Source organism: Vibrio sp. E150_011 (assembly GCF_053544015.1).
Window position 1 is genome coordinate 288,358 of record NZ_JBHFOL010000003.1, and the last position, 57,671, is coordinate 346,028.

Below are 57,671 nucleotides of genomic sequence, written 5' to 3' on the forward strand. Positions count from 1 at the left end.
TCCAAAATTAAAATTCCTATAGGGGGAACACACGGTGAATATATTAGGATATGCACAGAAGCTCGGGAAGGCATTGATGCTTCCTATTGCAACGCTTCCAATCGCAGCACTTCTACTTCGTTTGGGTCAACCTGACCTACTAGACATTGCATTTATGGCGGCTGCGGGTAACGCAATTTTCAGTCAACTACCTTTGCTATTTGGTTTGGGTATCGCGATTGGCCTATCTAAAGATGGTAACGGTGCGGCAGGTCTTGCAGGCGCAGTGGCTTACTTCGTATTAACGGCAACAGCAGCAACGATTAACGCAGACGTTAATATGTCGTTCTTTGGCGGTATCTTTGCAGGTATCATCGCGGGACATTCATACAACGCATTCCACGCGACGCGTTTACCTGAATGGCTAGCATTCTTCTCTGGCAAACGTCTTGTTCCAATTATGGCGGGTCTATTTGCTCTAGTTGCTGGTGCATTATCTGGTGTGATCTGGCCTGGCATTCAATCTGGTCTAGATTCTCTAGCACACGCTGTATCAACGTCTGGCGCAGTTGGTCAATTCGTTTATGGTACCCTTAACCGTGCACTTATCCCTGTTGGTCTTCACCATGTTCTTAACTCTTACTTCTGGTTTGGTATGGGTACATGTCAAGAAGTCCTAATCACTGGCGCTCAAGCCGCTGGTCAAGCACTTCCTTCTATCCAACAATTGTGTATTGACCCTGCTCTTGCGAAAACGCTAGTGGCTGGCCAAACGCACACATTTGAGTTTGCTAACTCTGTAACACCAGAAATCACAGCAACAGTAAAAGAAGTAACAGAAACACTTAAGTCTGGTGACTTGCACCGTTTCTTTGGCGGCGATAAAGGCGCTGGCGTATTCATGAATGGTTTCTTCCCTGTCATGATGTTCGGTCTTCCTGGTGCTGCTCTTGCTATGTACCTAGCGGCGCCTGCTGAAAAACGCAGCCAAGTTGGTGGCGCACTGTTCTCAGTAGCATTCTGTTCATTCCTAACGGGTATTACAGAGCCACTTGAATTCATGTTCGTGTTCCTTGCTCCAGCTCTATACGCAATGCACGCTGTGTTCACTGGTCTATCACTAGTTGTTGCTAACATGTTTGGTACGCTGCACGGCTTCGGCTTCTCTGCAGGTCTTATCGACTTCGTGTTGAACTGGGGTCTAGCAACTAAACCATTCGTATTGCTACTTATTGGTCTTGGCTTTGGTGCTCTGTACTTCTTCACATTCTCGTTCGCTATCCGCGCATTCAACCTGAAGTCGCCTGGTCGTGAAGACGATGACGAAGTTGCAGCCGATGTATCTGCTGACGCACCTAAGGGTGAGGTTGCTCGCCAATACCTTAAAGCACTAGGCGGACACGATAACCTGACATCTATCGATGCATGTATTACTCGTCTACGTCTAACAATGAAAGACCGCTCTATCGTTGACGAAACTGTTCTTAAAAAGCTCGGCGCGAAAGGTGTAGTTAAGCTAGGTGAAAATAATCTGCAGGTTATCCTGGGCCCTCTAGCTGAAATCGTTGCTGGTGAAATGAAAGCAATTGGTGCAGGCGAAGACCTAACAGAAGTTAAACTTCCTTAGGCTATCATTTAAGCGCAATTGACAAGTAAAGCCTCTCTTTGGAGAGGCTTTTTTTTGTTTTATGTATCCTGAATAGTTTGAGGTGGCGTGATAACCAAAAATAATCTCTATAAAGTGCGAGTTCTTGTTGTGGTTTTGCGAGGAATTGTGGATCATTGGAGCCCATACAATCTGACAATACTAAAACATAGAGGTGTTATAGATGAGTGAAGCTGAGGCTCGTCCATCGAACTTTATCCGCCAAATCATTGATAAAGATTTATCCGATGGCAAACATACTAGCGTGCATACTCGTTTTCCGCCGGAACCTAATGGTTACCTGCACATCGGTCACGCGAAATCTATTTGTTTGAACTTCGGTATTGCTCAGGATTATCAAGGTCAGTGCAACTTACGCTTTGACGACACTAACCCTGAAAAAGAAGACGTAGAATACGTTGAATCTATTAAGAATGACGTAAGCTGGTTAGGCTTTGATTGGTCTGGTGAGATCTGTTATTCGTCGAACTACTTCGATCAGTTGCATGATTATGCGGTTGAGCTAATCAATAAAGGCCTTGCGTATGTTGATGAGTTAAGCCCAGAACAAATCCGTGAATACCGTGGTTCGTTAACCGCACCAGGTAAGCCGAGCCCATACCGTGATCGTAGCGTTGAAGACAACCTAGCGTTGTTTGCGAAGATGCGTGCGGGTGAGTTTGCAGAAGGCACAGCGTGCTTACGTGCAAAAATCGACATGAGCTCATCGTTCATGGTGATGCGTGATCCTGTGTTATATCGTGTCCGTTTTGTTGAGCACCATCAAACAGGCGATAAGTGGTGCATCTACCCGATGTATGACTTTACGCACTGTATTTCAGATGCACTCGAGGGGATTACTCACTCACTATGTACGCTTGAGTTCCAAGATAATCGTCGTCTGTATGACTGGGTTTTGGAAAACATTACGATTGATTGCCAACCACATCAGTATGAATTTAGCCGCCTTAACCTTGAATATACCGTTATGTCAAAGCGTAAGCTGAGCCAGTTGGTATCTGAAAAATTGGTTAATGGCTGGGATGATCCACGGATGCCTACGATCTCGGGTTTGCGCCGTCGTGGTTTTACACCGGCTTCTATTCGAGAGTTTTGTAAGCGCATTGGCGTGACCAAACAAGAGAACATGATTGAATTTGGTTCATTAGAATCCTGTATTCGTGATGATCTTAATGAAAATGCACCACGTGCCATGTCGGTATTAGATCCAATCCGAGTGGTTGTTGAAAACTTTGCTGAAGACACAGTCGAGACGCTGAATATTGCCAATCATCCAAACAAACCTGAAATGGGTAGCCGTGAGGTACCATTTACTCGTGAGTTGTGGATTGAGCGTGATGATTTCCGTGAGGAAGCAAACAAAAAATACAAGCGCTTGGTATTGGGTAAAGAAGTACGCTTGCGCGGTGCTTACGTGATCAAAGCGGAACGCATCGAAAAAGATGCTGAAGGTAATATCACAACGATTTTCTGTAGCTATGATGATGAAACTCTAGGCAAAAACCCTGCAGATGGTCGTAAAGTAAAAGGCGTTATTCATTGGGTTTCTGCTGATAAAGGTCTACCGGCACAGATTCGTCTATACGACCGTTTATTCACGGTTGCCAACCCTGCGGCAGAAGATAATTTTGCTGCTACGATCAACCCAGAATCTTTGGTTGTGCTTAATGGCTTTGTTGAGCCTAGCTTAGCAGCAGCGACAGCCGAACAAGGTTATCAGTTTGAACGTACCGGTTACTTCTGCGTGGATGGTAAAGATTCTCAGCCTGAAGCACTCGTATTTAACCGTACCGTTGGGCTACGTGATACTTGGGCAAAAATAGAGACAAACTAATACTATGCGCCTTACCATAGGCGCTTTTTAGTTATAAAAAAACCAGCCACTCGGCTGGTTTTTTTTGTTTCGAATTATAATCTAACTTGGTTTGTGCGCTTTCGGGTTTTCTTTGCACGCACCGCCAACGCATTTTCCATATAAATAGAGGCTGTGGTTGGTGAGCTCAATGTTGTATCGAGCGGCAATTTCTTTTTGGCGTGTCTCGATCATCTCGTCAGAAAATTCAATCACCTCACCACAATCTAGACATACAAGATGGTCATGGTGGTGTTGGGTTGATAATTCAAATACAGACTTACCACCTTCAAAGTGGTGACGAGTGACGATACCCGCATCGTCAAATTGGTTTAATACGCGATAAACGGTCGCTAAACCAATTTCTTCACCTAAATCGATAAGTTTCTTATACAAATCTTCAGCACTGATATGCTGGTATTCCGGTTTCTGCAAGACTTCTAGGATCTTAAGTCTAGGCAGTGTGACCTTAAGGCCGGCATCTTTGAGTGCTTTGTTATTGTCTGACATATACGTTCCTGTGATGATCTGCAGCAATAAACAGATGTCAATAATCCCATCATTATAGGGCACTAAGGCTTAACAATAAACCACGAACTTCAAGGGGTTACTAACTATTAACATAGAAGTCGAACTTCGTCACTTTACAAACACATCTGACCAGTTACAATTTGTTTACATTTCGTAACGAGCGACGATTGATGGATAAACGATTAGAAAAGATATATAAGCCCAACTACGTCAAGTTTGCACTTAACATATGGCCACCATTTTGGGGGGCTGGTATTCGAATTGTTGATATTAGTGAAGACTTCCGCTCGGTTAAGGTTCGTCTAAAACTCAGGTGGTGGAATAAAAACGCTAACCGCTCTCAGTTTGGGGGCAGTATTTTTGCTATGACAGACCCTATTTATTCTCTGATGTTAATGGGGATCTTGCGTGAGCAGTATTATGTTTGGGATAAAGAAGCGAGTATCGACTTCCTAAAGCCGGGTTTTTCAGATTTAAACGCTGAGTTCGTCATTAGCCAAGATGCGCTTGAACAAATCTTACAAAGTACCGCCACAGGCGATAAATGTTTTCCAGAATTTATCACGCACATCTGCAACCAAGATAGTGACGTGGTTGCCACGATTCAGCGTAAACTTTACATCCGCAAGAAACCAAAATTTCGCGATATAAGCGATGATGAGTCGCCATCGGTGCAAGCTTAGATTCAACGACTGTACGATGACCATTGTCTTTTTTTGTTTATTATTAGTAGAAAGTAAAAAGTAGATGAAGGGTTAGGTATGAAGCGAATGACAATGGCATTACTGGGCTGTCTATTAAGTGGGATGGTCTTAGCCGATGAATTGACACCACAAGTGCTTGATGAGCTGAATCGCGACCTCGAAAAAAGCCATTTTCAGCAAGCGAATCCTGATATTTCAGTGGTGGATATGCGCCTTAGTTTTGCTGATGGTATTCTATTTCGGACCACTCAGTATCGGTCCCGAGGGGAGCCAGAAACGGAATCAATGACGAGCTGGATGTTGGAGACCATGACTCAACAGGTTTGTCAGCAACTCACGCCTTTGCTGAAGGGGAAATTCAGTAACGTTGCGCAAATAGCTGCAACCGAAACGGTTGAGTTTGACAATGGTCAAACCGCGTCTAAAACTCGAATCTGTAGCAACTCAGTTCAATAAACAAGCCGCATAATAATCCGTAAACACAATAAAAAATGCCTCCGATTTGGAGGCATTTTTTATATCGCTAGGAGCGACGAATTAGTCTTCGAGCTCAGCTAAGCACATTTCTTCATAAAGTTGCTTCGTCCACGTAGAGACGCGAGCATCCGTTAGCTCTGGCTGACGATCTTCATCGATGCACAAACCAACAAACTGAGACTCATCGCCTTCAACGAGAGCTTTTGATGCTTCAAATTCATAGCTTTCTGTCGAAGTGTGGCCGATGATGGTGCCACCTTTTGCTTCAACGATATCACGTACTGTACCCATAGCATCACAGAAGTACTCAGCATAGTCTTCTTGGTCGCCACAGCCAAAGATCGCTACCAGCTTTGTTGAGAAGTCGATGCCTTCAAGCTCAGGGAAGAAATCGTCCCAATCTGCTTGAGCTTCACCGTAATACCAAGTCGGGATACCCAAAAGAAGCAAGTCGAAGTTATCAATATCTTCTTTGCTGCTTTTTGCGATATCTTGAACGTGAATGAGCTGTTTACCCAATTGTTTTTGGATCATCTTTGCGATAGCTTCTGTGTTACCAGTGTCACTACCAAAGAATAGACCTACACTTGCCATAGAATCAGTACCTTTTCATTGTCTATTTTTGACTAAAGAAGTGGGGATAGTTAACTTATCCCAGAGCCTTCCCAGCTGAGTTGGATGATGCCTTTGGCAACAAAACCAGCGCAACCAAGAAAGAGCACTAGCCACACAATACGGCGACCAAACGTTGGGACGTTACCTTGCTTGAGAACGTCTTTTATTGCCATACCGATTAAGAAGAAAATCGATGCAAACAACAAATCTAATCCAATAGATTCCAACTTGTCTATGTAGTCGTAAAGCATGCTATTCCTTTATGCCAATATGCTTGCGCGAAACTATACCACTGTTAAAAGATAAAGTTAATCCAAGCTCGTGAACAAGCATTCGTTTGATGTCAAATTAAATGAATTTTCGAATTGCTCGCAGTACTTCGGTTGGTTTTTCTGCATGCAACCAATGTCCAGTGTTGGCGATTACATGTGCTTTGGGGTGTGCGAACTGCGCCTGAATGAGTGGCTGGTGTTCGGCGGTAAGGTAATCAGAGTCGCCACCTTTAATAAAGAGAATAGGTACGTTGGTTTTGGTAATGGGTATCCAATCGAGTATATCCAGATAATTGGACTTGAGTGATTCAACGTTAAATCGCCACGTTAGGTGGTCGCCTCGCTTGAACAGTGATTTACCTAAAAATTGGCGTACCCCTTCCATTTCAACATGCTGCGCTAACAGCGCCATAGCCTCAGAACGGGAAGAGGGCGGGTGCTTGAGCACTTCATCAAGCCCTGCTAATACATTGTCATGGCGTCGTGACGTGTATTTCACGGGTGACATATCTAACACAATAAGCTTGGCGATAGGGTAGTGTTCACTAACCGCCATCGCCACCTTTCCTCCCATTGAATGTCCAATTACGATGGGCGACTCAATACTGAGAGTGGTGAGTAAATGACTCACGTCTTGGGCCATGCTTCGATAGTCGTGAATGTCGCTGTGAAAGGAGCTACCATGATTTCTGAGGTCGATACTGATGACATCAAAATCTTGTTTTAAGTCGCGCGCAAGCACACCTAAATTATTCAGGTCACCAAATAAGCCATGGATTAATACAACGGGCTGGCCGGTCCCTTCTCTTTTATAGTTTAATAGTACTGACATTTTTCTGTTATTCGTGATGCGTTTATCGTAGAGGTTCACGGCGGAACTCGTTATAATCAATCAGAGTTTAAACATAGAGATTGTGAAAAGCGAATGAAAACAATTGAGGTTGATGAGGATCTATACCGTTACATTGCCAGTCAAACCCACCATATAGGTGAGAGTGCTTCTGATATTTTGAGGCGACTCCTTGATGTGGATGCGTCAAAAACGGAACAGAAACCGGCCGCCGCTAAAACTATCGTTGTCAGCAAAGAAGCGCCAAAAGTTGAACAGGTTGATTTTGTTAAAGAAATGCGCACTTTGCTTATCTCTGACGAATTTGCAGGGTTAAAGAAAGCGATTGATAGATTTATGTTGGTGTTATCAACCCTTCATCGCTTAAACCCAGAAGGCTTTTCTGAAGCGACGCAGGTAAAAGGGCGCAAACGCGTATATTTTGCAGATAACGAAAATACATTGTTAGAGAGTGGCACTACAACAAAACCTAAAGCCATTCCTAATACGCCACTCTGGGTAATAACGAATACGAACACCAGCCGCAAACGGCAAATGGTGGAGCAGGTCATGACTGTGATGGGAATGCCTGCCGATATCGTCGAGAAAGTGACGGTATCCATTTAGAGTTTCGATTCAAGCCTCATAAGAACCGGCAACTAACGGTAATTATGAGGTTTTTTTTTGTTTTTTAGGCTTAATATTAAAAGGACGTCTGTTATGGCTATACATCCTCGAGCGGGCCAGAAGGCTCAGCAAGAAGATTTGTACAATATTCCCGCATTAGTATCTAACTACTTTCTCATTCAACCGGAACCGCAGAATTCAGCGCATCGAGTTCAGTTTGGTACCTCTGGTCACAGAGGTAGCGCAGATAAAGGGACATTTAATGAAAACCATATTTTAGCCATCGCACAAGCGGTTGCTGAAGTCCGCGCGCAGCACGGAACAACAGGCCCATTGTTCATTGGTAAAGATACGCATGCCTTGTCAGAGCCTGCGTTTGCCAATGTGGTTGAAGTTCTTGTGGCTAATGGTGTCAAAGTCGTCATTCAAGAAGATGGCGGTTATACGCCAACTCCTGGTGTTTCTCACGCTATCCTGACTCACAACCTTGTCAATGATGCCAAAGCTGATGGTATTGTTATCACGCCTTCGCACAACCCGCCTCAAGATGGGGGCATTAAGTACAACCCTACTCACGGTGGCCCTGCTGAAGCTGAATTGACTCAAGCGATTGAAGATAGAGCAAACGAGATTATTGCTGATGAATTGAAAGACGTAAAACGTCTACCGATTGCGATAGCGTTGAAATCAGACTTGGTTGAATCTCGTGACTTAGTTCAACCTTACATCGACGATCTCGTGAATGTTATCGACATGGAAGCGATTCAAAAAGCGAAGTTAAAAATTGGCGTTGATCCATTAGGTGGCTCTGGTATCGAGTATTGGCGCCAAATTGGTAAAACGTTCAACCTTGACCTGACTTTAGTCAGTGACGCTATTGATCCTTCTTTCCAATTTATGTCATTGGACAAAGATGGTGTAGTGCGCATGGATTGTTCATCACCTTATGCGATGGCTGGTTTGCTTGCGTTAAAAGATGATTATGACCTTGCCTTTGGTAATGACCCTGACTACGACCGTCATGGAATTGTGACACCAAAAGGTTTGATGAATCCAAACCATTACCTAGCGGTGTGTATCGATTACCTTTATCGCCACCGTACCCAATGGCGTGAGGATGTCGCTGTTGGCAAAACCTTAGTATCAAGCGCGTTAATTGACCGTGTCGTCGCGGATCTTGGTCGTACTTTGTGTGAAGTGCCTGTGGGCTTTAAGTGGTTCGTTGATGGGTTGTACAACGGTGAGTTTGGCTTTGGTGGTGAAGAGAGCGCTGGCGCGTCATTCTTACGTAAAGACGGAACGCCATGGTCAACCGATAAAGACGGTATTATTTTATGCCTGCTTGCGGCGGAAATTACCGCTGTAACGGGTAAAAACCCTCAAGAGTACTATGAAGCGCTAGCCGCAAAACACGGCGAATCCCAATACAACCGTATTCAAGCGGTTGCGAATACCGAGCAGAAGAATGTACTTAAGAAGTTGTCTCCTGAGATGGTGTCGGCAGAAACACTAGCAGGTGATGCGATCACGGCTCGTTTAACGCATGCGCCAGGTAACGGTGCCGCGATTGGTGGTCTGAAAGTAACCACTGAAAATGGCTGGTTTGCTGCCCGTCCTTCTGGAACAGAGGACATCTACAAAATCTATTGTGAAAGCTTTAAAGGCGAAGCTCATCTCAAGCTGATTGAAGCCGAAGCGCAAGAGATAGTTAACCAAGTCTTTGCTCAAGCAGGACTGTAATTAACGATTAGCTCAGCTATTTGTAAAAATGTAAAAAACGGTCACAATATGTGGCCGTTTTTTTATGCCTGCTTTTACTGTTCACATGTCGAGTTGCTTGTATTGGAAAACTAAGTTATATCGGAAACCTAAGTTGTATCGGAAAACCTAAATAGAAGGCAAAAAAAACACCGCCATAAAGGCGGTGTAAGAAAATTTGACAGACAGGTCAAAACAGGAAGTACATGCCTCGAATAGGGGATAACTAATCAAAGCATGGTGGTAGAAACTACCGAACTCGAAAATCGAGATTGCAAACACAACATCGCAATCACAAGTCAATTGATTCTAGAGAGAATCAAGCCGTTCAGACTTGTGCTTGCGGGATGAAATATAGAATTTCTCTGGCCGTTCGGCAATGGACAATTTATAATGTTTCAGATAAAAAAAACTAATGCATTTGAGAGAGCGCTATGTCTAGACGTTTACCCCCACTTAACTCTTTGAAAGTTTTCGAAGCTGCGGCGCGCCATCTCAGCTTTACTCGCGCTGCGGAAGAGCTTTTTGTTACTCAAGCTGCGGTGAGTCATCAGATAAAAGCCTTAGAAGAATTTCTTGGCTTAAAGCTGTTTCGTCGCCGAAATCGTTCGTTATTACTAACGGAAGAGGGGCAAAGCTACTTTCTTGATATCAAAGATATTTTTACGGCTCTTTCTGAAGCAACAGATAAGGTGTTGGAACGCAGTGAGAAAGGCGCTCTGACCATTAGTTTGCCGCCAAGCTTTGCTATCCAATGGTTGGTGCCTCGCTTAGCGGACTTTAATCAACAAGAGCCAGATATTGATGTTCGTATCAAAGCGGTCGATATGGATGAAGGGTCGTTGACGGACGATGTGGATGTGGCCATCTATTATGGTCGCGGCAATTGGTCTGGTTTGCGTGCTGATAAACTGTACCAAGAATTTTTAGTCCCCTTGTGTGCGCCCGCGTTATTACTGGGCAGTAAACCACTCGATACGCTTGCAGATTTGTCCCAACATACGTTGCTGCACGATACGTCTCGTAAAGATTGGAAACAATTTACCAAGCAAAATGAGTTAGATGGCGTAAATGTGAACCACGGTCCTATCTTTAGCCACTCAACGATGGTGTTACAGGCTGCCGCTCATGGTCAAGGTATTGCACTCGGTAATAACGTGCTTGCGCAACCTGAGTTGGATGCAGGGCGCTTGATTGCTCCCTTTGATGAGGTATTAGTGAGCAAAAACGCGTTTTATGTCGTCTGTCACGAGAAACAAGCCGATATGGGACGAATTGCAACATTTAGAGATTGGATGCTAGCGAAGGCTCAACGAGAGCAAGAGGTATTGTTTGATGGATAAGATATCGATAGATAGCCAATTGATGGATACCTTACTAATCGACGGTCCTGAAGGGGCACCGTTGTTTTTGTTTGCACATGGTGCCGGGGCAGGAATGGATCATGAATTCATGCAAGATATGGCAACACGATTAGCAGCCAAAGACATTCGAGTTGTTCGCTTTAATTTCCCTTATATGGTGAAACGTGCCGAAGATGGAAAAAAGCGCCCACCCGATCGCGCTCCCAAGCTCTTAGACGCGATGACGGCTGTAATTGATGCCATCGCAGGCGATAGTCAGATAGTCATTGGTGGCAAATCTATGGGCGGAAGAATGGCCTCATTGTTATCAGAGCACCCTAATGTGAAAGCAATAGCGTGTTTGGGGTTTCCTTTTCATCCGCCGGGCAAACCTGAAAACTATAAAGGTGAACAGCTTGCCAGTATCGCGAAGCCGTGCTTAATTTTGCAGGGCGAGCGAGATACATTTGGCAAGCGCGAAGAGTTTGAGCATTTTGAGTTTTCAAATGATGTTGTGGTGACCTTTATCCCTGATGGCGACCATAGTTTAAAACCGCGCAAAGCCTCTGGTTTTACTGAGACACAAAACCGCCAAATGGCCGTTGATCGCCTTGCGCTGTTTGTAAAAGGGATTACTGATGTCGAATAATGCCTTGGGTATCCAACCGTTCCTGACATGGAGCCGAGCTTTTATTATTATAGCGGCCTTGTCTGGCATGCTCAGTGTAGCGTTAGGGGCGTTTGCGGCTCATGGGTTGAAAGCAATACTTTCGCCTTCGTTACTGAGTACTTTTCAAACCGGCGTGACGTATCAATTCATTCATACCATCGCTTTGCTGTTCTGTGCGTTGTTAATTCGAAGCACGGGTGATGCTAATTCACAAAAGACATTTCATCGGGCTGCGATTTGCTTTATCATCGGCATCCTTTTCTTTAGCGGTAGTCTATACGCCCTAGCGCTAACAGGAGTGAAATGGTTTGGGCCAATCACTCCATTAGGTGGTGTGATGTTCATGGTCGGGTGGGGATTCCTTGCTCTGGCTGGATATCGGATGACTGACGATACGACCAAAGATGGAGTCAATCAGTGAAACAGTTAATGCTATATTGCCGCTCTGGATTCGAAAAAGAGTGTGCTGGTGAAATTCAAGACAAAGCGAATCAGCTTGAGGTTTTTGGTTTTCCAAGAGTAAAAAATAACTCAGGGTATGTGTTATTTGAATGCTACCAAGAAGGTGATGCAGCAAAACTAGTACGCGATATTGACTTTAAATCGCTGATCTTTGCTCGCCAGATTTTTGCTATTGCGAGTGAGCTTGAGTCACTGCCAACAGACGATCGTATCTCACCGATTCTTGAATCGTTGAATGACGTTGATGGCTTGCCAATGTGTGGTGATCTTCGTATTGAAACCCCAGACACCAATGAAGCGAAAGAGCTGTTAAAGTTTTGTCGTAAATTTACAGTGCCAGTGCGTCAAGCGATGCGTGGTAAAGGTTTGCTCTACAATAAAGACAACGCAAAAAAGCCAGTTCTGCATATCTGTTTTACTGAACCAGGTCACTGTTATATTGGTTACTCATTACCGTTGAACAACTCTGCGTTTTTTATGGGCATACCGCGACTTAAGTTTCCTGCCGATGCACCAAGTCGTTCTACGTTGAAATTGGAAGAAGCGTTTCACGTATTTATTCCAAGAGAAGAGTGGGATACACGACTCGCGTCTGGTATGTGGGGGGTTGACCTTGGGGCTTGCCCTGGTGGTTGGACGTATCAACTGGTACGTCGCTCTATGTTCGTTCATGCTATTGATAACGGCATGATGGCTGACAGTTTAATGAATACCGGTCAGGTTAAACACCACCAAGCAGATGGTTTCAAATTTGAACCACCTCGTAAAAATGTTACTTGGCTAGTCTGCGATATGATTGAAAAGCCAGCTCGCGTGGCACAGTTGATGGGCGAATGGCTTATCAAGGGGTGGGCGAAAGAAACCATCTTCAATCTTAAGCTCCCAATGAAAGGTCGCTATGATGAAGTACTTCAAGACATTGAGAATCTAAAGATTTTCCTCAATGACAATAAAGTGAAGTACACCCTGCAAGCTAAGCACTTATACCATGACCGTGAGGAAATTACGGTGCATATCCAAGTGCTATCAAATATCTCGCCATATTAATGATGACGTATTCACATCTAGGCTTTCGAGCCTAGATGTTCCGTTTCGTCAAACCGAATATCTTGTAGGTTAAACCCTAACTCAATATCTGTTTTTAACGCAGAAATCTGTTGGCATTTTCGTGCTAGCTCGATGTGCTCATCGAGTTTTTTTCGATATTTCTTCGGCAGGTCTTCACCGATGAAGGCGGCTTCAATCGTCTCGTACTGAGTGAGTATCTCTTTTGCTGCTTTTGGTCCTACCCCAGGGACTCCTGGAACTTGAGAAGAGCTGACGCCCGTCAGTCCCCAATAGTCAGCAAGCTGCGTTGGCTTAACACCAAACTCAGCTTCGATAAATGGCGCATCTAACCAGCGGTGTTGGAAGTAGTCACGGATCTGTAGTGTGGGTGATAGGAGTTGGCAGTAGCCTTTATCTGTCGAGATAATGGTGACCTTTTCACCATGACTGGCGACTTTTACCGCGAGTGTTGCCACCAAGTCATCAGCCTCATCGCCCTCCGACAATAATGAATCAATCCCTAATTGCCACCATGCATCTTGCACTTTTTCTAATCCGCGACACAGTGGTTCGGGCATTGGTTTTCTGTTCTGTTTGTACCCAGGTAAGATGTCACCTCGCCAGCCACGGTCTTGTTCATGGTGATCAAACACAGCAATGATGTGTGTGGGCTCCGACTCTTTGATGATCCGTTTTAGTGTTCTCGAGGTAGTGAGAATTGTACGTTCAATATCCTCTGGATCAGGCTGTACAGCGTGCACACGTCGTAGAAGGTTTAGAGCATCAATAATCACTAGATGAATAGACATAAAAAAAGACCACGGAATAACATGGTCTTATTGTAATAAATCTACTAACGAGTTTCAGAATTTTATTCGTTATTAGCTAGCTTATAGCATGGGATGTATTCTGAACCTGGCAGTTTCATCCGTTGTTGTTGAACGAAATCACCGAGTAATTTGTCCATCTTGGTCATTAGGTCTTTGTCACCATCGATCAAGAATGGTCCATGTTTCTCTATTTCTAGGATGCCTTCGGCTTTCACATTCCCAGCGACAATGCCTGAAAATGCTTGTCTTAATGCGGCCGCTAGATTTTCTGGTCGTTGATTGAGATGTAAATCCAGTCCAGCCATATTCTCGTGTGTTGGATCGAATGGAAGCTGGAACTCGGGTTCGATATGTAGGGACCAGTTAAAGCTGTAGGCGTCGCCATTTTTTTTACGATGCTCTCGCACCTCTGGCATCGCTCCCTTCATTACTCTCGCCGCTTTGGCTGGGTCATCAATGATGATCTGGTAATGCTTTTGCGCCTCTTCTCCTAATGTGTCACGTACAAATTGGTCTATCGAGCGGAAGTATGCCTCACTTTCCTTTGGCCCAGTTAAAACAATTGGCATTGGTTGTTCTGCATTGTTCGGGTGCATCATAATGCCCAATATATAGAGTAGTTCTTCTGCCGTCCCAGGGCCTCCAGGGAAGATGATAATGCCATGCCCCATGCGCACAAAGGCTTCCAAACGTTTTTCAATATCCGGCATGATGACGAGCTCGTTGACGATTGGGTTTGGCGGCTCAGCGGCAATAATCGAGGGCTCGGTCAGACCTAAATAACGTTTTTCTTGGTAACGTTGCTTAGCATGGCCAATGGCGGCACCTTTCATTGGGCCTTCCATCGCGCCAGGACCACAACCGGTACAAATGTTGAGTTCACGTAGCCCTAGTTCATTACCGACCTCTCGAGTGTATTGGTACTCCGTTGGGTTGATGGAGTGGCCACCCCAGCAAACAATTAAGTTAGGTTCTATGCCCGGCGTGAGTGAGCCGGCGTTACGTAAAATACCAAACACTAAATTTGTAATATGCGTGGAATTGGTGAGGTTTAAACGTTGGCTATCGGCAAGGTGCATGTTGACGTAAACAATGTCGCGCAACACGGAGAAAAGGTGCTCTTGGATGCCTTTAATAATTTGGCCGTCAACAAAGGCATGCTCTGGAGGGTTCGCGAGTTCGAGTTTTATCCCTCTCTCTCGGCGCATAACGTTGACATCAAACGAACGATTTTTATCGAGCAGCTCTTTGGAGTTATCGGTGTGGCTGCCTGAATTTAAAACGGCAAGCGTACAATTACGATAGAGCTGATAAAGATCGCTGGCGGCGGTTTTTTTAAGGCGCTCAACTTCAAGTTGAGAGAGAAGATCCATGCTGCCTGTAGGGCTAATATGCGTAATCATGGCATTTCCTTAGTCTAGAAAGGGAAGCGAATACCCACCTTTTGGATTGAGCCATATCTTTATGGACGGGGCTACTAGAATGGGCAGGAAGGGTAACGCGATCGTCTTAATTCGTATTGTCTAGTTACGGTCAATGAGCGGCGTTAACTTGACCACTGTAAACGGCGACACGTTAATTTCTTTGAAAGTGTCACGATGGAGTACAGTTATAGATTAGCAAAGTTAAGACAACTTGCTATGGTTATTTGAAATATAACCGTATGAAATATAGATTATTTATAAATTACCAGTTTGGATTATCGTTCCCAAGCAAACTGGTTAGGCCCTTGTTTTTTCGATTGCCTTAAGATTTTGTGTAGGCGTCCTAGAGCCTCGTCAGGGGTATCATTTTGATTAAATGAAGTACTGGCTGCAGAGAGGGTGATCGTGATCAGCTGATCGCGAAATTTGAATGGTAAGCTACTGATTTTAAGTTGAATTTCTTTAATTATTTTCTGGCAGTGTGCGTCATTTTGTTCTGGCATAATAAGCACAAATTCTTCACCCGCAAAACGAGCAACCGTATCGGTGTTACAAACCGTACTAGAGATGGTTCGAGCAATGATTTTTAATGCTTTATCACCAGCGCTGTAACCAAAGTTGTGGTTAATACTTTTGAATTTGTCGATATCAAGAATCACAATGCGAAGTGAGTGTTGGTTTTTTAGCCAGCGACGATATTCTAATTCGAGCTTGTCGAGTAATGCGGCTCTATTGTAAACCTTCGTTAAAGGATCGGTGAGCAAGCGTTTTGATTGATCTTCCAGTCGACGGCGATAGTCTTGCGTAACATCGAACAGCCCTTCTAATTGGTTATTGCTATATTGCATACGTTCCAATAAAGCTTGTTCTCGTTCTTCCGCATGTTGCAGTCGCTCTGTTAGGGAGGCTAACTGCGCTAGGATCGGTTCCATCGTACGTTTAACCGTTTCTATGTCAGTGCCTTGGTTGATGTTGGCTTTGCTGCTTGCGACTAAAGAACTCAGCTCTTGATGCGTTTGCTGCCTTTGCTCAAAGTAGACTTGGTTTTGATCGAGGTTTTGCGTGCCGTTCTTGAGTGAGTGAGAAAGAGAGCCGTTGACTTGTTTTAAGAATTGCTCGGATGTTTTTCTCTCATAATTTGTGCCATCAATCACTAAGCGCAGTACGCGGAGCGTTAGTTCAAGTAACGCGTCACTTGAAATATCCATCAGTAATTTTGTTCGAATTTCTAGCAGTTGTTCCCCGGATTCACCCTCAAAATCGAGTTCGGTAATCAAGTTCTGAAGTTCCTCATTCAAACCAAAAAGCAGATTACTATTGGGCGCACTTTCATGCTCTTTAGGAGTGAGTGATGTATTCGAGGTGATTATTTTGATGGCGCGTTCATAAATACCGAGTAGCTTGATGGCATTGTCGGTTTTTTTGAAATTGTGTTTATCGCTGTAGGTGAGAACGGTGCGTAGGTCGCGCTTGATTTGAGCGGGTAGGCCAGTAATTCGTTGTAGGGTTTCTCCACTGCGACGAAGTTGTTCCTCTAATGAAATACTTTGCTTATCGAGCGCTGACGCCTTTTGGGTGATTAAACGCTCTAATATTGCAAAACGAGGGATTAAACTGCTGATGTCTGTGTTGTGCTCTAACTCTTGACGAAGCTCAAGCAGTTTTTCGTCAATACGGGAATGAGAGCCAATGTGGGCATTGCTGAGTGTTGAAATAAAGCGTTTTAATATGGTTTGTTCTCGCCGACATTTAAGGGACGCATCTCGTTGGGCAACGCGAAGTTGCTCCAACTGTATTTTCAACAGGTGGAGTTGCTCTGATGTATCGCGTTCAGATGAGCCCATAAATTCTATAAAAACTAATTGGTTGTGATGTTTATTGATGGATTAAATGATAATAACAAAAAACATCACAACGTCACGTAGTCTTAGGTTCAAGTGCTGTTTTTTTACCCGTCAGTGAGCGTTTTTTTGAAGCCGTCCTCATTCTGGGAAGATGAATGGACTTTTATTAAGCCTTGATTGATGGCTGTCTTACACGCTTTCCTTATGTCATCAGTTGCAAGGCTTGCGGCTGGCGCGTTATCAATGGCTTTGAGGTATACCCAGTGACTTTTATTTTCTTGCATGCTGATGTGTCTGGCCATATGGGTTGAAACCAGAAGAATATCCAATAATTCTTTGTCGTTGATCGCCGTATACGCTCTTGGTAAGAAGGGGTAGTTGGCCATACCGACACGCACGATACGGTTGATCTTACGGTTAGGTTCAAACTCGGTGACCCAACTCTGTATTTCATCAAACAAGCTTTCTGCGGTACGTGGCTTAATACTCGGCTCAATGTACAGGAGGTTGGCATCGGAGAAATGGTAGATCCGTGAAGGATTATCGATCTTATTGCGAATAAATTCGCCAAATGCTCGCTCCAGTTCTAATCCGGCTTTGTATCCATTTTGAAGATACATATTGCGTAAGAATGGAATATCGATCATGACAAAACGTAAGCGATCGCTCAGTGGTTCATTGATCAGTTCGCCTACTTGCCACTGTTCAAAGTTACGCTGGGTGCGTTGTAGTGAACTTGGAAGGTTAGCGTTAAGCAAACGCAAGTTAGGAAGTCCTGACCGAGCGTGTGTGAATAGGTTTTCGTTGAGCTCGATGAGTTCGTTTTTCATACGACGATGAACAAAGAACATGCGAGCGCCAAACAAGAATACAACGCTTACTGCGCAAAAAAGACCAAAAGCAACTTTTTGAAATTTCGTTTGAGCAGCAATGGCATCTTTCAGTTCTAGTTTCTGTGTTTCGTAATGAAGGCCTTGTTCGACAAATTGTTTTTGTTGGCGGAAGGCGTCCTCACTAATTTGATTCAGTTGATCTTGTTGAAATATCCGCAGAGAGTTAGCTTGCTTGATGTTCTCAAGTGCAAGTTTGTAATCGCCTTTTTGCTCATAACCTAACGCCAACAGTTGATAGGCCTGTTGTTCGATAGAGGTATGTTTAAGGGATTGGTTCAAGGTCAACGCTTCATTCGCATGCTCTAGTACTTTATCGCTTTCTTGCTGGTGGTAAGCCAAGCCCGCATAAAGCAAGGCTGCTCGGGCTTTAAGTGCTGGAAAATCCGAAAATGATAATAGGGTCTGAGCGCGAGATAGATATTGCTCGGCCAACGGGTAGTTATAGAGCTGCAAATACGTTGAGGCTAAGCTAATTCGAATATCGATGACCTTTTCGATGTTTTTGTCAAAACTTCTATGGTCAACGACATTAAAGTAATGCACTAATGCGAGGTTATATTTGCCTTGCAGAAAATAGATATCGCCCATCAACTTTAAGACGTCGACCAGAACCGGTGAGTCTGGGTAGTTATCATAAAAATTAGCCGCTTGAGATAAATGCTCGAGTGCTTTATCTAATACCTGTCTTTGCATGAAAAGTTGCGCAAGCAGTTGGTTAATATGTGCTAATTGGTCGCCTGAGTCGAGTTCAATGGCGGTCCAGTAAGCCAGCAGTAATTCTGAAAGGGCTTCATTGTAGCGGCGATAGCGTAAGAAGTGCGTACCGTAAGCCGTATGATAGCTTATCGATAACTTCGATAAGGTGTCGCTTGGGACGTAAATACCGGCTTTTTGATACATGTGATTAGCCAGCTCGAATTCGTTCTCAGCCGACGCGATTTCACCTTGAAGGATCTTAATTTTATAACTTGTGCGGTTAGCGATGCTATGGCCTTTTCGGATGCCTTCTAACTCGCTTTCAATCAGCTTTAACGCATCCAGCGCACTCGCCCCGTCGCCATCTTTAAGCCAAGTCAATCGTGTTTTTAAGATACGAACGTCAAGCTCAAGAAACAACAAGCGATACTTCTTTGTCATTGCCTCGGCGTCGGCTAAGTGCTCAAGCGCACTCTTCATATGACCAAGGTTAAACTGTGCTTGCGCTAAAATAGTGAGTGCGTTCACAGAGCTTAGAGGGGTACGGACACGTTGATCGGTATCATCTCTGGATAGATTTGATGGTCGGTCATCATGCTGCTCGATGAACTTTCTACTTTCTAGATAGTTGCTGGCAATCTCGCTTGCTTTTGCTGGCTCAATCTCGACGAGTTTATCGGCCTCAACGAGCAGTGGGGACGTAAAATTGAGCGCATGAAGCGGCATGGAGTAAACGCCTGCAAATAGTGAGACGACTAACCCTAATACAGGCCAGAACTTAGATTTCATCAGTGCGTCCATTCTTAATGATCATTTATTGTCGAGCCATACGAGTGTTGTGTGTAGGAAGTATCGTGCTGCTTGAGCGATAAGGATTAATATCTAAACCACCGCGTCGAGTGTAACGAGCGTATACGGTCAACGAGGTTGGCTGACAGTATTGCATAATATCGATATAGATACGTTCAACGCATTGCTCATGAAATTCATTATGCTCTCGGAAGGACACAAGATAGCGAAGCATGGCTTCACGGTCGATTCTCGGACCGTTATATTGGATTTCCACGCTGCCCCAATCTGGTTGATTGGTAATTAAGCAGTTCGATTTTAATAGGTGGCTATGTAACGCTTCCTCGACGATATCGTTACTCTTAATACCATGAGTATTCGCATTAGCATCACTTGCCCCTAACAGGAGTTTGGCATCGAATTCATAGCTATCGATCTCAATATCTTGCTCGTCGATGCATTCACCGGCCATACCCACAATAGAAGATTGTTCAAAATCCTTAACGGCAGTGAGCGTTAAGCTTATTTCCTCACCGGCACAATGTGATAGATCGCGTTGAATGGTATTTTGAACCTCATCCCAATTCGAAAATCGTGTTTGGTTAAAACTGTTGAGGTAGAGCTTAAATGATTTCGACTCAATGAGATTCTCGCTGGTAGCCGGGATTGAGGCTTCACCAATGGCAACCTGTGGTAAGCCTTTGCTGTTTAGCCAAGATATCTCATAAAGCGTCCAAATATCACAGCCGTGAAACGGTAACTCGCCGCCCAGTTCAAGGTCGTCTCGGTTAAGACTTCTTGGCACAGGTTGCAACAATGATGGGTCATATTGATTAGTGTAATCGGTTTTCTGCCCGAGAGTGAGGCCAGAAAGCGCGGCAGCGTTTGAATATTTGCTCATAATTGTGTGATATTTCGATTAGAATAATGCGAATTTTACGAGATCCAGCAATAGCTGTCATCTTTTGTGAGCGGAAATACGCGGTCAATACGGTGATAAGTGGAGAGAATATGAATCAAAGTGTACAACAAGCGCTAGAGGCATTTGCTAAGCGCTACGAACAATCATGGCAGAGTAAGCATCAATCACTTCCTGCAAATGAAGACCTATATGATTTGGTTTCTCCGTGTATTGAAAGCAAAAATGATGATCAGGTTTTCTGGCGCGCGAGTGTGCGTGAGACGCCAGAGCAATTAGAAAGCATCGAACGTGGTATTGAGCTGCTGATTCATGATGATATCAAAGCCTATTATGGGCATCAGTACAGTGCGGACATGGAGGCAACGTGGCAAGGTAATACACTGACACTGCTGCAAGTCTGGAGTGATGAGGACTATGTACGCTTGCAAGAGAATATATTGGGGCACCTTGTCACTCAAAAGCGTTTGAAGCTAAAACCGACCATCTTTATCGCAGCCACTGAGGCCGATATGGATGTGATCTCAATTTGTAACCTCTCTGGGCAGGTAATTTTGGAACGTATCGGAACGGACCGCCGCGATGTGATTGCCGATGATCTTGTGTCGTTTCTTAATGGTCTCGAACCGAACGTTTAATGGCATCCGGAGTTTACTTATGTATGTGATAGAGCTTCAGTTTGAATGCTTTGATAACACCACCATTACTGCCGTTGAAAAAGGCATTAATGGCTTAATGGATGCACTGCGCTTTAATGGTCAGGTGTTGGGTCGTGAGTTTCCAATTGTGATGGGGGATGGTGAGTTCTTCGTTCGAGTGGTGTGCCCGGAACAAGACAGTTTGCACCCTAGGCACCATTCTGATTTTGTGAAGGTTTGTTTCAAGCGCTTATCTGACGCCTGTTTACTGGCGCCTAAAATGCGCTTGCTTGGCCAAGATTTGAATTCAGAAGAATCAGCAGAGGAAGAGGCACCGAGTTGGCAAGTGTTGTATACAACGTATGTTCATACATGCTCGCCATTAAGAAGTGGTGAAACCCTATTACCCATCCCATTGTATCGAAACCCTCCGACCTTAAACGGTGACCATAAGTCATTAATAAAGTGGCAAACTGAATGGCAAGCTTGTGATGAGGTCCAGATGGGGGGAGGCTGCAAAGCCGAGCACGCAACGCTAAGAGAGCTCAGTGACGTGAGCAGTGATTTGTTTAGACGAGGCTGGGATCTTCGTGGTCGCATTGAATTTATCACTCATATCCCGACTTATTATTACTTGTATAAGGTGGGGGGCAAGAGCTTAGCTGATGAGAAAGCGCGTAAATGCCCTAAATGCGGTGGTGAATGGTTATTGGATGAAGCGTTGCATGATATTTTTCACTTTAGATGCGAACCCTGTCGAATCGTCTCCAATATCTCTTGGGATCACTTAAAGTAACGGTGATGAATAAAAGTGATGTGGACAGATGGTTATGTCACTTTTCATACGATATGAAAAAAAGGGAGATACATAAGTATCTCCCTTTTTTGATCTTGCTCAGATCTTGCTCAGATGTTGGTTAAATGATGCTTTCGCTATGCCATTGTGGCCCTAGTGATAGCAAAAAGGCGGTTACTCCCAGCCTTTAACCACACCACCTTTAAAGATCTCAGACGCTGCGTTGAAGACTTCTTCAGTTTGGTAAGCTTTAACAAAGTTCTGCACATTCTCAAGGTTTACGTTGTCTTCACGAGCAACAATTAGGTTGACGTATGGTGACTCACTGTTTTCAACAAACACGCCATCTTTTTCTGGTGTTAAGTCAATTGAACTTGCATACGTCGTGTTGATAATAGACAAGGCCACATCGTCAAGAGAGCGAGGCAGTTGCGCGGCATCTAGCTCTACAATAGTGATGTTTTTTGGGTTCTCTACGATGTCACGAACGGTTGCTTGAAGGCCAGCGCCTTCACGAAGTGTGATAAGACCTTGTTGCTCAAGCAACAATAGAGAACGACCTAGGTTTGTTGGGTCATTAGGTACGGCAATACGTGCGCCTTCTGCAATGTCATCGACAGAGGTGACTTGCTTAGAGTAACCCGCAATAGGGTAGACGAATGAGTTGCCTGCAATCGTTAGTTTGTAACCACGATCAGCGACTTGTTGGTCAAGGTATGGTTTGTGTTGGAATGCATTGAGATCGATAGAACCGTCGTCTAGTGCTGCATTTGGCGTCACATAGTCAGTGAAAGTCACGAGTTCAACGTCTAGGTTGTATTTTTCTTTCGCTACTTTTGCTGCGACTTCCGCAACCTGAGCTTCTGCTCCAGCCATCACGCCAACTTTGATGCTGTTGGTATCGACTTCTTTTTCACCACAACCTGATAGCACAAGCGCTGATGCAGCGGCTGCAATAGCAAGCAACCCTTTAAGATTAAATTTCATGACTTTCTCCTTGTTATAAATCGTTAAATCTTTATTTATCTGTGGTCTACACGGCGCACAACATTGTCGCCAATAGACTGAATAATTTGAACTAATACGATGAGCATGACAACGGTAACGGCCATGATGACAACATCGTAGCGATGGAATCCGTATCGTATTGCAACATCACCTAAGCCCCCCCCGCCAACGGTGCCTGCCATAGCAGAATAGCTGACCAGTGTGACGAGCGTAATGGTCACTGAATTGATGATGGTTGGCAGAGCCTCAGGAAGCAGTACTTTAGTGATGATCTGGTAAGGCGTCGCTCCCATTGATTGCGCCGCTTCGACTAATCCGCTTGGTACTTCAAGCAACGCACCCTCGATGAGACGAGCAACAAAAGGAATAGCGCCAATAGTAAGAGGCACGATGGCCGCCGTTGTGCCAATAAAAGTGCCAATCAATAGCTTAGTTAATGGAATGATGGCGACCATTAACACGAGAAAAGGAACAGAACGACCGATATTAACCACCGCCCCGAGTACTTTATTCAGGCGAGTGTTTTCAAGTAACCCTCCTTTTTTGGTCGTGTGTAAAATGACCCCCAAAGGAATACCGACGGCAAACCCTACAACACCGGCCACGGCAACCATATACAAGGTTTCCCATGTGGCACCTAAAAGCAGATCCCCATTCAGTGATAACCAATCTGAAACGGTATTAAAGGACATAACCAAGTACCTCTACTTTTACATTGTGGTCGCGTAAAAAATCAATTGCAGCGTTATCATCAATTTCAGTACCAAAAATTTCAGCCACCATCATGCCGAATTTCACTCCGCCTGCATAATCAAGATCTGAACTTAAGATACTGATATCAATGTTGTATTTTCTTGCTATTTGTGAGATTAGCGGAGCGTCTACGGTTGCACCAGTGAACTCTAATCGAACCAGCGGGTGGCTACCGCTTACTCGTGAGTCTTGTAGACGGCGCTGGTAGTCCTCAGGAATCGATAAATCTAGAGTCGAACGAATAAACTGATGAGCGAGCTCGGTTTTAGGGTGAGCAAAGATGTCACCGACGGAGCCTTTTTCGACTAGCTTGCCGTCACCGATAATCGCAACTTGGTGGCAAATGCTTTTGACTACATCCATTTCATGCGTAATCAATAAAATCGTAATTTTAAGCTTGCGGTTGATGGTTTTGAGTAGCTCCAGAATAGACTGTGTTGTTGCTGGGTCTAACGCACTGGTGGCTTCATCACACAGCAATACTTTTGGGTCTGACGCTAGCGCGCGGGCAATCGCGACACGCTGTTTTTGTCCACCACTTAGATTGGCCGGGTAGGTATCACGTTTGTCATCCAGACCAACCAAAATCAATAATTCAGATACCTTTGCTTCTATTGCAGCCTGATCTTTGCCTGCCAACTCAAGAGGAAGAGCGATATTGTCAAATACAGAACGCGAAGACAGCAAATTGAAATGCTGGAAGATCATACCAATGTTACGACGTGCAGCGCTTAATTGTGATTTACTCAATTGAGTAAGGTCAACGCCGTCAACGATCACTGAGCCCGATGTCGGAGCTTCAAGCATGTTTACACAGCGAATAAGAGTACTTTTACCCGCTCCTGATGCACCGATCACACCAAAGATAGTCCCTTCTTTTATATGAAGGTCTATATCGGCTAGCGCATTAATGGCTTTCGTGCCTTGATAAAACACTTTGTTTACTTGATTAATTTCGATCATCTAAGCAACCTGAACTCAATGAGTAGCATAAAAGTTTGAACTACATCCCAATTACTAGAAGATGCTATGGGTTTCGCTTATTTGTGTCAATAGATATTTTTACGTCTAGACGTCTAAACGGCATTTTCATAGTGATGAAGCGATCAAAGCGTGTAATAATTCAAAGTACAAACATCCACATACAACAAGAGAGTAACCCGTGGCTAAACCCGCTGTGTTTTTAGACCGTGATGGCGTAATTAATGTCGATCATGGATACGTCAGTGATGAGCATGACTTTGAGTACATTGACGGAGTATTTGCGGCAACCCAAAAATTAAAAGAGATGGGTTATATGCTTGTGATCGTCACCAATCAATCTGGTGTCGCGCGTGGGATGTTTTCAGAAGATCGTTTTATGTCCCTGACGCAGTGGATGGATTGGAATTTTAGCGATAACGGCGTGGAACTAGACGGTATCTATTATTGTCCTCACCACCCTGAGCATGGTATTGGGGAATATAAACAAGATTGCGAATGTCGAAAGCCTAAGCCAGGTATGTTTATCTCTGCTCGTGATTTCCTTGATATCGATATGGCTAACTCGGTAATGGTTGGCGATAAAGCGGAAGATCTCATGGCAGCAGAGGCGGCGGGTGTGACAACAAAAATATTGGTGCGTACGGGGAAACCCGTCACAGAGCGTGGCGAGAATATTGCGTCAGCAGTACTAGATAGTATTCGTGATGTTCCTGGGTATTTGGCTAGCCGCTAACATCACTGGTGGCAACGATAAGCCATCACTAAACAGTAAGGTCGTGTCATGCATTGTGGATTGTGAAAATAGGCATCCACCGCATTTCCTTATATTTAAAGGACGTAACATTCGCTAGGGAGTAGCAATGAAAATTATCATTACGAAGGTTTGTCGTTTAGCAATGGTTGCCGCTATTGTGAGTTGGCTTGCTGGGTGCAGTCAGCATTCAGCACCCATCATAATGAATGAAGAACACGCTTCGACATCGACACTCACCAGCATGATTTACTCATGTGATGAAACTCAGTTTTCCGTTACGCCATTGGATGATGAACAGGTATTGCTGTTGTTTGATGGTACTGAAAACCACTTACATCGAGTGCCATCCGCTTCGGGTGTGAAATATGCGCTAGAGGGCCAACAAGAGGTTGATTCAGAGTTCGAGCTATTCATGAAGGGCGATCAAGCGATGTTGACGGTAATGGACCAGGTTTACAAAAACTGCACGTTGAAATAAAAAAAAGATTGAAGGTATTATGAGTAAGAAGCTCACCATTTTAGACATCGCTAAACTGTCGGGCGTTGGGAAGTCAACCGTATCTCGTGTCTTGACTAATGACCCTAAAGTGAAGCCTGATACGCGCCAAAAAGTTGAAGCGGTGATCGCTGAACATGGTTATGTACCGTCAAAATCGGCGCAATCGATGAGAAGCGGCGGTAATCAGAAAGTCGTAGGTGTTATTATTTCTCGCCTTGACTCACCTTCGGAGAACAAAGCCGTCAGTGGCATGCTCAACGTTTTATATGGTGCGGGATATGATGTGGTGATCATGGAAAGTCAATTTGATCCTTTGAAAACCAATGAGCATTTGAATGTATTGCGTAAACGTAATGTCGACGGTGTGATTGTTTTTGGATTTACGGCTTTGGATGTTGAAGCCGTGAGCGGCTGGCAATCAAGAGCGGTCGTGATTGCGATGGATACCGATCTCGTTTCCTCTATCAACTACGATAACCAAGGGCTGATACGTTCCGTCCTCGATAAACTGTCTTCCGATGGGTTGTCGCGTCTCGCGTTTATTGGTGTTGATCCCACCGATAAAACGACCGGTCTTGCTCGTCTTAAGGCTTACCAAGCATGGTGTGAAGAGCGCAATATCGATCCTCGCTTTGAAACCGGCGCGTTGCATCACGATAGCGCCTACCATTTGGTCGATAAAGTACTGAGCGAATCCTTACAAGCCATCGTATGTGCGAGTGATACATTGGCTTTGGGGACCGTCAAACGCCTGCAAGAATTGGGGCGAGAAGATATCTTAGTGACGGGTATCGGTGGAAATGAACTCCTTTCTTTTCTATTCCCTAAAATATACAGCATTGATCCTGGTTACCTTCAGGCTGGAAAGAAAGCCGCTAATCTATTGATTCGTCAGTTATCGGGAGACGATTCTATTCAACACCTAATGCAAGAAGCGGTTTAATTCTTCGTTTTCCTCGGTATCGAGTTCACGGCATTTATTCACGAATTATTATTTATAACGTTAGTAATGTGCGTTAAATATGAACAAACTTTGTGATCACGTTCAATTAATGGGAATGTTCCCATTCACATCTTTGCGCTGTGTTGGCACACTGCATTGGCTTGGTTGTGGGAATGTTCCCATGGCGGGCGATATACTATAATTTATTAGAGATGAGCGGATCCTCGTCTCAATTATCAGAAAAGGTCTGCATACGATGAGTCATATAGCCAAGCAAGATGTTGCTGCCATCATCGACGGTGTTGGTGGAAAAGAAAACATTGCCAGCGTGAGCCACTGTTTAACTCGCCTTCGCTTCGTTTTAAATGATACCGACAAAGCGAACAAGGCGGCATTAGAACAACTGAAGCTTGTAAAAGGTTGTTTTACAAACGCAGGACAATTTCAGGTTGTAATTGGTACTGAGGTTGATGAGGTTTATAAAGTGCTTATTAGCATGACCGGTAAAAGTGAATCCTCAAAAGATGAGGCCAAGGTAGCAGCGCGCACCAATATGAACATCGTAGAGCGTGGTATTTCTCACCTTGCCGAAATCTTTGTGCCACTTTTGCCTGCAATTATCACTGGCGGCTTGATTCTAGGGTTTCGTAATGTAATCGGCGATATTCGAATGTTTGATGGCCAAACATTAACGGAAATCAGCCAGTTCTGGGCAACGGTGCACTCGTTCTTATGGTTGATTGGTGAGGCGATTTTCTTCTTTCTACCTGTTGGCGTGTGTTGGTCCACGGTTAAGAAGCTTGGTGGCACCCCTATTTTGGGGATTACCTTAGGGATTACGTTGGTGTCCCCGCAACTCATGAATGCCTATCTTATTGGTAAGGAAGTACCTGAAGTCTGGGATTTTGGTCTTTTTGTTATTGAAAAGGTGGGTTATCAAGCTCAGGTTATTCCTGCGATGTTGGCCGGTGTTGCGTTGGCTTTTATTGAAACCAATTTAAAACGTATTGTTCCGAGCTATCTCTACCTTGTTGTTGTGCCGTTTGTATCAATCATTTTATCGGTTGTTCTTGCCCATGCTTTTATCGGCCCTTTTGGTCGCGTATTAGGTGATGGTGTGGCCTTTGCTGCTAAAGCAGCAATGACAGGCGATTTTGCGGTGATTGGTGCGATTGTGTTTGGTTTTTTCTACGCACCTTTAGTGATTACAGGTATTCATCACACGACTAATGCCGTTGACTTACAGCTAATGCAAGAGCTTGGTGGTACCCCAATTTGGCCTCTAATCGCACTATCTAATATCGCTCAAGCATCGGCGGTTGTCGGCATCATTATGATTAGTAAACGCGAAGGAGAACGTGATATTTCCGTTCCTGCGGCCATTTCAGCCTACCTTGGGGTAACGGAACCGGCCATGTACGGTATCAACTTGAAATATAAATTCCCAATGCTCAGTGCCATGATCGGCAGCGCGGCGGCGGCGGCGATTTGTGGTAGTGCAGGTGTGATGGCAAACGGTATTGGTGTCGGTGGTCTACCGGGAATCCTTTCAATTCAACCCCAGTATTGGACTATCTATCTTATCGCAATGCTGGTGGCGATGGTGGTTCCAATCATGCTCACATTGTTCATGTATAAGCGCGCACAATCAAAAGGTGAGCTAGAGCTAGCCAGTGCGTAACCCTTAAGAGGTTCATGGCAATGAACCTCTGCTTTTCTTTTTTTAATGTGTAAGTGAGATAACGCTGATGGGTTTACAAACTCAACAAGAATGGTGGAAAACGGCCACTATTTACCAAATCTACCCGAAGAGTTTTTGTGATAGCGGTTCGACGGGAGTCGGGGACATTAAGGGCATTACCTCTAAATTGGATTATTTGGCGACACTAGGCGTGGACGCGATTTGGCTCACGCCTATCTATGCCTCTCCCATGGTTGATAATGGCTATGACATTTCTGATTATTACTCGATTAATCCCGACTTTGGCAGCATGGCCGACTTTGATGAGTTGCTAGCGCAAGCCCATCAAAGAGGGATCCGACTCGTCATGGATATTGTGGTGAATCATACGTCGACTGAGCACAAATGGTTTCAATCAGCCTTAGGGGATAAAAGCAGCCCGTATCGTGATTACTACATCTGGAAACCCGGTAAAAATCAGGCCGCACCCAATAACTGGCAATCGAAATTTGGCGGTTCAGCATGGAAGCTGGATGAACAAACCAATGAGTACTTTCTTCACTTATTTGCTGAAGAGCAGGCTGATCTTAACTGGGAAAACCCTGCGGTTAGAAATGAAGTGAAGCAAGTGATCGAGTTTTGGGCCAAAAAAGGTGTCGATGGATTCCGTTTAGATGTCATTAATCTTATCTCCAAACAACAAGCGTTTATGGATGATGCTGCGGGGGATGGCCGTCGATTTTATACTGATGGTCCTCGGGTGCATGAATACCTTCAAGAAATTAGCAGCGCTGTTTTCCAAAAATATGGCTCAGTGACCGTCGGTGAGATGTCATCGACAACGTTAGAACACTGCCAGCAATACAGCGCGACAAATGGCAAAGAACTCTCTATGGTCTTTAATTTTCACCATCTGAAAGTGGATTACCCTGATGGTGAAAAATGGCGGCTTGCGCCATTCGATTTTATTGAATTGAAGAAGATTTTTAACCATTGGCAAACTGGGTTGCACAATCAAGGGTGGGGCGCATTGTTTTGGTGTAACCATGACCAGCCGAGAGTGGTTAGCCGTCTTGGGGATGATGAGCACTATCGAGTCGAGTCGGCGAAGATGTTGGCCGCATCCGTTCATATGATGCAAGGTACGCCATATATCTATCAGGGCGAAGAAATTGGCATGACCAACCCAAGGTTCTCTGAGTTATCACAATATCGAGACGTGGAAAGCCTCAATATGTATAAGGTGATGAAGGAATCAGGTGAATTAAATCACGATGAGATTATGGCTATTCTTCAGCAGAAATCACGTGACAACTCACGCACGCCTATGCAGTGGAGTGACAAAGCTAATGCTGAATTTTCGACAGGGACGCCTTGGATTGAGGTCGCAAGTAACTATCCTAATATCAACGCAAAGACAGCGCTTGCCGATAAGCATTCGGTGTTTTATTTCTACCAACAGTTAATCGCATTGCGAAAAGAGTTATCAGTGATTACGGATGGTCGTTATGTGGATTTGTACCCAATGCATGGTCAGGTACATGGTTACCTAAGAGAAAACGAGGACAGCCAATTGCTTTGTTTGAATAACTACTATGCAGAAGAGGTGCAGGTGTCGCTAGCCGAGCAATTTAATGGTCGGAAGGGTACGGTTGTGATTAGTAATTATGAGCAAGAGGAAGTGGTGAGGCTCACGAATATTGTGACTCTCAAGCCATACCAAACCATGGTGATTTTATTGCATTGATAGAAACTGTATGAATACCGTTTTCTTGTCATTCATGACTCAATAGCACGTAACAATAAGCCCCTCTTCGGAGGGGCTTATTGTTATTGATTTCGAATTTGTTACTGATGTCTAATCTGCGTCATGCTAGCCGTACGTGACGACATAACGTGTGGGTTTGTGATTCATGGCTAGTACAATATTGAGTACTACGGCGCCAATAATTGACACCAATATAACCGGTGGAGCAACGAAGAAACAAGACGCGAGTAAAATGGTGCAGTCGATGGCTAATTGTGTTTTGCCAACTGATATCCCAAAGCGCTCTTGTACGAATAAGCACAGTACGTTAAATCCACCAAGGCTTGAGCGATGGCGGAATAAAATGAGCATACCCAAGCCCATCAACAACCCACCTGCTATTGCGCAATACACCGTATTAATGTGGTCCACTGAAACAACATGATGCATATTGTCAGCAAATATGGAAACCAATGCACCAGAGATAGCACTACTTAACGCAAAGCGCTTGCCAAAGCGGCGCCAAGCCAACAGATAAAATGGACTATTGGCGGCAAAGTACAACATACCAAAGGAAACCGGCAAAAACTGGCTCAATAACAATGCAAGGCCGGTTGTACCACCAGTAAGTAGTTGAGCAGATTGTAAGAAGAATATGCCTTGAGCCACAATAAAGGTGCCCGTCAAAATGGCTATCCAGTCTTCTTTTAGTGAGTGTTTTTCCATCAGGTTAAAAGTCTTCCAATAACAATTCGCGGCAATAATAATAAAAAGGTGACCATTTCGATAGCTTGGGTGTGAAATTTGCGGTAAACCTATGTAATTCAATTTTTACACACTGTAAAACGAATTATTGACACTTTAGATTACCTCTATGGCTATTTTCACTTGGTACATGATGTAATCTAACGTTCACTATGAAAAAACTGCATGAAAAAGATCCATTTTTTTCTTTATGACCTAGATCAAATTATGTATCATGCGATTCATCAAATGTGGTGACGAAAACGTTTGCTTTTGGTCATTGTGTGGTTTTTTTGAAACTTTCAGTACAATCTGAGTCAGGAGATACAGATGCTAAAGCGTGATATGAACATCGCTGATTACGATGCGGAACTATTTGCAGCCATTCAAGAAGAAACTCTTCGCCAAGAAGAGCACATTGAGCTTATCGCTTCGGAAAACTACACCAGTCCTCGCGTGATGGAAGCGCAGGGCACTCAATTAACCAACAAGTATGCAGAAGGCTACCCAGGCAAGCGCTACTACGGTGGTTGTGAGTATGTCGATAAAGCAGAAACACTGGCGATTAATCGTGCCTGTGAGCTTTTTGGCTGTGAGTATGCAAACGTTCAGCCGCATTCTGGCTCTCAAGCGAACAGTGCTGTTTACATGGCGCTTTTAAATCCGGGTGATACCGTTTTAGGCATGAGCCTAGCACACGGCGGTCACTTGACTCATGGCTCTCCAGTAAACTTCTCTGGTAAGCACTACAACGTGATTCCTTACGGTATTGATGAAGCGGGTCAAATCAACTACGACGAAATGGAGCAGTTGGCGGTTGAGCACAAACCGAAAATGATCATTGGTGGTTTCTCTGCTTACTCTCAAATCGTTGATTGGGCACGTATGCGTGAAATCGCGGACAAAGTTGGCGCGTACTTCTTTGTTGATATGGCTCACGTAGCTGGTCTTATCGCGGCAGGTGTCTACCCAACACCGGTTCCACATGCTCACGTTGTGACCACTACCACGCATAAAACACTTGCAGGTCCACGTGGCGGTTTGATTCTTTCAAATGCTGGTGAAGACATGTACAAAAAACTGAACTCAGCGGTTTTTCCTGGTGGTCAGGGCGGTCCTTTAATGCACGTAATCGCAGGTAAAGCGGTGGCATTTAAAGAAGCGATGGAGCCAGAATTTAAAGCGTACCAACAACGTGTTGTTGATAATGCCAAAGCGATGGTTGCGCAATTCCAAGAGCGCGGCTACAAAATCGTATCTAACTCAACAGAGAACCATTTGTTCCTTGTTGACCTGATTGATAAAGACATCACCGGTAAAGAAGCGGATGCGGCTTTGGGTTCTGCTAACATTACGGTTAACAAAAACTCGGTACCGAATGACCCACGTAGCCCATTTGTAACGTCTGGTATCCGTATTGGTACACCAGCGATCACTCGCCGTGGCTTTAGTGAAGCTGATGCAAAAGAGTTGGCTAACTGGATGTCAGATGTTCTTGATAACATCGGTAACGAAGACGTGGTAGCAGCAACAAAAGCGAAGGTTCTAGAAATCTGCAAACGCCTACCTGTTTACGCGTAATTCGATGTTTAATGCCTTGCAGCGCAAGGCATTAACGTAAAAAAGCGAGCTAATTAGCTCGCTTTTTTTATGTCTGGAATTTACAGCCTGGCGTTACTTATTGATATTGAGTAATGTTCCAGATTTACACTTGAAGGAATAGTATTTACGACTCTCGTTAAATTGCCCCAGACCTTCACCGTTACAGTAATCAATATTGATGTCTCGCATGATTTCGAGGGTCTTTTCACTATTCATAGAGAATTTAGCGCCATCTTTACATACGACTCTTACACGGCCATCGTCACTGACAGAATAGAGATTGACTTCAGTGTTACATAACTCGAAGGAAGCCTCTAAGTAGTTGTCTTGCTGGGAGTTTTGAGCACAACCTGCAATGAGTGTGGCGGCAATGATCGGTAAACCTATTTTAAGCAGTTTCATGCTTACATCCTTGAATGGCTGATGTTTTTCATTAAGCCTACCTAAAAATGGCGAAAATGCGAGTGCGAGATGGTCATGTTGCATGTTTTTCTCAAAAAAAACACGGATAGCGCATCGCCAATCCGTGTTTCCTGTATCGAGCGCTGGTGATCGTCGATTACTTAATTTCAACGCCTTTTGCTTGTAGATCAGCGTGATAAGAAGAGCGCACAAACGGGCCGCATGCCGCATGCGTGAAGCCAAGATCAAGTGCGATTTCTTTTAGCTCATCAAACTCTGAAGGCGGAACGTAGCGTTCAACGGGTAAATGGTGGCGACTCGGTGCAAGGTACTGGCCTAGAGTCAGCATGGTGACTCCGTGGGCGCGAAGATCTTTAAGTACCTGTACTATCTCTTCTTTTGTCTCACCTAGGCCCATCATCACCCCAGATTTAGTGGGTACGTCAGGGTGCATGGCTTTGAATTTCTCTAGGAGCTGTAGAGACCACTTGTAGTTCGCTCCTGGGCGAGCCTTGCGATAGAGTCTAGGTGCTGTTTCTAGGTTGTGGTTGAAGACATCTGGCGGGTTGTCTTTTAATGCTTCTAGAGCCACATCCATACGTCCGCGGAAATCGGGTACGAGTGTTTCAATGCGAATCTCTGGGTTTAATGCGCGAATCTCACGCGTACAATTCGCAAAATGGTCAGCGCCACCATCACGTAAGTCATCGCGGTCAACAGAGGTAACGACAACATACTTGAGCTTCATGTCTTTGATGGTTTGAGCAAGCTTTTGAGGCTCATTGGATTCAGGTGCATTTGGGCGACCATGGGCAACATCACAAAATGGACAGCGGCGTGTACAAATTGCGCCAAGAATCATAAACGTTGCAGTACCGTGGTTAAAGCACTCCGCAAGGTTTGGGCAGGAAGCTTCTTCACAAACAGAGTGAAGATTATTCTTACGCATCGCCTTTTTGATCTCTTGGATGCGTTGGCTATCAGACGGTAGTTTGATCTTCATCCATTCTGGTTTGCGTAGTACTTCTTTTTGCTCTTCCGGCATGTTCTTTACCGGAATGAGTGCCATTTTATCTGCGTCGCGATACTTGACGCCTTTTTCCATTTGTATAGGTTTGCTCATCGTCTTATGCTTCTTCGCTGAATTCTACTTGTGTGTAATCAAGTAGTTTTATTAGTTCATTGACCAGCTGCTCTTCGACACTGGCGATACTTTTGGGGCCACCGAGTTGGCTGACTTGGATCATTTCCATGCCGGCATAGCCGCACGGATTAATTCTTAGAAAGGGGGCAAGATCCATATCGACATTTAAGGCCAGTCCATGAAATGAACACCCTTTGCGGATACGAAGCCCAAGGGAACAGATCTTTTTCCCATCAACGTAAACACCAGGTGCATCTGGCCTCGCGGCTGCGGCTATATTATAAGTGTTTAACGTATTGATGACGAGGTTCTCTATGTGAGTGACGAGATCTCGAACGCCTAATTTCTTTCTGCGTAGGTTAATGAGGAAGTAGGCCACCAGTTGACCGGGACCATGGTAAGTGACTTGTCCACCACGATCGCTTTTGACCACTGGAATATCCCCGGTATTGAGTAGGTGCTCTTCTTTACCCGCTTGTCCTTGCGTAAAGACCGGGTTGTGTTCAACTAGCCAGATTTCGTCACGAGTATCGTCATTACGATCATCAGTGAACGCGTGCATCGCTTTCCAGATTGGTTCGTAATCCTTGCGACCGAGCTTTCTTACTACTAGCTGATTCTTCACCGGCACTCCTAGTACTACTTAATAAAGTGTTCGCATTATAAACCTGATCGATTGCCTGAACTACCAGTAAATCGTGACAATTTAACGCTTTGGCTACATGTTTTATCTAACTTATTGAAAGATAAAAAGAAAGCAGCCAAGGCTGCTTTCAAAAAAAATTGAATTTTTAAAATTATTATAGAACCATGCGAACAATATCAATCTCACCTAACTCTTTGTACAAGGTTTCGACTTGTTCGATAGACGTGGCGGTAATGTTGATTGAAACGGCATTATAGGTGCCTTTTCCGCTTGGTTTTACAGTTGGAGTGTAATCGCCAGGTGCATGACGCTGGATAACTTCCACTACTTTTTCAACAAGTTCGGGCTTAGCGTAGCCCATAACTTTATATGTAAACGAGCAAGGAAACTCTAACAGGTCCTTGAGTTTTGCATCTGAATTGATGTTTAACATAATTGGGCTCCAAAAAATGAGATTGTTTACGACGGTGCGAATAGTAATGTCAAAGTCGACGAAACTCAAGATGAGTCCGTTGTCAGTAAGGATAGCAAAAGATATTTGTTAAAAAGCAACAAAGCCGCAAGAGGCGGCTTTGTTGTTCATCGTCGTTTAGTTAAAGCTTAGAAGAAGCTTTTCACTAACAATACGATATAGTCCCATAGACGGCTAAATAAGCTGCCTTCTTGCACATCTTCAAGTGCAAGTAATGGGTACTCGGCTACGTCTTTACCATCGAGTTGGTAGAATAACTTACCAACGACATCACCCTTAGAAATGGGGGCTTCAAGTTGTTTTTCAAGTACGAAGCTTGCTTTTAGGTTCTTTGCTTGTCCGCGAGGTAATGTCACGAACGTATCTTCAGCAACACCGAGAGCGACAGTATCTTTGTCACCCATCCAGACCTTTTCGTCTACGAACGTTTCGTTTGCAGTATGTGGATTAACGGTTTCAAAGAAACGAAAGCCATAGCTTAGGAGCTTTTTACTTTCTGATTTACGAGCATTGGCACTTTTTGTGCCCATCACCACGGCGACAAGGCGCATTTTGCCTTCGGTCGCTGAGCTTACTAGGCTATAACCCGCCTTGCTGGTGTGACCCGTTTTAATACCGTCCACATTCATGCTTTTATCCCACAGCAAACCATTGCGGTTATATTGTGTGATGCCGTTGTAAGTGAACTTTTTCTCTGAATAAACACGATATTCATCAGGAACGTCTTTGATTAAAGCGCGCCCTAATAGTGCCATATCATAAGGTGTGGAGTAGAGGTTTGGGTTGTCCAAGCCGTGAACGTTAGCAAAATGGGTATCTTGCATGCCGATAGAGCTTGCCCACGCATTCATGAGATCAACAAAGGCATCTTCAGAACCAGCAATGTGTTCAGCCATGGCAACACAAGCGTCATTTCCCGATTGGATGATGATGCCTTTGTTTAGCTCTTCAACGGTCACTTTCGTGCCGACTTCGATGAACATCTTTGAAGAATCAGGGAAATTTTTAGCCCATGCATTCTTGCTAATCGTCACTTCATCGGCCGGTGAAATCTTACCGCTTTTTAGCTCTTGGCCAATGACGTAACTGGTCATCATTTTGGTTAAGCTGGCAGGATGAAGCTGTGTGTTCATCTCTTTCTCAGCGAGAACTTTACCGGAGTTAAAGTCCATAAGTACGAAGCCTTTTGCAGCAATTTGCGGCGCATTAGGCATCACGACAGGAGTAGCTACGGCATAATTAGCCGTTAATGTTGCTGCAAGAGCAATAGAAGTAATGAATTTCATAGAAGACTTTTTTTATTCATGTTGAACACAACTTTTAGGTTGCCCGTATAGTAACAGATAGACCGTTGCGCACTAAAGATAATACACACTAAGTAACAACGGTGATTTATGTCAATGGAGTTTACAGTTTTTTTACGAAAGCTGATGGGTAACCAAGCTTTTGTACTTGCTCCAACGCGTCATGAGTGTCTTTATAGTCACTAAAAGGACCAAGCATTAAGCGATAATTATTGTTGACCGGTGATAGGAACGTCTCAACCGATAGGGTTTTGCTTAATTCATCTGACAGTTTTGTGATCCTGTCTTTGTGTGGCGACGCCGCAACCTGTACGGCGTATTTTGGATGCTTATCGAGTTGACGTTGGCTGGTCGGTTTCTCTACTGTAATCACCTCTATTTCGACATTCGAAGTGCCGGTTTTGATCACATCTAACTTTTTTGCCGCGGCATAGCTAAGGTCGATGATACGACCTTCATGAAATGGGCCTCTGTCGTTAACTCGAACGATGATTTCTTTATTGTTATCAATATTGGTGACTTTAACATAGCTTGGAAGTGGCAATGTTTTGTGAGCCGCAGACATCGAGTACATATCATAGACCTCACCATTCGAGGTCAGGTGCCCATGAAACTTTTTACCATACCAAGAGGCTTGCCCTTTTTCAGTAAAGCCTTCTGCATCTTTTACGATCGAATATTGCTCGCCACGCAGTTTGTAATCTTTATTGCCGCCTAGGCTATAAGGCTCATACCTAGGTTGGGCGCCCTCGACATGTTCAACAGAAATTGGTGTCGATGGGGCAACATCGTCATTGATATCATAGCGGCTGTCCGATGAAGAACAGCCCACCATCACAAGAATACTCAGGCCAGCAAACAGCCAGCGAAGTTGAAGAGACGAAAGAAACTGAGTCATTTACGTTGCCTTTGAAAACGCTTTGCGGTGAGTGTGTATAGACATCAAAATGCCGAAACCAGCCATGAGTGTAACCATTGAGGTACCGCCATAGCTAATCAACGGTAAGGGCACACCTACAACAGGTAATATACCGCTTACCATACCAATATTTACGAAAACGTAAACAAAAAAGCTAAGGACGATACTGCCCGCCATCATTCGACCAAAAGCCGTTTGGGCTGAGCTGGCCAAATAAAGGCCACGTCCGATAATAAACAAGTAAAGTGATAATAGCAGCAAGATACCTAGCATACCCCATTCCTCTGCGATGACTGCAAAGATAAAGTCAGTATGGCGTTCAGGTAAGAATTCTAACTGTGATTGTGTGCCGTGTAGCCAACCTTTGCCGGCTAAACCACCCGAACCAATAGCAATTTTACTTTGGATGATGTGATAACCTGCGCCAAGTGGGTCGGACTCTGGGTCAAATAAGGTTCTCACTCGTACCTTCTGATATTCGCGCATTAGGAAAAACCACAATACCGGAATAAAAGCCCCCACAGCAATGGCGGCCCCCGTAATGATTTTCCAGCTAATACCGGCCAGAAAAATAACGAATATGCCCGAGGCAGCAATCAGGATTGAGGTACCAAGGTCGGGTTGTTTCGCAATGAGAATGGTGGGCACCATGACCATGATTAACGACACGATCAAGGTTTGAAAGCTAATCGGTAGCGAGCGCTTGCCTATATATCTTGCCACCATGAGAGGCACCGCAAGTTTCAGGAGCTCTGAGGGCTGAAAGCGGACGAATCCAAGGTTTAGCCACCGCTGAGCACCTTTAGATGACTCACCAAAAAACAAGACGCCGAGTAAGAGAATGACACCGGTAAAAAACATCAGAGGCGCCAGCGTTTCGTAGGTTCGTGGTGAGAGTTGTGCGAGGCCAATCATTACAACTAAAGCCAGTACCATACGCATGGCTTGCCTATCCATCATCGCAAGATTTTGTCCGCTCGCGCTGTACATCACAACCAGACCAAACCCCATTAGCGCTAGGATACCCAGCAGAAGAGGTAGGTCTATGTGAAAGCGTTCAAGCAGGAATCGATTTTGTCCTGTCGATGGGTCGAATTTCATTATTCTTCTTCACTCTCTTCATTTTCACTGAGTGCAAGGTCAAAGACTTGCCTAACCACGGGGGCACCATTGGTGGACCCGCCACCTGCATTCTCTAGCACCACTGTCACGACCGCTTTTGGGTGGTCAAACGGGGCAAACCCAGTAAACAATGCGTGATCTTTTAGGTGCTCGGCGACTTCATCCGCATTGTACTCTTCGTCTTGCCCTAGGCTAAAGACTTGCGCGGTGCCGGATTTACCGCCAGATTGATATGGCATGTTTTTAAACGAGCGACGTGCGGTACCTTTTACGCCATGGTTAACACGTCGCATGCCTTCAAGTGCAAGGTCCCAATAACGTTTTTGCACACCGGTAATTGGAGGCCGGCTATCAACCTCGACCAAGGTTTGCTTATCAAAGCTATCGCCGTTGTTGATGGTTGCTCGTAGTAGATGTGGAGAGAGCACCTCCCCTCTATTAACGAGAACCGAGGTTGCCTTAGCAATTTGCATTGGCGTCGCCGTCCAGTAGCCTTGGCCGATGCCTACAGGGATGGTATCGCCTTGGTACCAAGGTGTGCGATGTCTCGCCATTTTCCACTCACGAGTTGGCATATTAGCCTTGCTCTCTTCATGAATATCAATGCCAGTGTAGTCACCAAATCCAAACATCATCATCCACGAGGATAACCGGTTAATCCCCATGTCATAAGCAATCTGGTAGAAAAAGGTATCAACAGATTCTTCGATGGCTTTGACAATAGTTACCTTGCCGTGTCCCCAGCGTAACCAATCTCGATAAGGACGAGTTTTTGAGTTTGGAATACGCCAGTAACCAGGGTCATTACGGCTTGTGGTTGGTGTAATGACGCCCTCTTGCAGCGCAGCAACAGCAATAAAGGGTTTTACTGTAGACGCGGGTGGGTAAATACCCAGTGTTGCACGATTGACTAATGGGCGGTTTTTATCGTCAAGCAATGCTCGATAAGCCTTACTTGATATGCCATTTACAAAGGCGTTAGGATCATAGCTAGGGCTTGATACCATGGCCAAGACACCGTTATCGGTTGGATCGAGAACAATGGCAGAGCCGCGACGGCCTGCAAGAAGATCATGAACCTTGAGCTGCAGCTTTATGTCTAGGTTTAAAACAATGTCGTTGCCAGGGGTCGGTGGAACAAATTTAAGCGTGCGAAGTACTCGACCACGGCTATTGACTTCTACCTCTTGGTAGCCAGCCGTACCGTGCAGCAGGTCTTCGTAATAGCGTTCTATTCCCAGTTTGCCGATATCTCTAGTAGCTTGATAATTCGATATTTTTTCTTCGCGGGTAAGGCGCTGGATATCACGGTCATTGATACGGGAAACGTAGCCGATTACGTGAGTAAGCACCTCCCCGTATGGGTAGTAACGTTTTAGCGTGGCGGCGATTTCGACACCAGGAAATTTATGTTGGTGAACAGAGAAAGTAGCGACTTGTTGTTCGTTGAGTTGCGTCAAAAGTGGAATTGACTTAAATCGTCGAGTACGTTTTCGCTCGCGTTCGAAGGCTTCAATCCTTTCATCAGGAATATCAAGGTACTGACGTAAGTCTTGAATGGTTTGATCCATGTCTTTGACTTTTTCAGGTATGACTTCTAAGTTGAAAACAGGGCGGTTTTCAGCGAGTAGTATGCCGTTTCTATCGTAGACTAACCCTCTGTTCGGGGCGATTGGCACGACCTTGATACGGTTATCGTTTGAACGTGTCTTATAGTCTTGATATTGGTTAATCTGGATGTTGTAAAGGTTAGCGACCAGAACGATCATCATCACTATAATGAAAATGAAGGATACGAAAGCGCGACTTTTAAACAGTCGCGCTTCTGCCTGATGGTCTCTTATCTGGCTACGTTTAAGTCTCATAGGGGGTGAAACTACTCTCGATGGTAGGGATGATTAGTGGTAATAGACCAAGCTCGATACAAGCTTTCAGCCATCACTATTCGTACCAATGGGTGCGGCAGTGTTAAAGCTGATAGCGACCAGCTTTGATCGGCCGCTGCCTTACAAGCTGGAGCGAGTCCTTCAGGGCCACCAATCAAAATCGATACATCTCGTGCATCAAGCTTCCAACTCTCCAATTGCTCGGCAAGTTGAGGCGTATCCCATTTTTTTCCCGGAATATCTAAGGTGACGACTCGATTTCCCTTTGGAACCGCTGCCAACATCGCTTCGCCTTCTTTTTGTAAGATGCGTGCAATATCGGCGTTCTTGCCGCGTTTACCTGCCGGGATCTCAATAAGCTCCAAAGGCATATCGTGTGGGAAGCGGCGGCGATACTCTTGAAAGCCTTCCTCTACCCATTTAGGCATTTTGGTCCCAACGGCAATGAGTTGTAGTTTCAAACGACTAGCCCCAGAGTTTTTCTAATTGATAAAGCTCACGGTGTTGTTCTTGCATGACGTGCAGCATCGTTGAGCCCATGTCAACGACTACCCATTCGCCTTCTTGTTCACCGTCGACACCCAGTGGCTCAACACCGACTTTTTTGACTTCCGATGCAACATGGTCAGCAATCGAGATGACGTGGCGTTTTGATGTACCTGTACACACGATCATAAAGTCAGTGACATTTGATTTGCCCACTACGTCGATGGTGACGATATCTACGGCTTTCATGTCATCGGCTTTGTCAGCGAGAAATAATTTCAATTCTTCGTGTTGCAAGGGGTGTTCCTCTTTTCAGGTAATAAATCGGGTCAATGGCATTTTCCATGACATTGATCTTGGGATTATAACAGGTTTTAAGGCTGTAAAGACATCGGTGTGTCAGTTACGCACAAGTTCATCGACAACTGGTGAATAAGTGGCCAGGGGCTTTGGTCATACTGAGTCTTAGCTTGAATCTCGATCAAGGCTAAGAGCTGTATCGATTGTCTGAGTCGAGTTGCTGATAGGCGTGTTAATGCAGCGTTATACAACGGCTTTTTATTTTGCCATACACGAAATTGATCAAAGACCTGAGCCATTGATGATTGGGTAAGGGCTTGTTGCATCTTTACCAGTTGGAATAATTCTCTTTGAATTGTTCTAAGTAAGATAACGGCCTCAATACCTTCTGATTCTAGTTGAGTTAGGATACGCTGAGCGCGTTTGCCTTTGCCCTCTAACATCGCATCAATCCAGTGAAAAACGGTAAAGTGATTATGACGGCTTAGTGCCTCTTGAACTCGAATTAGAGTGAGTTGCCCATCAGGGTACAATAAGGTGAGTTTCTCAAGGCTTTGAGACAAGGCAAATAAATTGCCCTCATGCCACTGACAAAGTAACTGTACCGCTTCATGATCAGGCATAAGCTTCACGGATTTACAACGCTGCATTACCCATTGAGGTAGACGCTTTATATCGGGCGTTACGCAGCTAACGTGACACCCATTTAACGCCTTAAACCAAGCGGCTGACTCTTGTGCTCTGGTTAACTTACTGCCAGATACAATGAGCACAATATCTTCATGGAGATGAGTCGCAATTTCGGCAAGCTGCTTGGAAATTGCGGCGTTGACGCCTGATTCAGGCAGCTCTATTTCGATAATTTGCTTGGCGGAAAACAGGCTCATCGCTTGGGTGCAATCAAAGACATCATTCCAGTCGATAGACGCATCTACGACAAAACGGTGGTGTTCTTCAAACCCCAGCGATTTTGCTTTGGCAATAATAGCGATACGGCTGTCTTGGATGAAAAGGGGTTCATTACCAAACAGCAGATAGCACCCGTACCATCGCTGAGCGAGTGACTCAGCGAGACGATCGGCGAAAACTTTCACATGAATTCCTTGAGGTGGTGCTATGAACGAGACGCGGTTTCTGGCGTTTCGCTTGTGCTTTCAACTTCTTGTTGGTGTTGCTCAAACTCTTCGATCTCTGTTTTTAAGCGTGCCATTTGGCGCATCATCTGCTGAGCCGCTAGCTCGCGCATTTCATTTTCTAAGAGTTTTCGCTCGGCAGATTTAGCAAGCGCTGACAATGGGTTGTCGAGGTAACTACGCGTCATTGTGGCAACAAAATCTTTAGACCCTACGTCAGGTATGGTAACCCGATAGTTGACTTCATAAGTGATTTCTTTCTCGGCTGCTCGGGTGTTTTGATACAAAGAAAGTGTGCGATCGCTCGTGGCTTCACCCGTAATATGAAGGTTAGGGATATTCATATTGGGTTGGACAAGTTCGATTTGGCTTAGGCGCAGTTGTTCCTTGATTTGACGAGTGATGAGACTGTATTGATCAAAGCTAGTAACGGAGATTTTTTTGATGTCATCTGGCACTGAGTACTCACCACGCAGGTGGAAACCACAAGCGCTCAGTAATGACGTGAGTAAAAGTACGGAACAGAGTTTGAATAGATTGTGTTTTAACAGGCGCATAATACCGCTTACTCGTTAGACAATGGTTTATGTAAACGTCCTATCAAGAGGCTTACATAAAACAGTGAGTGTGATGTTGATGAATTTTAATCTCAATAAGATAACGTACGAAACAATAAAAGTCGCAGGTTAGGTGCCTGCGACTTTCGTCATATATTGTCTAGTTTGCTACGATATTCAGTAGTTTGCCAGGAACATAAATCACTTTACGTATGGTAAGTCCATCAAGGAACTTAATGGCATTTTCATCTTTTAGACCAAGCTCTTTTACTTGTTCTTCAGTGGCGTCTGCCGCGACAAGCAGCTTCGCGCGTAGTTTGCCGTTGATCATAACCACAATGGTTTTTTCATCTTCAACTAATGCGTTTTCATCAAACTCTGGCCATGTTGATGAGTCAACATTTGCTTCTCCTAATGTCATCCACATTTCGTAAGAGATGTGTGGTGTCATTGGATATAGCATACGAACGACAGCTTTTAGTGCTTCATCGAGGATGGCACGATCTTGAGTTGATGCTTGAGGCGCTTTAGCTAGCTTGTTCATCAGCTCCATAATGGCTGCGATGGCGGTATTGAACGTTTGACGACGGCCAATATCATCGCTTACTTTAGCAATGGTTTTGTGAACATCACGACGCAATGCTTTTTGGTCTGATGACAATGTACCCGTATCGACGGATTCTGCCGCACCTTTTGATGCGTGATCGTTAACCAGTTTCCATACACGTTTTAGGAAGCGATTGGCCCCTTCAACGCCAGATTCTTGCCACTCAAGTGTCATGTCCGCTGGTGAAGCAAACATCATGAATAGACGAACGGTATCAGCACCATATTTATCGACCATCTCTTGAGGATCGATACCGTTGTTTTTCGACTTAGACATTTTGATCATGCCTGAGTGCTCAACGTTGCGGCCTTGACTGTCTACCGCTGTTTCTATACGGCCTTTTGCGTCACGTTCAATCGTCACATCCGTTGGAGCGATCCACTCTTTCGTACCTTTTTCGTTGGTATGGAAGAACGCGTCAGCAAGTACCATGCCTTGGCAAAGCAACTGCTTATATGGCTCATCTGAGGTAACGTAGCCAGCATCGCGAAGTAATTTGTGGAAGAAGCGAGAGTACAGCAAGTGCATACATGCGTGTTCAATACCACCAATGTACTGATCAACGGGTAGCCAGTAGTTTGCTTTCTCTGGATCTAGAATGTCATCAGCTTGTGGTGAACAGTAGCGAGCATAGTACCAAGACGACTCCATGAACGTATCAAAGGTGTCGGTTTCACGTAGAGCAGGTTCGCCGTTGAATGTCGTCTCAGCCCAAGACTTATCAGCTTTAATTGGACTTGTTACGCCATCCATGACTACGTCTTCTGGTAGAATGACCGGCAGTTGGTCGGCTGGTACTGGGTGAACTTCACCGTCTTCAGTCGTTACCATTGGGATTGGAGCACCCCAGTAACGCTGACGAGAGACACCCCAGTCACGTAGGCGGAAGTTTACCGTCTTCTTACCTTTACCTTCAGCTTCAAGCTTTGTAGCGATAGCATTGAAGGCTTCTTGGAACGCAAGGCCATCAAATTCACCTGAATCGAACAATACCCCTTTCTCAGTGTAAGCCGCTTCAGATACATCGAGCTCGGAGCCGTCTTCAGGCTTGATTACAGGAATAATGTCGATGCCGTACTTTGTCGCGAACTCGTAGTCACGTTGATCGTGAGCAGGAACCGCCATTACCGCACCAGTGCCGTAATCCATCAGTACGAAGTTTGCTACGTAAACAGGAACAACACGACCGTTAAGAGGGTGGACAGCGGTTAGGCCAGTGTCCATGCCTTTCTTTTCCATCGTTGCTAATTCTGCTTCAGCCACTTTAGTGTTGCGACACTCTTCAACGAATGCAGCAAGCTCAGGGTTGTTCTTAGACGCTTTCTCTGCAAGTGGGTGACCAGCGGCAATCGCGACGTAAGAAACGCCCATTAGCGTGTCTGGACGAGTTGTGTACACTTCTAGAGGTGCTTCTTCACCGTTAACAGTGAAAGATAGCTCGACACCTTCAGAGCGACCGATCCAGTTGCGCTGCATGGTTTTAACCATTTCAGGCCAACCGTCAAGGTTGTCTAGGTCGTCGAGTAGCTCTTGAGCATACTCAGTGATCTTAATGAACCATTGTGGGATTTTCTTTTGTTCTACAGGGGTGTCACAACGCCAGCAGCAGCCATCTTCGACTTGCTCATTTGCAAGAACGGTTTGGTCGTTTGGACACCAGTTCACAGAAGATGTCTTCTTGTAAACTAGACCCTTTTCATAAAGCTTAGTGAAGAACTCTTGTTCCCAACGGTAGTATTCAGGTGTGCACGTTGCGAATTCACGGGTCCAGTCATAACCAAAGCCTAAAAGTTTAAGCTGGTTTTTCATGTACTCAATGTTTTCGTAAGTCCATGGTGCAGGCGCTGTGTTGTTTTTAACAGCTGCATTTTCCGCAGGCAGGCCAAATGCATCCCAACCGATTGGTTGCATTACATTTTTACCTTGCAGGCGTTGGAAGCGAGAAACCACATCACCGATGGTATAGTTACGAACGTGACCCATGTGCAGTCGACCACTTGGGTACGGGAACATAGATAAGCAGTAGAATTTTTCTTTATTTGGGTCTTCACTTACAACAAAGGTCTTATTGTTGTCCCAGTGTGCCTGAACTTTACGTTCAATCTCTTGCGGGTTGTATTGTTCTTGCATCGATGATTTCCGGTTATCTTGGAATTTGTGAGTTCTGTTAAAACAGAAACTACTAGATCATCATAGAATACCTAAAGCAGGCGCGGTCAACAATAGTCAATATGCCCTTCATATACGAAGTCGCAGCCTTGTTGACGGCGTTCATGAACTGGAACGCCAGTCTGGAACGATTCTGTAGTGCATAGTTTGCGCTGGTTTGCGCTGGTTTGTTCCGTATACTGCCTAGCTGCACTCCAATTTATTCCGTTACATTAGGGGGATCTATGCCGAAGCGTAAAACCAGTTATGAAGAGATGATCGAAGATGTGGTTGATAATCTTAAGCACAGCCCAGAAGAGGTACAGCATGTACTTGAAAAGTCGGGGTCAGTGATTGAAGCCGCGAATGATATGACGAAGGATGAAATGGCGCTCATTTCTGCCTATATCAATTCTGATTTGAAAGAGTTTGCTGACAACTACGAAGAAAGCAAAAGTGGGCCCTTTTATTTGATGGTGGCCAATTCGGTTTGGCAAGGCTTGTTGGATATTACGGATAAAACTCGAGTTGAATGGGTTGAGTTGTTTCAAGATTTAGAACACCAAGGTGTTTACAATACAGGGGAGATGATTGGCTTGGGGGTGTTGGTCTGTGAAGAATGTGGTCATCGCAGTGAATACAATCACCCAACAGTGATTATTAACTGTGTTCAATGTGGTAACGATAGCTTTAGCCGGCGTGCACTTAAGCCTTGATGGTTCGAGAATAAAGACAAAGACGTTCCATCAAACGTTAAGTTCGAAGCAGAGGTTAGGTAAAGAGGCTGAATCCTCTTTACCTAACAGACCCTAGCTATATTCGAAGATACGATAGCGAGGCTAAATCGCTGTGGTTATTTGTGCTGGTCTTTAAATTCCTGTACCCACATGGCTGTGGCACCGCACACCGCAACCGGCATGACAAAAAGATTCAAAATTGGAATCGATGTAAATAACGCAACCATGGCACCAAAGGTGTAGCTCTTACCTTGTTTCCGTTTTAGCGATAACCGCATGTCATTGAATGGGACTTTATGGTTATCAAACGGGTAATCACAGTATTGGATTGCCAGCATCCACGCGGTAAAAATAAACCAAAGGAATGGCGCGACGGTCTGTCCAAGTGCTGGAATAAGCAGCAAAAGGAAAAGCCCAATGGCTTTGGGCAAGACGTAGCGCAGTTTGCGCCATTCTCTGGCCATGATACGTGGCACATCTTTCACCATACTCATGATGCCATCATCGGATACTTTCTGTTGCGTTAGTGATTCTTCCACTTTTTCCGCTAGGAGCCCATTGAACGGCGCAGCAATGAAATTTGCGAGGGTGCTAAAAAAGTACGAGAACGTTGCTAAGATAGTGAGCGTGAGCAAAGGCCATAGTATATAGCTCAGCCACGATAAGAATTCGGGAAGGGCGCCGATCCAATCCTCAATCCACACATTCAGATTGGCAAACAGATAATACATTGCCGATCCCACCAATAAAATATTCGCGAGTAAAGGCATAATGACGTAGCGACGAATGCCTGGCGTAAAAGCAAGCTGGAAACCTTGGTAGAAATAACCAAATCCGGTAGTAGCCTTGTTCAAATTCAGCTCCTTTTGTAGTCATTTTGAGGGGCAGAAAGGCGACTATAACAAAAAAGGTCTAAGGAAATCACAAACTTCTTATACTAAGGTGTTCTAATAATAGGTAGAGTTTTGGTAAAGTAAGATGGTTGGGAGTGTTTTGGCACTTCGATAAGGACTATTTTTATAACATTGAGAGCAAACAATGCAGGAATTGCGATTCGTACTCATTATTGTCGGTGCCTTAGCCATAGCGGCGCTGTTGTTTCATGGCTTATGGTCAAGCAAAAAGGAAGGTCAGAAGAAGTTTGGTGATCGACCTCTGGGTAATATTGATGAAAAATCTGATGACGATGATCAGTATGTCGCACCAGAAGATGATTTTGAGATTGTACGTAAGGTAAGAACGGAACCTGATTTCGGTCTAAGCCAACAAACGCCTGCGTTTGATCCTCTTGATGATGTCAGTGATCACAATGAGCGTGATTATGAGGTGACGAGGCATGACACAGCGCCCGGATTTGTCGAGCCTAGCGTTGAATCAGACGATATTCCTTCGTTTAGTGCGAAAGAGTCGGTGGAAGAAATCGCGCCTCTAGAGCCAACGGTTACCTTTAGCTCTACTGATATTGATCAAAACGATTTCGATAAGCCCGCCTATGCGCGCGTTGAAAATGCGTCGGTGGTTGAAGAGAACACGTCGCTGGCTGAAAGTAGTGTGGCGCTAGATGATAAGCCTCACTCGGCTGATCAGGTCGTGGCATCACCAACGAGCAAGCCGGTTGAACCCGTGGTTGAGGAACCAGAAGAGCCTGCCATGCAGGTCATCGTTATGAACGTACATTGTGCAGGCAGTGAACCATTCGTAGGCACGAAATTGTTTGATAGCATGCGTCAAAACGGGCTTATTTATGGCGATATGGACATATTCCACCGTCATGCTGATTTATCGGGGACCGGTAAGGTATTATTTAGTGTCGCGAATATGATGCAACCCGGTACGCTGCATCATGATGATCCTGATACTTTTACTACTAAAGGTATTTCTTTCTTCATGACTCTTCCTTGCTTTGGTGAAGCGGAACAAAATTTCAAGCTTATGTTGAGAACCGCCCAGCAAATAGCGGACGATGTGAGTGGCAACGTGTTAGATGATCAGCGCAATTTACTGACACCATCACGTATTGATGCCTACAAAAAACAGATTCAAGATTTTAGCCGCGCTAAATCCGGTGCGTAGCACCACCATTATTTATTAGTAATAAAAGGCTCCTACTAATAGGAGCCTTTTTTATCAGTACAATCAGGATAGAAAACATGTCTCAGCAACGTTTAAATGAACTAAAAGAGCAACTGCACCATCACGCAGTAAAGTATTATGTGGAGGATATGCCCGCCATTCCCGATGCGGAATACGATCGCTTGATGCAGGAGTTGCTGACCATTGAAACTGAGCACCCAGAGTGGGTATCAGTGGACTCTCCAAGCCAACGCGTTGGCGGTATGCCATTAGACGGATTTACCCAAGTGAAGCATGAGATTCCAATGTTGTCTTTGGATAATGCCTTCTCTGATGAAGACCTAGAGAATTTTAATAAACGTCTTGCCGACCGTGTTAATCGTATTGATGTTGGGGCCTATTGTTGCGAAGTGAAACTGGATGGGCTGGCAGTGAGCTTAATGTATGAAAACGGAATACTGACGCAAGCTGCGACACGTGGTGATGGCGCGACGGGTGAAAATATTACAGAAAATGTCCGTACAATCAGCGCAATTCCACTGAAACTGCAAGGAAATGACGTGCCTGCCCGCTTAGAGGTGCGTGGTGAAGTGTTTATGCCTAAGGCCGGCTTTGACAAAATGAATGCATTAGCGGCAAAGAAAGGCGATAAGGTGTTTGTTAACCCGCGTAATGCGGCAGCAGGGAGCTTACGTCAACTTGATTCGCGCATTACGGCTACTCGTCCTCTCAGCTTTTATGCATACAGCCTTGGTGTTGTAGAAGGTGCTGAGCTACCACCAAGTCATTTCGATAGGCTCACTAAGCTTAAGTCTTGGGGTTTTCCTATGGGGCCGGAAACGCTACGCGTGAAAGATATCGAAGAGGTGAAGGCCTATCATAAAGCGATTTCAGATAAACGTGATGCGTTAGCGTATGAGATTGATGGCGTGGTCATTAAGGTCGACGATATCTCATTACAAGAGCAGTTAGGCTTTGTTGCGAGGGCGCCTCGTTGGGCGATTGCTTATAAGTTCCCTGCGCAAGAAGAGATCACAACACTTAATAGTGTTGAGTTTCAAGTTGGGCGCACTGGTGCGATTACACCTGTTGCCAAACTCGAACCAATCTTTGTTGGCGGTGTCACCGTTAGCAATGCCACCTTGCATAATGCGGATGAGATTGAACGCCTTGGTGTGAAAGTAGGTGATAGCGTTATTGTGAGACGAGCAGGGGACGTGATCCCACAGATTGTTGCTTTTGTACCAGAGCGACGTCCTGAGAGCGCCTCTGCTATCACTTTCCCATCAGTATGCCCAGTATGCGCGTCTGGGATCGAACGGATAGAGGGGGAAGCGGTAGCTCGTTGTACTGGAGGATTAGTATGCCAAGCGCAACGAAAAGAGGCTTTAAAACACTTTGTGTCACGCAAGGCCTTGGATGTTGATGGACTCGGTGACAAAGTTATTGAACAGCTTGTTGACAAAGAAATGGTGGAAACACCGGCGGATTTATTCAAGTTGTCAGCAGGCGTACTCACCGTACTCGAGCGGATGGGACCTAAGTCAGCTCAAAATGTAGTGACTGCACTCAAGGTATCCAAAGAAACCACGCTGGCTCGTTTTTTGTACTCTCTCGGTATCCGAGAGGTTGGGGAAGCAACCGCGGCAAATCTCGCGGCGCATTTTAAGACACTGGATGCCATTATTGATGCCAGTCATGAGGCATTGATCGACGTTCAAGATGTCGGTGAGATTGTCGCGAAGCATATTCGCTTCTTCTTTGCAGCTGAATCAAATCGTCATGTTATCGCTTCGCTTATTGAGGCAGGTGTTCATTGGGCTGATGTTGAACTCCCGAGTGAAGATACACCACAGCCGCTCCTAGGGAAGGTCGTAGTGCTGACGGGATCACTATCGCAATTAAACCGTGGTGATGCAAAAGCCGCATTGCAAGCATTGGGTGCTAAGGTCACTGGTAGTGTTTCAAAAAAAACCGATATATTGTTTGCTGGTGATAATGCCGGTTCAAAATTAGCGAAAGCTCAAGAGCTCGGTGTTGAAATTAAAACAGAACAAGATTTGATAGATTTAATACCATAGACATTTATTCTGAATTTAAAAAGGACCTCTCTTGAGGTCCTTTTTTTTGCGAGTGACTTCAAGGTTATTTTTCGTTGTTATTTATATTAATAATGTTGTGATCAAGGTTTAATTTATTTGTTGATGGCCATGAAATAAAAAACCAGTGCGAGGCATGTCACCTTCTTCTGTTTTTTATTTTAACTAAGTTGTTGATAATTGAGGATTTAAAGTTTTTTTGTTTTTTTGATGTAAAAAATAAGACCTTCATCAATAAGTGAGGTAAAAGTTTGCGGTGCCTCCTATTTTTTATAGGGAAAGTAAACAGTTAATTGATATTTTTTGTCGCAAAGTTAGTCTTGTGGATATGGATGCACACGGTGTAGACAGGAAATTAATCAGCGTAAACTGATTGCTAAAATTAAAAGGAAATATTTCCCTTCGGCGGCCAACTTAAGGCGAAATATTAAAAAAACAGCTATATCCATTTTTAGGAGTTTATTCCATGGAAAAAATGTTTAAAGTATCAGCAGTGGCAGCAGCATTATCTACAGCCGTATTTACTGGTGGAGTAATGGCAGCAGATCCGATCGGTGTGGAATACAGTGAGCCGGTGACACAGTTTTTTGAAGAGTCGACCATAAGTGGTAACTTGAACTTCTTTATGCGGAAACGTGATCGAGTAGGAAGTGTAAGCGACAGTGGGGAAGATGGTTCGTACGATCCAAACCTAGACCATGGTTCAATTTTTGCGAACTTAGGGTTTAATTCAGGCTATGTTGGAGATGTGGTTGGTACAGATATTGTCATCTATAGCACGTTTGATATGTGGCAAAATGCTTCACCAGATCATGAGTTTAATTTCTGGAATACATCAAGCCCATACGGGGACAGTACCGTGCCAGACTCTTGTGCACCGGTAGATGACCCATCAGGAACTCCGAGTAAGTGGAATTCAAGTTGTAATGACAATGGTGTGTCATTTGCAACTGCAAATTTAAAGTTTAAATTTGGCGATAATGTGACAGCAAATGCAGGTTATATCCAGCCATATGTCCCTGGCGCACTAGGCGTTAACTGGTCGTTTGCTCCTGGTACATATCGTGGCGCCCAAATTGGTGGTACGTTTGGTGATCTTGCCCTTGGCCTAACTTATGCCGATGAATATAAAGCACCATGGTTCAAGAAGACATATGGATTTCAAACAACAGATGGTGAAGATGCGGGTGAAGCATATTCTGTCGGTGCTCGTTATACATTGTCGAATGGCATTTTGCTTGATGGCGCATTCAGTGGTCTGAGTAAGGGTAACCGTAAGAACGCACACTTTAAGGTAAAAGGTACTACTGAGGGCGGTTTTTACTGGTCTCCTCAATTATATGTAGTAGATGATAACGAACAATATGATAGTACTGCTTTCCAAGCCGCTTTCTTGTCATCTAAAGCGTTTGGTCAGTATTCTTTCAGAGCGGAAGCAACCTATACGAGCGCAGATGCTAAAGGGGATGATGGTACAGTCGGGAATATGGCATACCGTCTAACTAAAAACTACGGTGCATCCAATGGTGCCTATGATGTGTGGTGGAACAACCGCTCTGACTTTAACCATGATGGTGAAGTAGCGGGTTTCTTATCGATGTCACGTGATTTTGCAGATATTGGTGGTAATGGTTTTAGTGCTGGTATAAGCGCTGCTGGTGGTTTTGGGTCGTCAACGGATGCTAAAAAAGCGTCAGGCGCTGACATTGATGACTTGAGAGAATACGCTTATAGCTTATTTGCTAACTATGCCATTCAAAAAGGTGCACTAGCTGATGCAAATATCTCATTTTACTGGACGCAGTACTATAATGATACCAATGCAAACAACTGGGAGGCATATTCTAATCTCTTCCAAGATGAAAAAGATTTTAAACTGATGTTAACTATTCCGTTTGGCGTCAAGTAACCTTTTCCAAAACTAAATTAGGCCGAGCTGTAGCTCGGCTTTTTTGAACGAGGATTATAATGAAACTGACAAAATTAAAGTTATGTATAGTTAGTTTACTATTAACCGCCTGCACGTCTGAACCAATAACAGTCGAGCAATATTGGTATAAAAAGGGACAGAGAATTGGAGAAGTCGGGATACAAGATTACGGCTCCTCAATCGAACATTTTGAAAAAAAAGGTGATTTTAATGAATCTGCTTTTCATAAAGGTTATTCTTACGGGAAGAGTTTGTTTTGTGACCCATTTCAAGCATTCGATAAAGGTCTAAGCGGACGGAAATACTCAAACCAATGTGAAGGTGTTCGTAATGAACTGTTAATTCGTGCCGAGTGGCAGCGTGGTTGGCAGGTATTTATAGGAAAAGGTAATAGCATGCGTTGATAGGAGACGTGATGAATATTGGTGAAGTGGTGAACAAAACGGGATTAACGGCCAAGTCGATTCGTTTCTATGAATTGAAAGGGCTAGTTAACACATCTCGTTCAGACAATGGATACCGGACTTACGATCAAACACAGTTGGATATTTTGATAATGATTGCTAGTGCGAGACGTTTGGGGTTCTCTTTAGATGACTGCCAAGATTTAGTGACGTTTTATCAACGTCGTGATTTAAAAAGTTCTGAGGTTAAAGCAAAAGCTGAAAGTAAAATTGCTGAAATTGAATCAAAAATTCAAGACTTAACCACGATGCGAGATACATTAAAGTTATGGGTATCTCAGTGTCCTGGAAATGATTCAAAAGAGTGTCCAATCATGAGTAATCTTAAAGCCCCCTAGAAAAGTAAAGCTTAATCTTTCTAGAGGTTATTGTGATATTACATGTTTAGTACCTTGCCTCCATAAGCAATGCAAAGTTCTCTAGGTAAATGTTGGACTTGCCCATTTGTCATTTCACATTTCACACCGCTTCCAAATGCTTTTCCTCCCCCATTGCCAGAATTTGCCACGGAAGGGGCTGATATCATCAGAGAAAAACTTGCACATACAATCATAATGAATTTCATATTAATACCTTGATATATTGTTGCTAGAGATTGTTATTATGATTGGATATGCGTAAAGATCAAAAAAATACTTTATATTTAAAATTTTTTAATAATAATTAAGTGTGTTTCCTTATTAAATGCAAAATGTTAACTTGTTGTTTTAATTGTATTTTTATTAACTTTGTTTTTTGGTTAAAGTTATCTACTCTAATGATAGTCGTCATTTTACCTTACTTTGTTTCTAACATAATCTTATATTAACTAGATTAATTACAATAATATAGACGCTGACTATCGAAACTAATTCTAACTACTTTGTTTATATTGTGACTTTTTTAATTTTATTGAACACTTATGAAAAGCGATGTCTCATATTTGAGACGTGCTTACTCCATTTCTATCTTACAATGCGACTTCTTAGGGAGAGTAAGTAACTTGACATGATATTGAGCTTTTTTTAACAGGTTTAATAAACTCTCTTGCCCCACAAGATGAAGTGTCCCCACAGCAACCGTAAACGTGCCACTAGAAAATACCGGATCTGAATTGAGCTTCTCAACCCAGTCATAATTCCTATTTACAATAAAGTCTTGTTCAAATTTAGCATCCTTGGAGGCCTCGTCGAGTAGTTGATTTAAGTTCTGAATATCGCCCATTTTCCAGGACTCAATCAAGCACTCGACATTCTGACCGCTTTCATCCCATTCAGTCAGGGTTTGCTTAAGCATATTGACGCCGTCATCCTCTTGCTTCGATAACAAGTCGATTTGGAATTGAAGGGATTCTAATCCGTGAACGGGAATATCGTGTTTCGTCGCCATTTTTACGATAGTACTGTCCACACCATAATCGGAATGAAAACCTAAACTTTGAAACTGATGATTTTGTAGTACGAGAGCGACTTGCCACGGCGCTAATGCTGTTATTGTTTCGACGTTCATCCCTGAGTTGGTCGCTATCCTCTTTAATTGCGCGAATTCTTTGCTATTGAGTGAGGACTTGAGTGATTGGTGATTAGTGGCGGTAGGCATTGTTACTGGTTCTGTTAAATCGGCCTCAATAACAACGGCATCACTACTCATTAGGTTATCAATCAATACTTGAGGTAGGGGATACATTGAAGCATTACCTAGATGTACGGTACCGATAATAAAAAAGGTTTGCGGTCCCTTCGATGCTTTCCACACCAATGGTTCTGCTTGCGCATTAAATATACCGCTGACAAATAAAACAAAGCACCATTTTTTTAGATCCATAATCAACAAGATTCATCTCCTTCATGGTCACTGTCATTGCAACCTTATTAGTGGGTTTATTTTCTTTGAAAGAAAGATTCGGAGCAAGTACTAGATTTGATGAAGACCGTTATTCCTACTCGTGCCTGTGCTCGAGACGATTGGCAACTGGTGATCCTCTTGATTCTCTTCGATAATTAACGGTAAGAATTAACTAAGTTAAAAAGCTAAATTACAAGATCTAAATCACATTTCTAACCTTATCTATAGCGAGAAACGCGTCATATTACTTATTTCGTTGTGTTTGTGGCGGAAAATCGCCGATGTTTCTGTGATTTCTATCATGGTGTGTTTTCTTAATGAGTTTTTTTAGGTTTAGGTTTTTAATTTAAGGGGTTGATTTTAAAGTGTTTATATTTATTTTGTTATTTTAGTGTGCGAATGATCACTAAAATGAAGTGTTTATTTGTTTGCGCGAATTAATTGTCGTTAAATTGCTCCCAAGCCAAAGAGGCAATGAATCAAGACGGCAAGATAAGCGGTCACTCAAATAACTAAATAGGTATTCATAATGAAAAAAGTTCTCGCCCTAACCGCACTAGCAGTAGCATCTACCAGCGCATTTGCAGGTTCTTCTTACGTAACTGGTAACATTCAGTTTCACGATAGTTACTTACAGGGAGCAAAACAGACATCGACTTTAGAAGCTGGTCATACGTTTGATACGAATACGACTGTTCTGATGGAAATTGATGCGATTCCAATTGGCAAAACTGAAGCTGGTACTAGCCCACTTCCTGCTACAACTATTGGTGTAGAACAAGTATTCAATGCAACAGATAACCTATGGTTTGCCGTTGGTTACCACAACCTATTCCAAAACGGTGATACTATTCAATACCGTCCATTGGCGAAAGTAGGTTATAATTTCGACAATGGTCTGTCTCTAAGCAACCGTACTCGTGTACATATCAACAATCAATTAGACGGTCAAACTCGTCAGTCTGATACTGATGTTCGTTTAGATAACAAAATCGCTTACCAATTCTCAGAGACTCCTTTAGCACTGTCTTATAACAACGTTTATGTTATAGCTGGTGACAAAGACCAAAATGGTGCAGATAAAGTTAACACAATGGACCACGAGCTTCGCGCAACATGGACTCGTAGCGGTGTACAGCCTTATTTAGAGTTCCGTAGCCAAGCACACGGTCTAGAAAACCCAGATGGTAGCAGCAAAGTTAACAATGCATTCTTGATTGGTGCTTCATACGGTTTCTAAGACCACGATAAAACTGTTCATATTTCCATAGTGTAAAGGTCCCGGCAGGGGCCTTTTTTTTACCTATTAAATGATTAGTCTAAATAGGTCGTCATATCTTTTATGAAAGTTTTGGATAATTTTATCTGAACTTTATTAGGTATGTTTCGCTTAAATTATGGTCGTTATTGTTAGTGGCTTGTCGGCCCCTAGATTATTCATCAAAGTACGTTGACAAAGTGGTACTTTAGCTTTTGTTAACCTTTTGATTTTAGTCTAATTATATTTTGTTTGATTGTTTTTCTTCTGTCCTAATATTGACATTATCTCCATTTGCTCTTCGGCTATCTTCTCGGCACTATCCTCACCAAATTTCAGCATGTAAGGATATTGTTGTGCACATTTATTTTCGCTATGTAACCCTGTGGTTTTGTTTTCTGATTTATTCGTTACCTTTGTATGCCTCATCGTCCTATATCGAAGGTAATGTTCAATTTAATAGCACCTACCTTTATGACTCTAAAGTTACGGCAAAAATGGAGGCTGGGCATACCTTCGATACCGATACAACGATACGCTTTAAAGTTGAAGATATTCCACTAGGGGCAACCCCACATAGTGACCACCATCATAGTCATCATGATGTTTATTATGGACATTCAGCAAGAGCGCCATTGACAACATTAGGTATTGAACAGAAATTCGTGTTATCGGACAATTTTTGGCTGGGAGCGGGTTATGAACATTTAATGCAATTGGGTGAGACGATGCAATACCGTCCATTGTTTAAAGTGGGTTATGATTTTGATGAGGGGGTATCGTTGAGTCATCGTACTCGAATTGAGGTGTACGCCAAGCACGATAAATGGGGGTATAAGCCTGATATGGATTATCGATTTGATAACAAAATTGCTTATCAATTTAAAACTCACCCAATAAAGATTCATTACAATAATGTTTACCATATGGGGGGAGCTTACTATCCTTGGTACCCGTACACGGATAACTCGATGGATCATGAGTTTCGTTTAACGTTAACCAAATATGCATTTCAGCCTTATTTTGAATACAAAAACCAAGGTAACTTTCGCCACGCTTATTACCGTTCTGGGGTGACGAATAATGCGATTGTGGTGGGGGCGAAATATAACTTTTAACGAACAAGACCCAATACTTCAGAAATATTGGGTCTTGTTTGTTAATTAATAACGAGTGTTATGGATAAGAGCGATAGCTAAATACTTGCCCTTTTTCATTGTAAGCCAAGACCTCATACGCGTCTTTTTTATCGCCGTACTCCATACCGGGTGAGCCTAGAGGCATACCCGGTACCGCTAACCCTTTTGCATTTTTAGGTGGGTTATCGAGAAACGCCTGGATGTCTTCGGCGGGAACATGTCCTTCGAATACAAAGTCATTGATAACGGCGGTATGGCATGATGCGAGCTCAGGCGTGATACCGAATTTTTGCTTGATAGGGTTCATGTTTTTGTGCTCTTCCACTGAAACGTCAAACCCTGAGTCTTCCATGTGCTTTACCCACTCTTTACAGCATCCACAGTAAGGAGATTTGTAAGTAAGTACGTTCGTTGCTAGTGCTGTACCAGTGAACATCGCCATTGATAATGTCAGAGTTTGTATCAAACGTGATGGAGTCGACATAGTAAGTTCCTTATTATTAATCGTAATGTTTATGGGTTTAATAAGCCGATCAGTGCTTACTTTTAAAGCGTCTGAGTCTATTGGCATTGGTAACAACGGTGATGGATGACAGTGCCATCGCCGCGCCGGCAAAGACTGGGCTGAGTAAAAAACCGAACAAT

Annotated in this window: 56 protein-coding genes (1 of these 56 running past the window's edge); 26 read left to right on the forward strand and 30 right to left on the reverse strand. The window is 44.1% G+C overall.

What is annotated here, in order from left to right; genetic code table 11:
* Window positions 1-34 precede the first annotated feature (34 nt).
* Window positions 35-1,606, forward strand: a complete 1,572-nt coding sequence (nagE, locus tag ACE1OE_RS07405) for an N-acetylglucosamine-specific PTS transporter subunit IIBC (protein ID WP_449210601.1) — start codon at window positions 35-37, stop codon at window positions 1,604-1,606.
* A 202-nt stretch (window positions 1,607-1,808) separates the two neighbouring features.
* A complete protein-coding gene (glnS, locus tag ACE1OE_RS07410; protein WP_449210602.1) occupies window positions 1,809-3,479 on the forward strand; it encodes a glutamine--tRNA ligase in 1,671 nt (556 codons plus the stop codon).
* Window positions 3,480-3,560: 81 nt separating this feature from the next.
* Here glnS and fcrX read toward each other — a convergent pair whose 3' ends face one another.
* Complete coding sequence (gene fcrX, locus ACE1OE_RS07415; protein ID WP_102468443.1) at window positions 3,561-4,007, reverse strand: ferric iron uptake transcriptional regulator FcrX; 447 nt, start codon at window positions 4,005-4,007, stop codon at window positions 3,561-3,563.
* A gap of 191 nt (window positions 4,008-4,198) precedes the next feature.
* Between fcrX and ACE1OE_RS07420 the strand changes: the two genes are divergently transcribed.
* Together ACE1OE_RS07420 and ACE1OE_RS07425 are read left to right on the forward strand one after the other, a co-directional pair.
* A complete protein-coding gene (locus ACE1OE_RS07420) occupies window positions 4,199-4,711 on the forward strand; it encodes a DUF4442 domain-containing protein (protein ID WP_449210603.1) in 513 nt (170 codons plus the stop codon).
* A 78-nt stretch (window positions 4,712-4,789) separates the two neighbouring features.
* A complete protein-coding gene (locus tag ACE1OE_RS07425; RefSeq protein WP_449210604.1) occupies window positions 4,790-5,188 on the forward strand; it encodes a hypothetical protein in 399 nt (132 codons plus the stop codon).
* An 81-nt stretch (window positions 5,189-5,269) separates the two neighbouring features.
* On the opposite strand, the gene fldA is transcribed toward ACE1OE_RS07425, so the two are convergent.
* The 3 genes from fldA to ACE1OE_RS07440 form a co-directional block, all read right to left on the reverse strand.
* Window positions 5,270-5,803, reverse strand: a complete 534-nt coding sequence (gene fldA, locus ACE1OE_RS07430; protein WP_102468446.1) for a flavodoxin FldA — start codon at window positions 5,801-5,803, stop codon at window positions 5,270-5,272.
* Window positions 5,804-5,853: 50 nt separating this feature from the next.
* Window positions 5,854-6,075 (reverse strand): DUF2788 domain-containing protein, encoded by a 222-nt coding sequence (locus ACE1OE_RS07435; protein ID WP_102468447.1) that lies wholly within the window; start codon window positions 6,073-6,075, stop codon window positions 5,854-5,856.
* A gap of 97 nt (window positions 6,076-6,172) precedes the next feature.
* A complete protein-coding gene (locus ACE1OE_RS07440; RefSeq protein WP_449210605.1) occupies window positions 6,173-6,928 on the reverse strand; it encodes an alpha/beta fold hydrolase in 756 nt (251 codons plus the stop codon).
* A gap of 93 nt (window positions 6,929-7,021) precedes the next feature.
* On the opposite strand from ACE1OE_RS07440, the gene seqA reads away from it, so the two are divergent.
* From seqA to rlmM, 6 genes are all read left to right on the forward strand, one after another.
* Window positions 7,022-7,552 (forward strand): replication initiation negative regulator SeqA, encoded by a 531-nt coding sequence (gene seqA, locus ACE1OE_RS07445; protein WP_102468448.1) that lies wholly within the window; start codon window positions 7,022-7,024, stop codon window positions 7,550-7,552.
* Between the two features lie 93 nt (window positions 7,553-7,645).
* The gene (gene pgm / locus ACE1OE_RS07450; protein WP_449210606.1) at window positions 7,646-9,292 is read left to right on the forward strand and encodes a phosphoglucomutase (alpha-D-glucose-1,6-bisphosphate-dependent); all 1,647 of its coding nucleotides are present in this window, start codon (window positions 7,646-7,648) and stop codon (window positions 9,290-9,292) included.
* Between the two features lie 452 nt (window positions 9,293-9,744).
* Window positions 9,745-10,653, forward strand: coding sequence for a transcriptional regulator GcvA (locus ACE1OE_RS07455; protein ID WP_102468450.1), 909 nt, complete (start codon window positions 9,745-9,747; stop codon window positions 10,651-10,653).
* A 22-nt stretch (window positions 10,654-10,675) separates the two neighbouring features.
* Complete coding sequence (locus tag ACE1OE_RS07460; RefSeq protein ID WP_449210689.1) at window positions 10,676-11,302, forward strand: alpha/beta family hydrolase; 627 nt, start codon at window positions 10,676-10,678, stop codon at window positions 11,300-11,302.
* Window positions 11,292-11,744, forward strand: a complete 453-nt coding sequence (locus ACE1OE_RS07465) for a DUF423 domain-containing protein (RefSeq protein ID WP_449210607.1) — start codon at window positions 11,292-11,294, stop codon at window positions 11,742-11,744. The genes ACE1OE_RS07460 and ACE1OE_RS07465 overlap by 11 nt, the downstream gene beginning before the upstream one ends.
* The gene (gene rlmM, locus ACE1OE_RS07470) at window positions 11,741-12,832 is read left to right on the forward strand and encodes a 23S rRNA (cytidine(2498)-2'-O)-methyltransferase RlmM (RefSeq protein ID WP_372059323.1); all 1,092 of its coding nucleotides are present in this window, start codon (window positions 11,741-11,743) and stop codon (window positions 12,830-12,832) included. The genes ACE1OE_RS07465 and rlmM overlap by 4 nt, the downstream gene beginning before the upstream one ends.
* A 17-nt stretch (window positions 12,833-12,849) precedes the next feature.
* Here rlmM and xni read toward each other — a convergent pair whose 3' ends face one another.
* The 5 genes from xni to queF form a co-directional block, all read right to left on the reverse strand.
* Window positions 12,850-13,641 carry a flap endonuclease Xni gene (gene xni, locus ACE1OE_RS07475; protein WP_102468453.1) on the reverse strand — a complete coding sequence of 264 codons (792 nt, stop codon included), beginning with the start codon at window positions 13,639-13,641 and terminating at the stop codon, window positions 12,850-12,852.
* Window positions 13,642-13,703: 62 nt separating this feature from the next.
* Entirely contained in the window at window positions 13,704-15,065 is a 1,362-nt protein-coding gene (gene ppnN / locus ACE1OE_RS07480; RefSeq protein WP_102468454.1) for a nucleotide 5'-monophosphate nucleosidase PpnN, read from the reverse strand.
* Window positions 15,066-15,361: 296 nt separating this feature from the next.
* The gene (locus ACE1OE_RS07485) at window positions 15,362-16,930 is read right to left on the reverse strand and encodes a diguanylate cyclase domain-containing protein (protein WP_449210608.1); all 1,569 of its coding nucleotides are present in this window, start codon (window positions 16,928-16,930) and stop codon (window positions 15,362-15,364) included.
* A gap of 104 nt (window positions 16,931-17,034) precedes the next feature.
* Complete coding sequence (locus tag ACE1OE_RS07490; RefSeq protein WP_449210609.1) at window positions 17,035-19,308, reverse strand: tetratricopeptide repeat protein; 2,274 nt, start codon at window positions 19,306-19,308, stop codon at window positions 17,035-17,037.
* A 25-nt stretch (window positions 19,309-19,333) separates the two neighbouring features.
* Window positions 19,334-20,209 carry an NADPH-dependent 7-cyano-7-deazaguanine reductase QueF gene (gene queF / locus ACE1OE_RS07495; protein WP_449210610.1) on the reverse strand — a complete coding sequence of 292 codons (876 nt, stop codon included), beginning with the start codon at window positions 20,207-20,209 and terminating at the stop codon, window positions 19,334-19,336.
* A gap of 110 nt (window positions 20,210-20,319) precedes the next feature.
* Here queF and syd point away from each other — a divergent pair, with 110 nt between their 5' ends.
* Window positions 20,320-20,865 carry a SecY-interacting protein gene (gene syd / locus ACE1OE_RS07500; protein ID WP_449210611.1) on the forward strand — a complete coding sequence of 182 codons (546 nt, stop codon included), beginning with the start codon at window positions 20,320-20,322 and terminating at the stop codon, window positions 20,863-20,865.
* A 19-nt stretch (window positions 20,866-20,884) separates the two neighbouring features.
* Complete coding sequence (locus ACE1OE_RS07505) at window positions 20,885-21,661, forward strand: Zn-ribbon-containing protein (RefSeq protein WP_102468458.1); 777 nt, start codon at window positions 20,885-20,887, stop codon at window positions 21,659-21,661.
* A gap of 174 nt (window positions 21,662-21,835) precedes the next feature.
* Here ACE1OE_RS07505 and ACE1OE_RS07510 read toward each other — a convergent pair whose 3' ends face one another.
* From ACE1OE_RS07510 to metN, 3 genes are read right to left on the reverse strand one after another with little or no spacing between them, the layout of a single operon-like run.
* Entirely contained in the window at window positions 21,836-22,648 is an 813-nt protein-coding gene (locus tag ACE1OE_RS07510; RefSeq protein ID WP_449210612.1) for a MetQ/NlpA family lipoprotein, read from the reverse strand.
* 35 nt (window positions 22,649-22,683) lie between these two features.
* Window positions 22,684-23,361, reverse strand: a complete 678-nt coding sequence (locus ACE1OE_RS07515; RefSeq protein ID WP_372059330.1) for a methionine ABC transporter permease — start codon at window positions 23,359-23,361, stop codon at window positions 22,684-22,686.
* Complete coding sequence (gene metN, locus ACE1OE_RS07520) at window positions 23,351-24,385, reverse strand: methionine ABC transporter ATP-binding protein MetN (protein ID WP_449210613.1); 1,035 nt, start codon at window positions 24,383-24,385, stop codon at window positions 23,351-23,353. The genes ACE1OE_RS07515 and metN overlap by 11 nt, the downstream gene beginning before the upstream one ends.
* 199 nt (window positions 24,386-24,584) lie before the next feature.
* Here metN and gmhB point away from each other — a divergent pair, with 199 nt between their 5' ends.
* The 5 genes from gmhB to treC all read left to right on the forward strand — a co-directional run bounded on the left by gmhB (window position 24,585) and on the right by treC (window position 30,030).
* Window positions 24,585-25,139 carry a D-glycero-beta-D-manno-heptose 1,7-bisphosphate 7-phosphatase gene (gene gmhB, locus ACE1OE_RS07525; protein WP_449210614.1) on the forward strand — a complete coding sequence of 185 codons (555 nt, stop codon included), beginning with the start codon at window positions 24,585-24,587 and terminating at the stop codon, window positions 25,137-25,139.
* A 127-nt stretch (window positions 25,140-25,266) separates the two neighbouring features.
* Window positions 25,267-25,638, forward strand: a complete 372-nt coding sequence (locus tag ACE1OE_RS07530; RefSeq protein WP_449210615.1) for an MliC family protein — start codon at window positions 25,267-25,269, stop codon at window positions 25,636-25,638.
* Window positions 25,639-25,657: 19 nt separating this feature from the next.
* On the forward strand, window positions 25,658-26,602 hold the full coding sequence (gene treR, locus ACE1OE_RS07535) for a trehalose operon repressor TreR (RefSeq protein WP_449210616.1): 945 nt from the start codon (window positions 25,658-25,660) through the stop codon (window positions 26,600-26,602).
* 256 nt (window positions 26,603-26,858) lie between these two features.
* On the forward strand, window positions 26,859-28,283 hold the full coding sequence (gene treB / locus ACE1OE_RS07540; protein ID WP_102468465.1) for a PTS trehalose transporter subunit IIBC: 1,425 nt from the start codon (window positions 26,859-26,861) through the stop codon (window positions 28,281-28,283).
* Window positions 28,284-28,350: 67 nt separating this feature from the next.
* The gene (treC, locus tag ACE1OE_RS07545; RefSeq protein WP_449210617.1) at window positions 28,351-30,030 is read left to right on the forward strand and encodes an alpha,alpha-phosphotrehalase; all 1,680 of its coding nucleotides are present in this window, start codon (window positions 28,351-28,353) and stop codon (window positions 30,028-30,030) included.
* Window positions 30,031-30,156: 126 nt separating this feature from the next.
* On the opposite strand, the gene ACE1OE_RS07550 is transcribed toward treC, so the two are convergent.
* Window positions 30,157-30,756, reverse strand: a complete 600-nt coding sequence (locus ACE1OE_RS07550; protein ID WP_102468837.1) for a YitT family protein — start codon at window positions 30,754-30,756, stop codon at window positions 30,157-30,159.
* A 348-nt stretch (window positions 30,757-31,104) separates the two neighbouring features.
* Between ACE1OE_RS07550 and glyA the strand changes: the two genes are divergently transcribed.
* Window positions 31,105-32,355 carry a serine hydroxymethyltransferase gene (gene glyA, locus ACE1OE_RS07555; protein WP_102468836.1) on the forward strand — a complete coding sequence of 417 codons (1,251 nt, stop codon included), beginning with the start codon at window positions 31,105-31,107 and terminating at the stop codon, window positions 32,353-32,355.
* 93 nt (window positions 32,356-32,448) lie between these two features.
* On the opposite strand, the gene ACE1OE_RS07560 is transcribed toward glyA, so the two are convergent.
* The 13 genes from ACE1OE_RS07560 to leuS all read right to left on the reverse strand — a co-directional run bounded on the left by ACE1OE_RS07560 (window position 32,449) and on the right by leuS (window position 45,484).
* The gene (locus tag ACE1OE_RS07560; RefSeq protein ID WP_102468849.1) at window positions 32,449-32,778 is read right to left on the reverse strand and encodes a hypothetical protein; all 330 of its coding nucleotides are present in this window, start codon (window positions 32,776-32,778) and stop codon (window positions 32,449-32,451) included.
* A 157-nt stretch (window positions 32,779-32,935) separates the two neighbouring features.
* Window positions 32,936-33,901 carry a lipoyl synthase gene (gene lipA, locus ACE1OE_RS07565; RefSeq protein ID WP_102468835.1) on the reverse strand — a complete coding sequence of 322 codons (966 nt, stop codon included), beginning with the start codon at window positions 33,899-33,901 and terminating at the stop codon, window positions 32,936-32,938.
* Window positions 33,902-33,905: 4 nt separating this feature from the next.
* Complete coding sequence (gene lipB, locus ACE1OE_RS07570; RefSeq protein ID WP_102468834.1) at window positions 33,906-34,547, reverse strand: lipoyl(octanoyl) transferase LipB; 642 nt, start codon at window positions 34,545-34,547, stop codon at window positions 33,906-33,908.
* A 175-nt stretch (window positions 34,548-34,722) separates the two neighbouring features.
* Window positions 34,723-35,001: a DUF493 family protein YbeD gene (gene ybeD, locus ACE1OE_RS07575; RefSeq protein ID WP_449210618.1), complete on the reverse strand. Its 279-nt coding sequence runs from the start codon at window positions 34,999-35,001 to the stop codon at window positions 34,723-34,725.
* Window positions 35,002-35,168: 167 nt separating this feature from the next.
* Window positions 35,169-36,326: a serine hydrolase gene (locus tag ACE1OE_RS07580; protein WP_102468832.1), complete on the reverse strand. Its 1,158-nt coding sequence runs from the start codon at window positions 36,324-36,326 to the stop codon at window positions 35,169-35,171.
* A gap of 121 nt (window positions 36,327-36,447) precedes the next feature.
* Window positions 36,448-37,242 (reverse strand): septal ring lytic transglycosylase RlpA family protein, encoded by a 795-nt coding sequence (locus tag ACE1OE_RS07585; protein WP_372059335.1) that lies wholly within the window; start codon window positions 37,240-37,242, stop codon window positions 36,448-36,450.
* Window positions 37,243-38,364 carry a rod shape-determining protein RodA gene (rodA, locus tag ACE1OE_RS07590; RefSeq protein WP_449210619.1) on the reverse strand — a complete coding sequence of 374 codons (1,122 nt, stop codon included), beginning with the start codon at window positions 38,362-38,364 and terminating at the stop codon, window positions 37,243-37,245.
* The gene (gene mrdA / locus ACE1OE_RS07595; protein WP_449210620.1) at window positions 38,364-40,250 is read right to left on the reverse strand and encodes a penicillin-binding protein 2; all 1,887 of its coding nucleotides are present in this window, start codon (window positions 40,248-40,250) and stop codon (window positions 38,364-38,366) included. Before mrdA ends, rodA begins: the two co-directional genes overlap by 1 nt.
* An 11-nt stretch (window positions 40,251-40,261) precedes the next feature.
* Complete coding sequence (rlmH, locus tag ACE1OE_RS07600) at window positions 40,262-40,732, reverse strand: 23S rRNA (pseudouridine(1915)-N(3))-methyltransferase RlmH (protein ID WP_102468828.1); 471 nt, start codon at window positions 40,730-40,732, stop codon at window positions 40,262-40,264.
* A 4-nt stretch (window positions 40,733-40,736) separates the two neighbouring features.
* Window positions 40,737-41,054 carry a ribosome silencing factor gene (rsfS, locus tag ACE1OE_RS07605; protein ID WP_102468827.1) on the reverse strand — a complete coding sequence of 106 codons (318 nt, stop codon included), beginning with the start codon at window positions 41,052-41,054 and terminating at the stop codon, window positions 40,737-40,739.
* 77 nt (window positions 41,055-41,131) lie between these two features.
* Window positions 41,132-42,151: a DNA polymerase III subunit delta gene (gene holA, locus ACE1OE_RS07610; protein ID WP_102468826.1), complete on the reverse strand. Its 1,020-nt coding sequence runs from the start codon at window positions 42,149-42,151 to the stop codon at window positions 41,132-41,134.
* Between the two features lie 20 nt (window positions 42,152-42,171).
* Complete coding sequence (locus ACE1OE_RS07615) at window positions 42,172-42,747, reverse strand: LPS-assembly lipoprotein LptE (protein ID WP_372059337.1); 576 nt, start codon at window positions 42,745-42,747, stop codon at window positions 42,172-42,174.
* A gap of 160 nt (window positions 42,748-42,907) precedes the next feature.
* Complete coding sequence (leuS, locus tag ACE1OE_RS07620; protein WP_449210621.1) at window positions 42,908-45,484, reverse strand: leucine--tRNA ligase; 2,577 nt, start codon at window positions 45,482-45,484, stop codon at window positions 42,908-42,910.
* A gap of 263 nt (window positions 45,485-45,747) precedes the next feature.
* Here leuS and ACE1OE_RS07625 point away from each other — a divergent pair, with 263 nt between their 5' ends.
* Window positions 45,748-46,218, forward strand: a complete 471-nt coding sequence (locus ACE1OE_RS07625) for a zinc ribbon-containing protein (protein WP_102468823.1) — start codon at window positions 45,748-45,750, stop codon at window positions 46,216-46,218.
* Between the two features lie 137 nt (window positions 46,219-46,355).
* On the opposite strand, the gene cysZ is transcribed toward ACE1OE_RS07625, so the two are convergent.
* Window positions 46,356-47,093, reverse strand: a complete 738-nt coding sequence (gene cysZ, locus ACE1OE_RS07630) for a sulfate transporter CysZ (protein WP_449210622.1) — start codon at window positions 47,091-47,093, stop codon at window positions 46,356-46,358.
* 184 nt (window positions 47,094-47,277) lie between these two features.
* On the opposite strand from cysZ, the gene zipA reads away from it, so the two are divergent.
* From zipA to cueR, 5 genes are all read left to right on the forward strand, one after another.
* Window positions 47,278-48,312, forward strand: coding sequence for a cell division protein ZipA (zipA, locus tag ACE1OE_RS07635; RefSeq protein ID WP_449210623.1), 1,035 nt, complete (start codon window positions 47,278-47,280; stop codon window positions 48,310-48,312).
* A 77-nt stretch (window positions 48,313-48,389) separates the two neighbouring features.
* Complete coding sequence (gene ligA, locus ACE1OE_RS07640) at window positions 48,390-50,393, forward strand: NAD-dependent DNA ligase LigA (RefSeq protein WP_449210624.1); 2,004 nt, start codon at window positions 48,390-48,392, stop codon at window positions 50,391-50,393.
* 484 nt (window positions 50,394-50,877) lie between these two features.
* Window positions 50,878-52,320 carry a multidrug transporter gene (locus ACE1OE_RS07645; protein WP_449210625.1) on the forward strand — a complete coding sequence of 481 codons (1,443 nt, stop codon included), beginning with the start codon at window positions 50,878-50,880 and terminating at the stop codon, window positions 52,318-52,320.
* Window positions 52,321-52,379: 59 nt separating this feature from the next.
* Window positions 52,380-52,745, forward strand: a complete 366-nt coding sequence (locus ACE1OE_RS07650; RefSeq protein WP_449210626.1) for a DUF2799 domain-containing protein — start codon at window positions 52,380-52,382, stop codon at window positions 52,743-52,745.
* Between the two features lie 11 nt (window positions 52,746-52,756).
* Complete coding sequence (gene cueR / locus ACE1OE_RS07655) at window positions 52,757-53,143, forward strand: Cu(I)-responsive transcriptional regulator (protein WP_449210627.1); 387 nt, start codon at window positions 52,757-52,759, stop codon at window positions 53,141-53,143.
* Window positions 53,144-53,738: 595 nt separating this feature from the next.
* Here cueR and ACE1OE_RS07660 read toward each other — a convergent pair.
* Window positions 53,739-54,608, reverse strand: a complete 870-nt coding sequence (locus tag ACE1OE_RS07660) for a TraB/GumN family protein (protein WP_449210690.1) — start codon at window positions 54,606-54,608, stop codon at window positions 53,739-53,741.
* Between the two features lie 550 nt (window positions 54,609-55,158).
* On the opposite strand from ACE1OE_RS07660, the gene ACE1OE_RS07665 reads away from it, so the two are divergent.
* The gene (locus ACE1OE_RS07665) at window positions 55,159-55,869 is read left to right on the forward strand and encodes an oligogalacturonate-specific porin KdgM family protein (protein ID WP_449210628.1); all 711 of its coding nucleotides are present in this window, start codon (window positions 55,159-55,161) and stop codon (window positions 55,867-55,869) included.
* A 374-nt stretch (window positions 55,870-56,243) separates the two neighbouring features.
* A complete protein-coding gene (locus ACE1OE_RS07670) occupies window positions 56,244-57,005 on the forward strand; it encodes an oligogalacturonate-specific porin KdgM family protein (protein WP_449210629.1) in 762 nt (253 codons plus the stop codon).
* A gap of 58 nt (window positions 57,006-57,063) precedes the next feature.
* On the opposite strand, the gene ACE1OE_RS07675 is transcribed toward ACE1OE_RS07670, so the two are convergent.
* Complete coding sequence (locus tag ACE1OE_RS07675) at window positions 57,064-57,510, reverse strand: DUF411 domain-containing protein (RefSeq protein ID WP_102468813.1); 447 nt, start codon at window positions 57,508-57,510, stop codon at window positions 57,064-57,066.
* Between the two features lie 49 nt (window positions 57,511-57,559).
* Window positions 57,560-57,671, reverse strand: the 3' end of a protein-coding gene (locus ACE1OE_RS07680) for a heavy metal translocating P-type ATPase (RefSeq protein WP_449210691.1). It continues 2,636 nt past the right edge of the window; 112 of the gene's 2,748 nt are visible here — the last part of the coding sequence; its start codon lies beyond the right edge, outside the window; it ends in the stop codon at window positions 57,560-57,562.

Excerpts from the sequence above, each read along its gene's own strand:
- ACE1OE_RS07460 (WP_449210689.1), top strand. The coding sequence starts at position 10,676 with ATGGATACCTTACTAATCGACGGTCCTGAAGGGGCACCGTTGTTTTTG.
- metN (WP_449210613.1), bottom strand. The coding sequence starts at position 24,385 with ATGATCGAAATTAATCAAGTAAACAAAGTGTTTTATCAAGGCACGAAA.
- ACE1OE_RS07550 (WP_102468837.1), bottom strand. The coding sequence starts at position 30,756 with ATGGAAAAACACTCACTAAAAGAAGACTGGATAGCCATTTTGACGGGC.
- ACE1OE_RS07420 (WP_449210603.1), top strand. The coding sequence starts at position 4,199 with ATGGATAAACGATTAGAAAAGATATATAAGCCCAACTACGTCAAGTTT.
- fldA (WP_102468446.1), bottom strand. The coding sequence starts at position 5,803 with ATGGCAAGTGTAGGTCTATTCTTTGGTAGTGACACTGGTAACACAGAA.
- glnS (WP_449210602.1), top strand. The coding sequence starts at position 1,809 with ATGAGTGAAGCTGAGGCTCGTCCATCGAACTTTATCCGCCAAATCATT.
- ACE1OE_RS07615 (WP_372059337.1), bottom strand. The coding sequence starts at position 42,747 with ATGCGCCTGTTAAAACACAATCTATTCAAACTCTGTTCCGTACTTTTA.
- ACE1OE_RS07665 (WP_449210628.1), top strand. The coding sequence starts at position 55,159 with ATGAAAAAAGTTCTCGCCCTAACCGCACTAGCAGTAGCATCTACCAGC.
- ybeD (WP_449210618.1), bottom strand. The coding sequence starts at position 35,001 with ATGTTAAACATCAATTCAGATGCAAAACTCAAGGACCTGTTAGAGTTT.
- cueR (WP_449210627.1), top strand. The coding sequence starts at position 52,757 with ATGAATATTGGTGAAGTGGTGAACAAAACGGGATTAACGGCCAAGTCG.
- ACE1OE_RS07645 (WP_449210625.1), top strand. The coding sequence starts at position 50,878 with ATGGAAAAAATGTTTAAAGTATCAGCAGTGGCAGCAGCATTATCTACA.
- seqA (WP_102468448.1), top strand. The coding sequence starts at position 7,022 with ATGAAAACAATTGAGGTTGATGAGGATCTATACCGTTACATTGCCAGT.
- ACE1OE_RS07660 (WP_449210690.1), bottom strand. The coding sequence starts at position 54,608 with ATGGATCTAAAAAAATGGTGCTTTGTTTTATTTGTCAGCGGTATATTT.
- ACE1OE_RS07435 (WP_102468447.1), bottom strand. The coding sequence starts at position 6,075 with ATGCTTTACGACTACATAGACAAGTTGGAATCTATTGGATTAGATTTG.
- treR (WP_449210616.1), top strand. The coding sequence starts at position 25,658 with ATGAGTAAGAAGCTCACCATTTTAGACATCGCTAAACTGTCGGGCGTT.
- queF (WP_449210610.1), bottom strand. The coding sequence starts at position 20,209 with ATGAGCAAATATTCAAACGCTGCCGCGCTTTCTGGCCTCACTCTCGGG.
- ACE1OE_RS07505 (WP_102468458.1), top strand. The coding sequence starts at position 20,885 with ATGTATGTGATAGAGCTTCAGTTTGAATGCTTTGATAACACCACCATT.
- glyA (WP_102468836.1), top strand. The coding sequence starts at position 31,105 with ATGCTAAAGCGTGATATGAACATCGCTGATTACGATGCGGAACTATTT.
- ppnN (WP_102468454.1), bottom strand. The coding sequence starts at position 15,065 with ATGATTACGCATATTAGCCCTACAGGCAGCATGGATCTTCTCTCTCAA.
- ACE1OE_RS07465 (WP_449210607.1), top strand. The coding sequence starts at position 11,292 with ATGTCGAATAATGCCTTGGGTATCCAACCGTTCCTGACATGGAGCCGA.
- ACE1OE_RS07585 (WP_372059335.1), bottom strand. The coding sequence starts at position 37,242 with ATGACTCAGTTTCTTTCGTCTCTTCAACTTCGCTGGCTGTTTGCTGGC.
- treB (WP_102468465.1), top strand. The coding sequence starts at position 26,859 with ATGAGTCATATAGCCAAGCAAGATGTTGCTGCCATCATCGACGGTGTT.
- ACE1OE_RS07530 (WP_449210615.1), top strand. The coding sequence starts at position 25,267 with ATGAAAATTATCATTACGAAGGTTTGTCGTTTAGCAATGGTTGCCGCT.
- ACE1OE_RS07560 (WP_102468849.1), bottom strand. The coding sequence starts at position 32,778 with ATGAAACTGCTTAAAATAGGTTTACCGATCATTGCCGCCACACTCATT.
- xni (WP_102468453.1), bottom strand. The coding sequence starts at position 13,641 with ATGTCTATTCATCTAGTGATTATTGATGCTCTAAACCTTCTACGACGT.
- ligA (WP_449210624.1), top strand. The coding sequence starts at position 48,390 with ATGTCTCAGCAACGTTTAAATGAACTAAAAGAGCAACTGCACCATCAC.
- ACE1OE_RS07485 (WP_449210608.1), bottom strand. The coding sequence starts at position 16,930 with ATGGGCTCATCTGAACGCGATACATCAGAGCAACTCCACCTGTTGAAA.
- ACE1OE_RS07650 (WP_449210626.1), top strand. The coding sequence starts at position 52,380 with ATGAAACTGACAAAATTAAAGTTATGTATAGTTAGTTTACTATTAACC.
- rodA (WP_449210619.1), bottom strand. The coding sequence starts at position 38,364 with ATGAAATTCGACCCATCGACAGGACAAAATCGATTCCTGCTTGAACGC.
- ACE1OE_RS07425 (WP_449210604.1), top strand. The coding sequence starts at position 4,790 with ATGAAGCGAATGACAATGGCATTACTGGGCTGTCTATTAAGTGGGATG.
- ACE1OE_RS07515 (WP_372059330.1), bottom strand. The coding sequence starts at position 23,361 with ATGTCCTTTAATACCGTTTCAGATTGGTTATCACTGAATGGGGATCTG.
- mrdA (WP_449210620.1), bottom strand. The coding sequence starts at position 40,250 with ATGAGACTTAAACGTAGCCAGATAAGAGACCATCAGGCAGAAGCGCGA.
- treC (WP_449210617.1), top strand. The coding sequence starts at position 28,351 with ATGGGTTTACAAACTCAACAAGAATGGTGGAAAACGGCCACTATTTAC.
- ACE1OE_RS07490 (WP_449210609.1), bottom strand. The coding sequence starts at position 19,308 with ATGAAATCTAAGTTCTGGCCTGTATTAGGGTTAGTCGTCTCACTATTT.
- ACE1OE_RS07580 (WP_102468832.1), bottom strand. The coding sequence starts at position 36,326 with ATGAAATTCATTACTTCTATTGCTCTTGCAGCAACATTAACGGCTAAT.
- leuS (WP_449210621.1), bottom strand. The coding sequence starts at position 45,484 with ATGCAAGAACAATACAACCCGCAAGAGATTGAACGTAAAGTTCAGGCA.
- ACE1OE_RS07510 (WP_449210612.1), bottom strand. The coding sequence starts at position 22,648 with ATGAAATTTAATCTTAAAGGGTTGCTTGCTATTGCAGCCGCTGCATCA.
- pgm (WP_449210606.1), top strand. The coding sequence starts at position 7,646 with ATGGCTATACATCCTCGAGCGGGCCAGAAGGCTCAGCAAGAAGATTTG.
- ACE1OE_RS07455 (WP_102468450.1), top strand. The coding sequence starts at position 9,745 with ATGTCTAGACGTTTACCCCCACTTAACTCTTTGAAAGTTTTCGAAGCT.
- fcrX (WP_102468443.1), bottom strand. The coding sequence starts at position 4,007 with ATGTCAGACAATAACAAAGCACTCAAAGATGCCGGCCTTAAGGTCACA.
- ACE1OE_RS07440 (WP_449210605.1), bottom strand. The coding sequence starts at position 6,928 with ATGTCAGTACTATTAAACTATAAAAGAGAAGGGACCGGCCAGCCCGTT.
- syd (WP_449210611.1), top strand. The coding sequence starts at position 20,320 with ATGAATCAAAGTGTACAACAAGCGCTAGAGGCATTTGCTAAGCGCTAC.
- lipA (WP_102468835.1), bottom strand. The coding sequence starts at position 33,901 with ATGAGCAAACCTATACAAATGGAAAAAGGCGTCAAGTATCGCGACGCA.
- zipA (WP_449210623.1), top strand. The coding sequence starts at position 47,278 with ATGCAGGAATTGCGATTCGTACTCATTATTGTCGGTGCCTTAGCCATA.
- ACE1OE_RS07675 (WP_102468813.1), bottom strand. The coding sequence starts at position 57,510 with ATGTCGACTCCATCACGTTTGATACAAACTCTGACATTATCAATGGCG.
- ACE1OE_RS07625 (WP_102468823.1), top strand. The coding sequence starts at position 45,748 with ATGCCGAAGCGTAAAACCAGTTATGAAGAGATGATCGAAGATGTGGTT.